Origin of the sequence: Microcoleus sp. SVA1B4, assembly GCF_036700545.1 — a bacterium.
GTDB lineage: Bacteria > Cyanobacteriota > Cyanobacteriia > Cyanobacteriales > Microcoleaceae > Microcoleus.
Map to the genome: position 1 here is coordinate 1 of NZ_JAUBPB010000036.1, position 57,671 is coordinate 57,671.

A 57,671-nucleotide genomic window follows, 5' to 3' on the forward strand; every position below is an offset into this window, starting at 1 on the left:
TTTAAAAGTTTTTTTTAGTTATTTAGTAATGCACAAATTTAGGTGTTTGTCAAATTAATTTAGATGCGTTTACCCTGACATTACTCTAGCGGATAGGTACGGTTTGATGGCTGCTATTTTTGATGAAACTTTGACTGAGGAAGACAAACGCTCGATCGATCGCCTGCTGCGCTCTGTGTGCCGGGGAAAGATAAAATTAGTTAACGAACTGTCTACGATCAGATAAGTGCCGATAATTTTATTTGACGAGAATTTTTAAAATTCTCCACAATCAAAAAAAGTCCTAATTGTCTCATAATTAGGACTTCGAGGGAGGAAACTATTTTTAATTTTTCATCAACTTAGGACTAAGGCAAAAAAAGTTTGGCGCGCGAATTATAGCGGTAGGGTGCGCTGCACCTTACATATTAGATTCTGGCCCAACAAGTGAACAAGTTTAACGTGCAGGTATAGTTGTCGCCAACTGTAACTTGCTCAAACTTTCTTCAGGCTGAACATCCATGTGATAGCTGAGTGCCGAAGGAATCCCGAGTACGCAGCACGGAAAATTATTGCCTAGTTCCCTAACCAGCCGATGGTTGCCAGAACCACAGCCCAAGAACAGTAAATTTGCTGATTCTAATTCAACCACATTTCTCAGTTCTGTAGCAACCCGCCCGATGCGTAAATGAGCTTTGAATAAACCGCGCCATTCCTCAGCCAAACAGCGCGCTTGCCACAGCAACTTATCTGCTACCTCGTACTCATTATTTTGACCATAAATTGCTTGGAAATAATGCGGATCGATCCAAGTGTTTTGCTGGGATACCGATGGGATTTCGGTTGGTAAAGCGAGTGCAGGTGCTGCACAATTAAGGGCGAATGTTCCCTCTAAATCAGACACTTTCTGCTGTGCCGCCAAGGCATTTGCTACAGCAAGTTTGCAACTATCTTCGCCGTAACTTTTGGGCGATTCGTCGATCACGTAGACAACTTGAACCGTGACTTCTTTAGTTGTTACTAAACGAGTTTGATGCGCCATCCAAAGGGTAATATCCAGAGCTATTTGACTTTGGGGAGAACTGTTGTAACCGACAATAAAATTGATAGTTTTTGGCTGTTGTGGAGATTTGGATTTCTTAGAAATGGGTACTTTTGGCTCCGGCAGCAACACCATTTCTTCTGCTAAATTTTGGTATCCCAATGCACTTTCAAAACGCGCTAACATTGTTTTGAGATTCACAGGCTTGACCTCTATTAAGTGAATTGTTTTCTCTGTTCGTCGGGCGTTATTCGTCTTGGGTAAAGTAGCGATCGAGAAAATTCAAAGCATAGTTGCGGAGTTCGTAATACTCCTGGGATTCCCGCAACTCTTGGCGATCGCGCGGGCGCGCAAACGGCACTGACAAAATTTCACCTATCGTCGCAGCCGGGCCATTTGTCATCAGCACAATGCGATCGGACATATAGATAGCTTCATCCACATCGTGAGTAATCATCATTGCAGCTTGTCTGTGATTTTCCCAGATGTCCAGCACCTGTTTCTGCAACTTACCGCGAGTCAGAGCATCCAGCGCTCCAAACGGTTCGTCCATTAATAACATTTTCGGTCGAATCGCCAAAGCTCGCGCAATCCCAACCCGCTGTTTCATGCCCCCTGAAATTTCGTCTGGATATTTATCGGCTGCCGATGTTAAGTTTACCATTGCTAGGTGTTCGTTGACAAGACTAATCTTCTCGGAACGGCTAAGACTTTGCAAAACTTCATCAACTGCCAGCCGAATATTTTCCCGCACCGTCAGCCAAGGCAGCAATCCGTAGTGCTGGAATACCATCATGCGATCGGCTCCCGGTTTGCGAATTTCTTTTCCTTCCAGTGTCACCATTCCCCCGCTCTGTTTTTCCAAACCCGCCACTATTTTTAGCAGCGTTGATTTGCCACACCCAGAGTGACCAATTACCGAAATAAATTCGTTTTCTCCAATACTTAAATTGATATTTTCGAGAACGCTAAATTCTGTACCGTCACCATTTTTATACGACTTGAACAAGTTGTCAATTTCTAGAAATAGACGATCGCTCTTGACGGAATTTTTGGTACTGGTAGAAGTAGAAGGGTATTGGCTCACGGTATTCTCCTAAAAAGTAGTAAAGTGCTAATTGAATTTTCGGGCTATTGCCTAAATCCTAAAATTGGTCAGTCGGTTTCAACTCACATCTTGCACCATTGTCAGCAACAGGCAAGATACCTGTTCCACAAAGAGTGAATTTTCTTGTGGAACAGGCATCTTGCCTGTTCCTAAAATGCTTATTGAGAATGGTGCAAGATATAAGTTTCAACCGACTGTCTTCTATTAGCCAGGGAATTCATTCCCTGGCGGGACATTAGGAAAAGCGCAACATCTCAAACATTAAGACTGAAAAAAAGACTGAGGGCGGTGGGCTCGAATTTCAAAACTATTCAAATAACCCACCGGATCGCTAGGATCAAATGCCTTTTTATCAATGAAAAGTTCCGCAGGTTCCACTTGGTAATCCTCCTGGGGACAATTGATACCTATTTCGGCAACAATCTTGCGGTAAAGGTCGGTTCTCCAAGCTTTTTTAGCTAATTCCTCAGCATTTTTTGGCACTTCTTTAATCTGTCCCCAGCGAGCGGCTTGAGTCATCAACCAAATACTCTGAGACTGCCACATAAATGTTGAATGATTTCCGGGTATTTGAGGCAAATTCTTAGGAATGTCATAGAAAATAGTTGCATCTTCCGATTGTATGGTGCGGTCTTTTTCGTCAAACCCTCCATAGTTGTAGTCGCCAACAATTGCCGGCCGCGTAAATTTGTCGATCGCCCCTTTTTTCGGTTTCGCCCCCGTAAACGATCGCTCAGTCAGCAGCGCCGCTATTTCACTGCGATTTTCCGGCTGGCTGCAATACTGACAAGCTTCCACCATTGCCTTAACCAGCGAGTAATAAGTCTTCGGATTTTCCTCAATGAAAGATTGCATTACTCCCAAAAGGCGATCGGGATGCCCCAGCCAAACTTCCTTGCCTTGCACGAAGGTAAAACCCACTCCCAAATTGCCTTGAATTGCCCGCGTATTCCAAGGTTCTGCCACCATGTAAGCCTGCATGGCGCCAATCCTGATGTTCGTTACCATCTGCGGCGGCGGCACAATAATTACCCGAAATTCTTTCAACGGATCGACACCCGCAGCCGCCGATATGTAGCGGACAAAGTATTCGTAAATCGAAGAACTCAGAACAACTGCCCAAACCCTTTTTTCCGACGGCTGACTGTCAAAAAAAGCTCGAAATTGTTTGCCAAATTCTTCCAAATTGCCGTTGTATTCGTTCCACGGGCGTAAACCGAAATCCCACATAGCTTTGTTCATCGTCATGGCGTTGCCGTGGCGGTGAATTGTCATTGCCGCGCACAGGGGTGCGTGGCGCGCTCCTTCTGCGCCAATTCGGGCGTTTGTGACCGCGCCGGATACGACTGGGGAGGCGTCGAGGCGGCCGAAGATGAGGCCGTCGCGGGAGGTTGCCCAGCTTGCTTCGCGGTTGAGTTTGACGTTTAAACCGTATTTGCGGAAAAAGCCTTTTTTCCAGGCGATCGCAAATGGTGCACAATCGTTAACCGGCACGTATCCTACGGTTAAATTTGGTTTTTCTAAGGTTCGGGAATCGACCACCGGCTTTACGGCTGAGGCTTCTTCTGTCAGTCCTTTTGCCGATCGATCCGCGCTAATTCCACAACCAGATAAAGCCATTCCCGCCACCGCCGAGCCCATTCCTTGCAAAAACTCGCGGCGCTTCCATTCATTGGAAAACTTGTCACTCATACAATTTTAGATTTTAGATTTTAGATTTTAGATTTGAAGTTGTAGTTGTAGGGTGCGTCGCCACCAACCATCACAAACAAAAATCGACCATCGATGAGCGACGCACCTTACAGTTGACAGTTGATAGTTAACTGTTCGCTGCTGACTAATGACTGATGACTACTGACTAATCGCTAATGATTAATGACGGATCGATGCGTTACTAATTCCTGAACTTTGTCAACAGCAGCGTCGAGCAACAATCCAGTTAAACCAATTACAAACACCGCTAAAAATACCGAACTCAGGTTCAAACGGCTCCATTCATCCCAGACAAAAAAGCCAATTCCCACACCGCCTGTCAGCATTTCCACCGCCACAATCACCAGCCAAGCAATCCCCAAACTAATCCGCAAACCTGTAAAAATGTATGGCAAACTCGCCGGCCAAATTATCTTGGTAATTCGCCTCCAGCGTGGCATTTCCAAAACTTGCGCCACATCCAGATAATCCTTGGAAACGTTAGAAACTCCCAAAGCTGTGTTGATAATTGTCGGCCACAAAGACGTGATGAATATGACAAAAATTGCCGACGGCTCTGCTAAATTAAAAATCGATAAAGCTATGGGCAGCCAAGCTAGCGGCGACACCGGTTTGAAGATTTGAATCAGCGGATTGAGCGCCATCATTGCTGGTTTAGACATCCCGATGAGAAATCCCACGGGAATCGCAACTGCAGCACCTAGCAAAAATCCCACCAACACCCGCCGCAAACTCGCTAGCAGCAGCCAGCCAATGCCTAAATCTCCAGGCCCGCGCTGGTAAAATGGATGGAATATGTAATCTAAGTTAGCGATTAACGCCTGATAGGGAGTGGGAATCAAATCGCTGTTGAAGCTGGCAACAATCCACCACAAGCCCAGAATTCCCAAAAAACCCGCAGCAGGCAACAAAACAGCATCTCGGATGACAACGGGTTTTACCCGCTTCCACGCTGCAACTCCTGCAACTGCGATCGCAGATAAATTAAGCTGTATGAACATTTCAAACTCCTTCAGAGTCAGGGCAGGTACAAGAATCTTGAACAATACCAACCTGAGACACTGACGAAGCCAAACTATCTTGTTCAGAAAGTTGGCTTTTCAGTCTCTTCTCAATGCCTGCGAAGTTAGCTGACGGGCTAGGACTGAGAGATGTCCTTCTCGTGAGATTTCAAAATCAAAAATTACACTCAAATTTGGCAATTTTTAACTTTGCTTTTTAATTCTCTAGAGATTCGCCCCGAAAATTGGTTCCTCCGCTCCAGCCACACGCTTGGTTCGATCGCGCAGTGCTGGATTAGGCTTGACTTTTTAAGCCAATTTAACATAAGGTAGCACGAGCATTTAATTGTGTCAATATGTCTTTAGGAGTAGCAATTGGCGATCGGCGGCGAAGCCCAAAAGTTGAGAGAAAATTCAAAAAGTTAACTATTAAAGTAATCTAGAAATATAAAATACGATCGCTTACTTGATTTCTATAAAAGCAATGATAGATTTTAGCCAAGCGCTACAAGATAAAATTGACATAATTGTCCAAAACTGGATCGAAGCTGTTCGGGGCGACGAGGAAATCGGCACCGCCAAGCAACTCACCTACGATTCCGTGCGCGACAGCCTTCCCATCGTACTGCAAGCGATCGTAACTATGCTGTCCGAATCAAAAGAAAGCGACTTTCGGGCAGTTATACAAGAAAGTTTAGACCACGGGAATGTCAGGGCACAACAAGGCTACGATGCCCAAGAAATTGCCCGGGAATACCGCTTGCTGCGGAGGGTAATTTTCGATGCTTTAGAACCAGAATTGCTAAAAGGCTCAGCCGCTGAAGTGAACCGAGCTTATCGCTTAATTGACACTGCCCTCGACGAAGCAATTGCTGACTGTTTTCAAACCTATACCCAGGCAAGATTCCAAGAACTACAGGAGATGCAAAACCAATTGCAACTTACAAATCAAGAGCTGAGTCGCTTACTTCGCGCCAGTCAAGAGAATATATCTCACTTAGCTCACGAATTGAAAACTCCCCTCACCTCTATTATTGGCTACTCACAATTGTTTTTGCGCCAAATAAACAATCCTAGAGTTAAAGATTCGGCTCCCAATTTGGCACATATTGATAAAGTCCTCAACAACGGCAGACTATTACTTAGATTAATTAACGATACTCTCGAAATCTCGCGGTACGACGCGGGACGCATAAATTTGCAGCTAACTGCGACCAATGTGCAATCGGCGATCGGCACTATTGTCGAAATAATCGAGCCTTTGGCTAAAGCAAAAAATTTAGAGATCGCAATTGACTGCGATCCGGTTCTCGATCAAGTTATGACAGATTACTTGCGCTTGCAGCAAATTGTCAGTAACTTGGTGAGCAACGCCATTCGCTACACCCAAGCTGGTACTATTACCATAAAAACCGAATTATTGCCAGACCAACATTGGAGTATCTGCATCACCGATACAGGAATTGGCATTGCTTCAGAAGACTGCGATCGGATTTTTCAGCCATTTTTTCGGGCCAACAACTCCCTGGGTTCTGTGATGCCTGACAGTACCGGCTTAGGGCTAGCAATTGTCGCTCGATTAGTCAACCTCTTGCAAGGTAAAATCGAATTAGTTTCTGAAGTAGGAGTTGGCACCTCCTTCACTGTAATTTTCCCCTTAGAATTGGATGGAGTTTAGATTCAGGACTCACTTCAATCTCTATATTTAGGCTGCAACCTAAGCACCTTACTCCTTCTTTATTCCTCTCGCAACAAAACTAATGACTAATAACTAATGACTAATAACTAATGACTAATGACTTCTTCAAATCAGAAACCGAATAGTTACATAAACAGCCGCAGCCACCAATTGCAACGCCATCACAGGAAATCCGTAACGCAGAAAAGTTTGAAAAGAAATCCGGCGTCCGTGCAGTTCAGAAATTCCCGCCGCCACTATATTAGAAGAAGCTCCTATCAAACTGCCATTTCCCCCTAAATTTGCCCCGTACATCATCGCATAAAACAGCGGCAGCACAGCAGGTGGAAACTGCCCTGCAAAATCCGGAGCCAGGACTTCTGCCGGTGCCAACCCGACATTGACAACATACTGTTTTAGCAGCGGCACCATCGCCACCACCAGCGGAATGTTGGGCACCAAGCTCGACATCAAACCCACAACAAATAACAAACCTAAAGAACCAAAAAAAATATTTTTTCCTAAAATAACTGCTAAAAAACCTGACAGATGACCGATAATCCCGGTTTTTTCCAAACCGCCAATTAGCACAAAAAATGACATAAAAAATAGCAGCGTGCTCCAATCTAAATCCCGCAAAATATTATTAACAGAATCAATTTGGGAATGGTGAGCTAAGAGCATTGCCAATGCAGCCCCCAACAAAGCAACCGCCGCCGGTGAAATAGGCACGGGCAGAGACTCTCCTATTACAAAAAATGTCAGCACGAAAGCTATAATTACACCGCCCACTGCTAAGACTCGCTGGTGATTAATTTTTGGGTGCGGCAAGTTATCCAAATCTTCTAATTTTTTGTTCCAGATTTCGGGAAACAGCCAAGGTAGGATCGCCACTAAGACTGCTACTGAGATCGCCCCGCCCAAACTTAATTGAGCTAGGTAATCTGCAAAGCTCATGTTAATAGCATCGCCGACAATGAATGTCGCCGGATCTCCCACGATTGTCAGCAGTCCCGAACTGTTAGCCACAAATACCATTAAAATCAGTAACGGCACAAAATCTACCCCGACTTCTTGGGCTATTGGCGGAATTAATGGTGCTAGCAGCATGACTGTCGTAGCATTGGGCAAAACTGCACAAATTGGCGTAGTAATTGCGACAATGCCCAGCAATAAATTTTTGCCTTTGCCTTTAGCCAAAATAACTATTTGAGTTGCCAAATATTCAAATACTTTGGTAGGCTCAAAGGCTCTCACCATTACCATGACTCCGAAAAATAAGCCCAGTGTTGCGTGACTCCGACTGATATATTCGATCGCGTTGTTTAACGTCATCACATGGGTAAAAACCAGAATCACCGCTCCCAGAAATGCCGCTACTGTGAGGTGTATCCATTCTGTAATTATTAAGAAAACTACACATATAAATGTTGTTGCAGCAATCACAGCTTGTACGTTTTCCATTTATTCCCCTAAAAAATTTAAAACTTAAAATTAAAAACTATTAGTGTGAGGCAATCTACTACTTTATGGCTCTTCTGTCAATAGGTTGAAGGGCTGATTATTGTAGCAACAAGCTGGGATCGACCCCTAGAGAGAGTTCCGGCACTGGGAAAAAATCACCTCAAAACTACTTCTTTTGGCAGGGTCGCGATCGCCCGAAGTTTGGTATGGCAATCTGGCGATCGCTCCACTACAATGAAGCATGGGCAATCTCTGCCAAACTCAACCCCCACGCCGACATCATGGACTACAGCCAAGTGCTCGCCGACAAAACCGATACTATCGTCAAAAACTGGATTGAAGCAGTTCGTCAGGATCGGAAAATTGAAACCGCTGATGGCTTACCGCACTCAGCAATCGAAAATCACATACCTCACCTGCTGGCGGCGATGGCCACAGTGCTTTCCCAATATCAACACAGCGAAATAAAAGTAATAATTGAAGCCAGTTTAGATCACGGATTTCTCAGAGCAGAACAAGGCTACGACGCTGCAGAAGTAGCGCGGGAATACCACTTATTGCGTCAAGTAATATTCTCGCAGTTAGAATCAGAATTGCTAGCAGGAACCACCGCCGACGTATTCAGAGCTGTTAGGCTCATAGATGCCGTAGTAGACGAAGCAATTGCCCAGTGTTTCAATAGCTACGTTGCTCAGAGGCTGCAGGAACTTCAACAAATCCAAACTCAGTTAAAACTCACCAATCAAGAACTCTCTCGCCTCGTCAGCGTCAATCAAGAAAACGTCTACCATTTGGCTCACGAACTCAAAACTCCTCTCAACTCAATTATTGGTTATTCCGAATTATTCCTGCGAAAAGAAAGATGGCAATCTGAAGTCAAAGATACCCTCCCCGGCATCGAACACATCGAGCGAGTATTGCGTAACGGCAGACAGTTGCTCCGCATGATTAATGACACACTAGAACTTTCTCGCGCCGATGCCGGAAAAATTAAACTTAACCTGCAGCGAACTAATGTACGATCGGTAATTAACACCGTAGTAGAAATGATGCAGCCCATTGCTGATGCTAAAGGACTAAAGCTCGCTGTTACCAGCGACGGCGGCCCAACACAAGTAATCTCCGACTCTGGGCGGCTGCAACAAATTCTGATCAACCTGCTGAGCAATGCCATTCGCTATACAGAATCTGGTAGCATCGAATTAAGTTGCCGCCATGCTGGAGAAGGAAATTGGGCGATCGCAATTACAGATACCGGCATTGGCATCGCCCCCGAAGATACAAACCGTATCTTTGACCCCTTCTTTCAAGCAGGAGAAGCAGGCAAACAGCTCTTTCCTACCGACAGCACCGGTCTGGGATTAGCGATAGTATCGAGGCTCGTCACGCTGCTGCAAGGCAAAATCGAGTTAGTATCAGAAATAGGAGTCGGCTCAACTTTTACCGTGATTCTGCCGCAAGAAGTTAAAATACTCCAAGAAGTAAGCTAAACATTAAGTTCAAATTTTTACATCCGAAAATCCTATGCCCGCAGCCAACCTTAGCCCTTCCACCACCGCCTTTCCCCTCACCGCCGTAGTCGGGCAAGAAGCAATCAAATTAGCCCTGCTGTTAGCAGCAGTCGATCCCGGATTGGGAGGAGTTGCGATCGCAGGCCGTCGCGGTACAGCAAAATCAGTAATGGCCCGCGCCTTGCACTCCTTACTGCCACCCATTGAAATTGTTAAAGATTCTTTTTGCAACGCCGAACCTCATGAAATTATTGCAGAACAGGCATCAGGCTTGTTACCAGAAAATGGCGGGCAAGATGGCCACACCACCGATACTAATTCCCCAAATACAGAAATAATTCCCACACCCTTCATTCAAATTCCTTTGGGTGTCACCGAAGACAGACTCTTAGGTTCAGTCGATGTCGAACAATCAGTGAAATTCGGCCAAACCGTATTTCAACCCGGACTCTTAGCCCAAGCAAATCGAGGCGTACTTTATGTTGACGAAATCAACCTCCTCGACGACAACATTTCCAACCAATTGCTAACAGTATTAACCGAAGGGCGCAACCAAATAGAGCGCGAAGGCATTAGCTTCCAACACCCCTGCAAACCTCTATTTATCGCCACCTACAACCCCGAAGAAGGGCCGCTCAGAGAACATTTGCTCGATCGCATCGCGATCGTACTTTCAGCCGACGCAGCACTCGAAATAGAAGAAAGAGTCTATGCAGTAGAACAAGCTTTATCCTACTCCCGATCCCCCCAAGACTTTCTCAATCAATACAGCGAAGACACCGACAACCTCAAAACCCAAATCATCCTAGCCAGAGAATGGCTCAAAGATGTCAGCATTAAACGCGAACAAATTGCCTACCTAGTAGAAGAAGCCATCCGGGGAGGCGTTCAAGGACACCGCGCCGAAATATTCGCAGTCCGCGTCGCCAAAGCCGCCGCCGCCATCGAAGGACGCACAGAAGTTAACGCCGAAGACCTGCGCCGCGCCGTAGAATTAGTCATCGTACCCCGCGCCACCATCATCCAAACTCCCCCAGACGAAAACTCTCCTCCTCCGCCCCCCCCACCGCCTCCCCAAAAGCAGTCAGAACAAGAACAAGACGAACCAGAAAACGAGCAAGAAGACGAAGAAGACCAAGAGGATGAAGACAACCCGGAACCTGAAGAAGAACCAGAAAAAGATACCATTCCCGAAGAATTTCTCTTCGACCCCGAAGGCGTAATTCTCGACCCCAGCGTGCTTTTATTCGCCCAACAATCCGCCAACAAACAAGGCAAATCCGGCAGCCGCAGCACCATTTTCTCCGAAGATAGAGGCCGTTACGTCAAGCCAGTATTGCCCAAAGGCCCCGTCCGCCGCATCGCCGTTGACGCCACCCTCAGAGCCGCCGCACCTTACCAAAAAGCCCGTCGCGACAGGAATTCTAACCCCCCCCAACCCCCCCTTAGTAAGGGGGGGCAAGAGGCGAGTCAACCCCCCCGAAGCTTGGGGGGGCAACAGGCGAGCCAACCCCCCCTTAGTAAGGGGGGTCAAGGGGGGGTTCAGCGCAGTGTATTTGTGGAACAGGGAGACATTCGGGCGAAGCGCTTGGCCAGAAAAGCTGGAGCTTTAGTCGTCTTTGTCGTCGATGCATCCGGTTCGATGGCCCTCAACCGGATGCAGTCGGCCAAAGGTGCAGTCATGCAGCTACTGACAGAAGCTTATCAAAGCCGTGACCAAGTTGCTCTGATTCCCTTTCGCGGAGAACAAGCAGAAGTGCTGCTACCGCCGACTCGCTCGATAGCCTTGGCCCGCAAGCGTTTGGAACGTTTGCCCTGTGGCGGCGGTTCCCCCCTGGCCCACGGTTTGACTCAAGCCGTGCGCGTCGGAGTCAACGCGCGTCAGTCTGGAGATATCGGTCAAGTTGCGATTGTCGCCATTACTGACGGACGCGGTAATATTCCTTTGGCTCGTTCTTTGGGGGAACCGATTGTAGATGGAGAAAAGCCTGATATTAAGAAAGAATTGTTAGAAATTGCTGCCAAAATTCGCGGTTTGGGAATGCAGTTGCTGGTGATTGATACCGAGAGCAAGTTTATTTCGACTGGCTTTGCGAAGGAATTGGCCAAGACTTCTGGAGGGAAATACTATCACTTGCCGAAAGCTACCGAACAGTCGATCGCAGCTATGACTAAAAATGCTCTGCGCGACGCGATCCGCTAAAATCCTGATATCCTGATTTATCTGCGATTATCCGCGTGTATCTGCGGTTAAAAATCCAAAAATTAGACTTTTGGCTAAAAGTCTAATTTTTAACTCTCACTTTCCGGCGAGTCAGCGCCAGCGAACCCGCAACTAAACCCAACCCTACCACCGCCGAAGGCTCAGGAATTCTTGCCGGGAGAGGCTCCGGCTTTGCCGGCCCCCGGCTCGGTATTCCAGAATTTGCTTGGGTGAATTGCTCGGTATTTTTAGCCAGCAGCAAATTTTCTGAACCCTGCCCAGAAGTAGCGGTATAAACGGCTCGGACATTAGCTGCAACGGCAGGTTGACCGCCGGAAATAACGGCGGCAGCCAATAAAATTCCGGCTGTAGGTGGCAATAATTTGCGCTCAAAAAATGTGGGCATTGGACATTACCTATTTAGCAGTTTTTCGATAGAACTCGATCTATTCATTAATTTTCTGGGTATCCTCTGTCTGAGCTACCTTAGTAATTAACGGAAGCGATTTTTGATTGGCGATTTTACATTATTGAAGTTTCTGGTCTCTAGTTTAAACTAAGTCGCCCATCAAAAGCCTAAAATTAACTGTGATCCCTGCCTCTAGCATATACTCCTTAATCCGCAATCGTAAATCCCCCATCCCAAATTGATTTACATCCGCTATTTGCGATTTTATCGACTTTAAGGTAGCCCTTGACCGCAGATAGCGCCGACCTCTTAAACTCAATTATAGCTTAGCCACGACGCGCAACGGTGCGAGAGGGCGACACGGCACAGACCTGTACGCAGTCGATTATAAACAATCGATCCCTGCGTTGGAGTGATTTCACCCCCGTTCTTTATCAAATCTTTAAACTCTTTGAGGTTTTGCAAACAAAGTGTAAAGCTGTCAAAATGATAGATAGCAATTCTCAGCCAAAATTAGGTAAATCCTCGTGAGTAACACTAGCAATTTCCGCGAAGCCGTGCGCGAGGCCAAAAACCACGCGCTGGTAGGCCCCAACGTCATCTCCAACGCTCTCCCCTTCGTGGGCGGCGGACTTGTTTTAACTGCTGTCGGCACCTACGGTGGCCTCGGAGTGATTCGTAACTATCCTGGGATCTTCTTTCCCACGTTCATCGCCGCGATCGTCCTACAATTAATTCTGTTCTTTGTCGCCCGCGGCGCAGCCGAACAAAATAACAAAAATACCGCTTTGCCTCTGCTGGCAACCTACAGCTTGCTTACAGGCTACACCCTCAGCGGATTGGTGTCTATAGCCCTCAGAAGCGAAGGCGTCGGCATCGCCGGTATTGGTTTTGCCGCCCTCGGCTGTGGCATTACTTTTATCGCCGCCCGCCAAATTGGCTCCAACCTTTCTGAACAAGACGGCATGGCCCTCACCAAAACTATCAGTTTAGGTGTGATTGCTTTGTTAGTCGTCGTTGGCGGTCAGTTTCTGCTATCTCTATTTGGCGTCTACACCCCAACCTGGTTGGAAATTGGCATTTCTGGCATCGGCGTGTTTATATTTGCCGGCGCTGCGATCGTCGATTTTTACATATTACCCCGCAGCTACCGCGACGATCAGTATTTGCCCGCTGCTCTGTCGATGTACTTGACCTACGTCAACTTGTTCATTTTCATTCTGCGCCTGCTGATTGCTCTCAACGGCCGGGATTAATTGAAACTTTAGCTTAAAAAAACCGCGGCTCGATGTCGATCGAGCTGCGGTTTTTGATTAAGATTTGAAATCAAGATAGTCGTCATCGCCGCCTCGGTCTTTATACAAAAAACTTATATCATGTTCACAGCCTGCAGGCATAAGGTATAATTTTAATTTTTAATCACTCAATCACACCTCTTGTTATCTAATTGTGTCGATCGCGATTTCAATATTAATCACAAATTAATTGGAGAAAACTCATGTACTTAAAATATGAAGATATCAGGAGAGTCAGCGTAGAAATTACCTCCAGGTGCAATGCAGCTTGTCCCCAGTGTCCCCGCACCGGCAACCCGATTTTGCCGGGGGCAGAATTAAAGATGGAGGATATTGAGAGAATTTTCCCACAAGAGTTTTGCTCTCAGTTGGATTTGGTGTATATGTGCGGCAACTACGGCGATGCTATGACTAGCAATACCACAATTCCGGCGATCGAATATTGGCATCGCATGGGAGTTCCTCAAATCGGGCTTTATACTAATGGTAGCGGACGCAATCCAGACTGGTGGCAAGCCCTGGCAAAGGCGATGACAGGAGAAAACGACAGCGTAACTTTTAGTATCGACGGCTTGGCAGATACTAACAGCATTTACCGCAAAAATACCAACTGGGATAGAATAATGCAGTCGGTTAATGCCTTCATCCAAGCTGGCGGAAAAGCTGTATGGCACTACTTGATATTTGAACACAACCAGCACCAAGTAGAAGCAGCACGGGATTTAGCCCAAAAATTAGGATTTGTCGAGTTTGTACCGAAAGCAACCTCTCGTTTTGTGGCGAAAGAGATTTATGATAAAGAGTCCGCCAATCAACAGCCTCAGAAAGCAGAAAACTCTCAGGTAGACGCTAAGATCGATCGCCCCAACCAACCAGCAACAACTAATGCGTCAGCCCCTCAAAATCAAACACATACAGCGCTTCAGTTCCACCAACAAGCTGAGGACTGTTTGAAACAAGGACTGCTAAGAGAGGCGATCGCAGCCAGCCAACAAGCCCTAAAAAATCAACCTAATTTTGCAGCAGCATGGAAAACTTTAGGCAATGCTGTTCAAGGTTTGGGGAAGATGCAAGCAGCAGCAGACTGTTACGCCAAGGCCCTCAAAATTCAGCCTAATTTTCCAGAAGTTTATGCTAATGTCGGCAGTCTTTATGCTCAACAGCAACAGTGGCAGCCAGCTAGTGCTTATTACCAAAAGGCGATCGAGCTTAAACCCAATTTTGCAGGAGCTTATCGCAATTTGGCTAAAGTGTTGACGCAGTTGGGGCAACCAGAAAAAGCAAATTATGCTTGGTATCAAGCTATAGCAATCGAAACCACTCAAGCACCAGAAGCAACTCCTTCTGTCCCATCAAAGCCAGCCAGCGAAGAACTCCAACCCCCATCCTTGGAACAATATAAAAATCCCCAGGGAGACCAATTTATCCAAGCTGTAGAAAAATTTGGTAGCCTAAACAATTACTACCGAAATGTAGAAATTAGCTGTCAAACTCAAGCTAGCAAAGACATTTTTATCAGTTTTGAAGCGGAACTCTGGCCTTGTTGTTGGGTAAGTCATACTAAATACGCTGTTTATAACCACACTTACAGACCGCAAATGCTGGCTTTAATTGAAAAGTATGGAAATGGCTTTAATTCTCTCAGAACTCAATCAGTGAAAGATGCGATCGCCAGAGATTGGTTTCGCGAAGACCTCACGAAAAGTTTTTCCTGTTCCAAAAGGTTGGACGTATGCGCTCACGAATGCGGTAAAACTTTCAATTCAACAGGTTCGCAGTATATATAGCAATCCTAAATGAATCGTAAATTTTTTACCCCACCCCAACCCTCCCCTTATCAAGGGGTTGGTGTGTACACGGTAGCCTTAGCAAGGGGGGCTGGAGAGGATCTTTCTCAACAGCTACGCGAAGCATTAGCAGCACCGGGGAAAGAGCGAATTCGAGATTTAGTGAAAAATCCCCTGAGATGTTCCCTGCTGTGCGACACTTGGCAGTCGTTGGATGGGGATTTGCCGGATACTAAGGCGAAGCTTTATCAACGATTTGTGACAACTTTGTATCAGTGGAAAAAACCGCGCCTGAATTTGATTCAGCAGCAGGAATTGAATGCTGCTTTGGGGAAATTGGCACTTTCAGGGATGTTAAATGAAACGTCCCGGTTTCAGTTGCGAGAAAGTGTGGGATATCGGGTGATGGGTGCATCGCAGTTTGAGTTAGCTTGTCGTTTGGGTTGGCTGAATTTAGTGGCGAGGGATGCGGAGACGGCGGAGGGGATTTATGCTTTTTACCATCCGACGTTTCAGGAATATTTTGCGGCGTTGGCGGTTGAGGATTGGCACTTTTTCTTGAATCACATTCCTAAGAATCCGCAACATCCTGATGCTAGGTATCGCATTTTTGAGAAGCAGTGGAAAGAGGTTATTTTGCTGTGGTTGGGGCGTGACGATGTAGGGAAGGAGGAGAAGGAAGCGTTTATTAAGGCGTTGGTTAAGTTTAAGGTTGGGTGGGATAAATTTTATGGATATCGGGCATATTTTCTAGCGGCTGCGGGGATTGCTGAGTTTAAAGATTGTAGTCTTGCTGATGAGATTGTGTCGCAGATTGTTATTTGGGGATTTGGTTATTTTAATAAGCAAAAACAGGATTGGCGGACATTTCTCGATCCAATTGTCGAGAGGGCAAGGGAAGTTCTGAAAGAAACAGATCGCCAAAGGGCTATCTCCGCTTTAATCGAGTTGATCCGCAATTCAGGTGATGAATATACCCGGAGGGAAGCGACCAGAAGTTTGGGGGAAATCGGCAAAAATTGCCCAGACACGATCGCCACTTTAGTCGAATTAATCAATACTTCTCAGGATGAAGTTACTCGGTGGCAAGCGGCAGATATCTTGGGTAAAATTGATAAAGATAGCCCAGTAGCGATCTCCGCTTTAGCAGAGTTAATTCACACTTCAGTTGAGAAAAACACCTGGAAGCGATCGGCATATAGCTTGGGGGAAATAGGAAAAGATAGCCCAGAAGCGATCGCCGCTTTAGTCGAACTAATCCGCAATTCAGTTGAGAACGGTTTCTACCCGGTTTTCGGGTGGTCTAACGTACCTACCTGTATAATAGTGGCATATAGCTTAGTGAAAATAGGCAAAAATAATCCAGTGGCGATCGCCGCTTTAGTCGAGTTAATCCGCACTTCAGATAATAAAGTTACTCAAGGGCGAGCGGCAGAAATTTTAGGTAAGATAGACAAAGATAACCCGGTAGCGATCGAAACTTTATTGGATTCAATCCGCAACTACCGTCCTAAAGATAATCGTTATCAAGCGGCAGAAAGATTAGCAACAATCGGCAAAAATAACCCTGTTGCGATCGCTGCTTTAGTCGAGTTAATCAGCACTTCCCGCAATCAAGTTACCCGGTGGCGAGCCGCAGAATGTTTGGGGAAAATAGACAAAGGTAACACAGTAGCGATTTCAGCTTTAGGCGATTTGATCCGCAATTCAAACAATAAAATAACCCAGTCATCAGCAGCAGAAAGTTTAAACAAAATAGGCAAATATAGTCCAGAAGCAATTTCCCTTTTAGTCGGTTTCATCCGCAATTCAGGTGATGAATTTACTCGGCGTTTAGCTGCAGGAAGCTTGGGGGAAATCGGTAAAAATAGCCCAGAAGCAATCTCCGCTTTAGTCGATTTAATCGCTAATTCTCAGAATGAAGAGACTCGACGGCAAGTCGCAGAAAGCTTGGGGAAAATCGGCAAAGATAGCCCAGAAGCAATTTCCGCTTTAGTCGATTTAATCGCTAATTCTCAGAATGAAGAGACTCGACGGCAATCTGCAGAAAGCTTGGGGGAAATCGGCAAAGATAGCCCGGAAGCAATCTCCGCTTTAGTCGATTTAATCGGTAATTCTCAGAATGAAGATACTCGCTGGCGAGCGGCAAATAGCTTAGGGAAAACAGGCACAAATCACCCTGTTGCGGTCGCCGCTTTAGTCGAGTTAATCGGAAATTCTGGAAATTCTAATTATAACAACCAGTATCGAGCGGCAGATAGCTTGCGGGAAATTAGCAAAAATCAGCCAGTTGCAATATTCGGTTTAGTTGAGTTAATCCGCCATTCAGGTGATGAATATACCCGGAGGATAGCGGCATCTATATTAGGGGAAATAGGCACAAATAACTCAGAAACACTCGCCACTTTAGTTGAGTTAATCCGCAACTCACCTGATGCAGATACCCGGTGTGTAGCGGCATATAGCTTAGGGAAGCTAGACAAACATAACTCAGTGGCGATCGCCGCCTTAGTTGAGTTAATCCGCAACTCACGTCCTGAAGATACCGTGTATGACCCAGCAGATTGCTTAGGGAAAATTATGACAGGTAAACATTTCGCTACCGCAGTTTCAGGTTTAAAAAAATGCCTAACTTCCGAAATCTACAAAAATAATTTGGGTCGCAATGAGAAGTGCTACGGAGTCATCTGGGAGTGTGCCGAAAATATGACTTACCCAGAATTTTATCAAGCATGGCACGCTTAACCCACCGCTGGAATTGCCCTTAACAGGTTTTCCGCCAAATCAAGAGGACTTGCCGAATGCGGTACAGAATTGGATGGGAGGGATGGGTTCGCGATCCAGGGGCCGGACACGGCAATGCCGTTTCCCTACAGGTATTACAAAAACGTGCGATCAAAAGCAGATGCGAACCAATCCTTTAACCTACAATACTATTTTTAGAGATGCCATCACCGAGCCTCCCAAAGACTCCCCCAAACCATGCCCAAACCAAAAAAGACCCCCGCCAAAACCTACACTGAAATCAACCTCAGCGATCCTCAATATTACTTCAACCGAGAACAAAGCTGGCTAGAATTCAACAACCGCGTGCTTCACGAAGCTCTCGACCCCCGCACGCCCATCCTAGAAAGGCTCAAATTTCTAGCTATTTTTAGCTCCAACCTAGACGAATATTTTATGGTGCGCGTGGCTGCCCTCAAACAGCAAGTACAAGCAAAAGTCAGCAAATTGACTTCCGACGGCAGCACCCCTCAACAACAGCTAGATGCCCTTAACCAGCGACTTTTGCCAATGGTTTCTCAGCAACACTCTTATTTTGAGCAAACCCTGCGGCCGAAACTAGCAGCAAGCGGCATCTACATTCTTGACTACATTGACCTCAATCAAGAACAGCGGAATTACTTGCATCGCTACTTCAAAGAACAAGTATTTCCCGTACTCACTCCCCTAGCAGTTGACCCCAGCCACCCATTCCCCTACCTTTCCAATCTCAGCCTCAATTTAGCAGTAGTAGTCAGGGACCCCGACACGCGGGAAGAATTATTTGCCCGCGTCAAAGTACCGCAGGTTTTGCCGAGGTTTTTGCCACTACCGGGGGATTTGCAGTGGCAGCAGAGGGGCAAATCTCCGGTTTGGACTGGCGTGCCCCTAGAACAGGTGATTGCCCACAATTTAGAAGCTTTGTTTCCGGGGATGGACATTCAGGAATATCACCCGTTCCGCATTACTCGCAATTCCGATTTGACGGTGGAGGAAGATGAGGCGGAGGATTTGCTGTTGGCAATAGAACAGGAACTCCGCAAGCGCCGATTTGGAGGTTCTGCGGTGCGGATGGAAATTCAAGCGATTATGCCGCCTGCACTGCGAGATATGCTGATGGAGGAGCTGGATCTCGGTGAGCAAGATGTTTACGTCGTAGAGGGGCTGCTAGGCCTCAAGGATTTGATGTCTTTTGTGGGGCTGCCGGTGCCGGAACTGAAAGACCCGCCTTGGACTCCGGTTGTGCCGCCCCGTTTGCGGAACTCGGAATCACCAATGATTTTAGGCAAATTAATGTTGGATGCTGAGGAGGGCGAGGATATTTTCACCGCCATCCGCCAGGGGGATTTGATGCTACACCATCCTTATCACTCGTTTGCGGCGACGGTACAGCGGTTTATTACTGAGGCGGCGCACGATCGCTCTGTGTTAGCGATTAAGATGACTTTATACCGCACTTCGGGAGATTCGCCGATCGTCAGCGCCTTAATTGAAGCAGCAGAAAACGGCAAGCAGGTAGCCGTTTTAGTAGAGCTCAAAGCTAGGTTTGACGAAGAAAATAATATTAATTGGGCTCGCAAGTTAGAACAAGCTGGAGTCCACGTAGTTTACGGTTTGGTGGGGCTCAAAACCCACACCAAAATTGTGATGGTAGTGCGTCGCGAGGACGATTACATCCGCCGCTATGTCCACATCGGCACCGGCAATTACAATCCCAAAACAGCCGGACTCTATACCGATGTGGGTTTGTTGAGTTGTCGCGAGGATTTGGGATCGGATTTGACGGATTTGTTTAATTATTTGACTGGTTATTCGCGGCAGGTATCTTATCGCAAATTGTTGGTGGCACCGGTCAATATGCGCGATCGATTTTTAGCTTTAATCCGCCGCGAGGCAGAATTCTGTCGCTTGCAGGCCGAAGGTGGCACCGGTAGCTGTGGCCGCATTGTCGCTAAAATGAATGCTTTAGTTGACCCTCAAATCATTGTTGCTTTGTACGAAGCTTCCCAAGCGGGAGTGAAAATTGATTTGATTATTCGGGGGATTTGCTGTTTGCGTCCCGGCGTTGAAGGTGTTAGCGAAAATATCAGAGTTATCAGTATTATCGGCCGCTTTTTAGAGCATTCTCGGATGTTTTATTTTTTCAACGGTGGCGACGAAGAGGTGTATATTGGTTCTGCTGACTGGATGCAGCGCAATCTCACCAGACGGGTTGAGGCCATAGTTCAAGTGGAAGACCCGACAATTGCTAAGGAATTGCAAGAAATTTTGGGCGTAATGCTGGCTGACAACCGCCAAGCTTGGGATTTGCAGCCGTCAGGACACTACTCTCAGCGGCGGCCGCCTGCTAATTGCCCGGAGGTGAGCTCTCAGCAAATTTTGATGGACATGGTTTTGAATTAGTTATTAGTCATTAGTCATTAGTCATTAGTTGTCAGTTGTCAGTTGTCAAATTTGCAGTTAGCAGTGTAGGTTCTTGTTAGCTATTAAGCTGTACTGCATTTGATTTTAACTTTTTGGGCGGGCTAGAATCCCACCCCACCAGATTTTTACTAACATGACTATAGCAATCCTTGCATGATTTGTGGGATGGGCTTCTAGCCCGTCCCTCCCAGTTGTGGGATGGGCTTCTAGCCCGTCCCGACTAGAAACCCAAACCACGTTTATAACTGACGAAAGGATTGCTATGTGCAAATTAAAGGCGCGACAGCTTAGCCAACCACTGACAACTAATGACTACTGACTGACAACTAATGACTACTGACTAATGACTACTGACTACTGACTACTTAACTGTTAAAAGTACGCTTGAATTCTTCTAAGAGATCATCAATTTCTTCGATCGCCTGACTCACATCTATTCTCAGGGCTCCCAAGTCCGATCGATCTAACAGCCGCACGAGGGATTCCCGCTTGACTTCGATCTGTGCTACGCGCTCTTTGAGTGTTTGTGCATCCATGGTTTTTTGCCTTTGCTAGTATTAACAAAAATATTTGACATTCCCCCCTGCGAACAGACGGAGATTCTTAATTCACCGACATACCTTTTTGGGCAAATCCTTCACTGTTTTTATATGGTAAGTGATGAACCTGCTCAGGATTTTTTGGTCTGTGTTATAGTTTGATTGTACATCAAAACCTCAGCCAAACTTCAGCCACATTTTAGCGCAAAAAAGGCGGACGTTTGGTATCTGCGGGTTTATTTTTCATCATTCCAGCTAAAAATCGCTTCAGGGCTTTCTCCCGGTTTTTCATAAAAGCAGCCCAAAATCCCGGTTGATATTCATCCATTGTCTTGGCTAGGGCCCAGACATCGATCGCTAAGATATTATAAAGCCTTTCATCTTCACGTTTGAGCGAGTTAATCTGCTCCAGAACCGCCTTGTTTGCTCCAGCAGTTTGTTTGTCTTCGTCTTTAATCATGTCCGAAAAATGGTTGAAAGGGCAAGAGTGTCGATCGCGATCGCCACTCTGTATACTTTGATGATACTGCCGATCTCGATTGCCTTCTGGAACCAACGCCGCGCAATTAACACGGATATTTACCAATGGCGCGCCCGGACGAGTCCGGCTGGATAAGCTTCTGAAGCTAGAGACAAGACTGTGGATGCACACCGCTCCCGCGCTCATCGATGCTAGCAGTTTTTGCAGGTCTTTTGGCAAAAAAACTAAATTTATTCCAGACTTTTTGACAGATAATAATTAAAGTATATTTTTTCTGTCCGACTACTTACCTCACTAATATGTTACGTAAAATTTCTTTAGCAAACCTAGCCTTAGTTGTGGGCGGTATTATAGCAGCAGTCGGGTTCGGAGCCTACTTCACAGACAGACCTACCCTGAACCTAGCCGGTTTTTTTTATGGAATTCCGCTGTTGCTGGGAGGTTTGGCCCTGAAAGCGGCCGAACTCGAACCGGTGGAGTTCACCGAACCGACATCTCCCGAAGTTCTTCTCCTGCGAGAAAGTCAGGCCACAGATACTCAAAACCAAGTCCGCAAAGATATCACCCGATTTCGCTACGGCCAACCCGCGCACTTAGATGATGCTTTGGAGCGCTTGGGCTTAGCCCCGACAGACGAGGAACGGCCCCTCCTGCAAGGGTTGCGGGAAGTTGATGTTGACGGTGCTTATGGGTTAATTTTAGAGTTTTATTCGCCACTACTGTCGATCGACTTATGGGAAGAAAAGCAAGACAAAATAGCTACTTTTTTTGGGCCCGGTTTGCGCGCCCAAGTCACTCAAAAGGCTGGTGACAAAATTGAATTGGCTCTAATTAAAAATACTCAAGCTTAAAGTATTCTGAAGTTTTGAGGGCAAAAATTTTGCAGCCACCAATTAATAATTAATCCTGCACCGGATTAGATACTGATTTTAGCGGCAGCGTGAAACCTGTCGCTATCAACAAAAGCTCAATCTGCAATTGAGCGATCGCCCCAATTGGATTTTCTTTAATTAAAATAGTAGTTGAGAAGTTATCGGCAATCTTACAGCAATTTGCGACCAAATTGCTGTATATCAAAACTTAAATAAAAATAGGTTTTTTCGCTCCCCTGAAAGAAACCGGGTTTCAGACTTAAGCAAATTAATGTTTTTAGAGAAACTGCAGGCAAGTTAAGGATAAACAGAGTTAATCAGCCTTAACAAACAAGCGAGAACGAGTAATAAAACGCTCTCCCTCCGGCCCTTCTAGGGAAAAATCGCTGCCTCCTGGCCCCGATGCCACGTCTATAATTAACTGCGTGTGCTGCCAATATTTGTATTGCTGGGCTGCAATATAAAACGGACAACCCCCTATTTCGCCCAGCAATACGTCACCATCACCGATGATCAATTCGCCATCGGGATAGCACATGGGGGAACTACCGTCGCAGCAGCCACCGGATTGGTGAAACATCAATTCTCCGTGTTGAGTTTTGAGATGGTTGATTAATTTTAAAGCGGCTTCTGTTGCGGTGACTTTGGCAGTTTCCATTGCAGTCTCTTTGTGTAGCAATTTTATTTCGTTTTTGAATGAGATTTTTTTTTATAAACCGCAGAGGGCGCAGAGGGCGCAGAGAAGGAGAGGAAAGAGAGAAAGAAGGAGTTCGCGAATCATTGAAGTTTGTCTTTCTTCTTTCTTTCTTCCCAATGACTAAAATCTTAGAAGAAACCTAATGCTTTCGGGCTGTAGCTGACTAACAAATTCTTGGTTTGCTGGTAGTGATCTAACATCATTTTGTGATTTTCGCGGCCGATACCGGATGATTTGTAGCCGCCGAATGCTGCGTGGGCTGGATATAGGTGATAGCAGTTTGTCCACACGCGGCCTGCTTGAACGGCGCGGCCCATGCGGTAGGCGGTGTTGATGTCGCGAGTCCAAACTCCGGCACCTAAACCGTAGAGGGTATCGTTGGCAATTTCTAATGCTTCGGCTTCGTCTTTGAAGGTGGTGACTGCTAATACTGGGCCGAAGATTTCTTCTTGGAAAATTCGCATTTTGTTGTTTCCTTTGAAGACTGTTGGCTGGAAATAATACCCATCTTGCAAGTCGCCGGGTAAGATGTTTCTTTCGCCACCAATCAGGCATTCTGCGCCTTCGGCGTGACCGATTTTGACGTATTCGGCGATTTTTTCCATCTGGTTGATGGAGACTTGGGCGCCGAGGGCGGTTGTCGGATCTAACGGGTTGTCTTGTTTGATTTGGCGGATGCGATCGATCGCCCTTTCCATAAATCGATCGTAGATTGACTCCTGAATTAAGGCGCGGGAGGGACAGGTGCACACTTCTCCTTGATTAAACGCAAACATGACTAATCCTTCGACTGCTTTGTCGAGGAATTCATCATCTTGGGCGCAGATATCTTCAAAGAAAATGTTGGGGGATTTGCCGCCTAGTTCTAGGGTGACGGGGATGACATTTTGGGAGGCGTATTGCATGATTAGCCTGCCGGTGGTGGTTTCGCCGGTGAAGGCGACTTTGGCAATCCGGGGGCTGGTGGCGAGGGTTTTGCCGATTTCGGCGCCTGGCCCGTTAATGACGTTGATAACGCCGTCTGGTACTAAGTCGGCGATGATTTCCATCAGTACCAAGATGGAGGCGGGGGTGGGGCCTGCTGGTTTGAGCACGACGCAGTTTCCGGCGGCGAGGGCTGGGGCGAGTTTCCAGGCGGCCATTAATATCGGGAAGTTCCAGGGGATGATTTGTCCGATGACGCCTAGGGGTTCGTGGAAGTGGTAGGCGACTGTTGTTCCGTCGAGTTCGCCGATCGACCCTTCTTGAGCTCGGATGCAGCTTGCGAAGTAGCGGAAATGGTCGATCGCCAGCGGTATGTCTGCGAGGCGGGTTTCGCGAATTGGTTTACCGTTGTCCCAGGTTTCGGCGATGGCGAGGCGATCGAGGTTTTCTTCGATGCGATCGGCAATTTTGTGTAAAACCCGCGCCCTATCGGCTGGGGAAGTCTTACCCCACTTGTCTTTCGCGGCGTGGGCGGCATCTAGTGCCAATTCTACATCCTCGGCGGTCGATCGGGGGATTTGACAAATTGATTTGCCTGTAATTGGAGACAGGTTTTCCGAGTATTTCCCTTTCACCGGTGGCACCCACTTGCCGCCGATAAAGTTGTCGTAGCGAGTTTGAAAAATCGACTGACTGCCGGATTGAACAGGTGCTGCTACTACCATTTTATTACCTGATTAAAATTTGTTTTCGCGGACGCTTGAAATCTCTTGAGCATCAACTATCGTCTATTTTCCGCAACTTCGGTCACTTCATATACAAAATTTTACATTTGTTAAATATTTGGCAGTCACTGTATGGGCGGGTTCACAAACAATCTCTGGCTAAAACAAACCATCTCAAAAACCCGCCATACCAACGGTAAATACTATTATTAATTAACTGTTCCAGTATCGTTTATTTTCGCTCTCTTCGGTCAGTTTATATACGAGGTTTTACATTTTTAAATTATTTTTCAGTCACTGTAGGCGCGGGTTCACTAACAATCTCTGGCTAAAACCAACAATCTCAAAAACCCGCCATACCAACGGTTAATACTATTAATTAACTGTTCAATTATCATCTATTTTCGATCAGTTTGGTCAGTTTATATACAAAAATTTACATTTTTAAATTATTTTGCAGTCACTGTAGGGGCGGGTTCACCAACAATCTCATGCTAAAACCAACAATCTCAAAAACCCGCCCCCACCCAACGGTAAACACTATTAATTAACTGTGACGCAGATATCCTTGGTGCTGCTCTACAATTATCCGATAGCTGAGAGGAATCTTTGACGAGATGGTTAGTTCTGCCAACCAGGGAGCAGAAAGTGGATCGGGAAGATATTTGCTAATTCCCATATCGCTATCAGCAACCTCAATATAACTCCCCTGAAAATCGACCACATCATTGCCAACCCAAATCACCGGCTTAAATTTGATTTATTGCAACTATTACAACTCTTGAGCCGACTCTTATAAAACATCGCGTGATTAAGGCTATTCATAAAAGTTTGATTTATCAGAGATGTCGCACCATTCTCAATAAGCTTTTTATGAACAGGCAAGATGCCTGTTCCACAAGAAAATTAACTCTTTGTGGAACAGGCATCTTGCCTGTTATTGAGAATGGTGCAAAATGTGAGATTGATCCAAGCTGCATAACGCTCAATCTGTGGCAAATTGCCAAATTGTTTCATCAGCTTGATTCCTAGCCGTCCCTCGCCAATGGTCACGTTTGTTAAATTTGCACCCAGAAAGTCAAACCTTCGCAGCGTTTTATTGCTAAAATTGAAAAAAATAGTAAATAAGTGCATTCATCATTCTCAATGTGACAATATTGCATAATATTTATTAGCACCATAAGCAATAAGGGTTAAAACACTCAATGTCTGCTCAAGGGTTTTATCGTCGTTCACTCCCCGATTCTGCTATTGCCTTTTCCTCCGTAGAGGGAAAGCAAATATTTCGAGAAGCGTTGGCACGGGGAGGTATGGAAGGGTATTTTGCTCTAGCGGAACAGTTTCACACTCAAGCAGAACCCGCTTTTTGTGGATTGGGTAGTTTAGTTGTTGTTCTTAATGCCTTATCCATCGATCCGGGTCGCATTTGGAAAGGGGTGTGGAGATGGTATGGAGAGGAATTTTTAGACTGTTGTTTACCTCTTTCAGTCATTAAAGAAAACGGTATCACCTTTGATGAGTTTGTCTGTATAGCACGTTGCAACGGTGCTGTTGTAAAACCTAACCGTTACCACCAAAGCAGTTTGGAAAACTTTCGGCAAGCAGTTGAGGAGGTGACTACGGCGTCAGGTGATATTCATCTAGTTGTTTCCTATAGCCGAAAGGTATTGGGACAAACAGGTGATGGTCACTTTTCACCAATTGGTGGCTATCATCCACAGCGGGATCTAGTTCTTCTGCTGGATGTTGCCCGTTTCAAATATCCACCTCACTGGGTTTATTTGCCTTTGTTATGGCAAGCATTTGAACCTGTCGATTCCGTCACTAATCAATGTCGAGGTTATATTTTATTGCAGAAGAGTGAAAGGTTGCCAGAAACCTTCTTTCATGTTGCTTGTGATTTACATCAGTGGCGTAGTGTTGCTCCTTACTTTACAGAAATACTCCCAGACATTCTGAGAAAAGAGCAACCTGATTCAATTGCTTCATTTGTCAGTACCATCCTGCACCATTTGCCTGTTGAATTCACAACTATGGTGCATACCTCCTCAGAGACAGCAGAGAAACTTGAGAAATTACGGGCAGCTATTGAGTTAAATTCACTGTTTGATATTGTTGACCAATGCTTGTCAAGCGATGACTCGGATGCAATGTCTGTTGTAGGGAATTGGCCGCAACAGCCATTCGTAGCAGAGATAATAACAGCAATATTACTCTCCTGTCCCGAAACGCTCTATGCAACTCTCAAACCCGATTTACGACTGTGGTTTAGTGAGGTTCGCCACCTTGAGAAACTACTCCCTCCCTTGGATATAGAGATATCTAGATTGAGAGAACAAATGTCCGCACTCCAGGAGTTTTATATTTTATATTCAAAGGGACATCAGTGTAATATCCCTAGTGCGGGCTTTGGAAACTGGGAATGAAAACTGGCTGCGCTGCGCCTTGCAAGATAAAATTCACCAACCTTATCGTGAGAAAGCGATGGCGGCTGCTTGGGGGGAATTTGGGGTAAAGGCTGAGGTAAGGGCGATCGGGCTTGATACTCAAGGAGCACAAGTTTCGACTGAATTAAGTTAGTTTGCTTAAAAAACCCTTCAATTCCCCTACCAACCATTCTTTCTCAGCTTGCGGCAAAAATAAGCCAAAACAATAGTTACGCGACTTGGCGCGAATCCCGCAAAAAGTCATCGATTTTTTGAGCAATGGCAGATGAATTCCCCTCAACTTTACCCGCTGGATATCTTGAGGGCTGATTTGAATTGGTCTTGGTCTACTGAATAGATAATAATCAATCCAACACAAGCACATCAAAGCATAAAATAGGGTAAATGTTGTTATAGCCAGGATTGATATATTGAAAAATCGCCCGGATAATCTCTGTAGCCAGTCGGTTGTAGTGTATTCACAAGACAAGCTAGATAGAACAAATCCCAGAATCAAAGAGAATGGAAGTAAAAATTTATAACTCAGATGAATGAACTGGAAAAACCACTTGAGTTTGCTAGGTGAACGATCGGGGTGTATCTTGATTAATAACCACCGTTTAGTGTCAATTAAAGTAATTCGGGATTGGGGCGATCGCTTAAACATTTTGTCGGGATTAATCCCGCTTGGCTGTTCCCCTCGCAACGCTGATAAAGCATCTTTTGCTGAGTGAAATCGATCTTCACTTGCGGGTTCAATTATCTTCTCTAACCAGTCGGCAAACTCTGGAGAAATAGAGACGATCTCGCGGAATTGTACCTTCAGCTTGTGTCTGGGTAGATCGGATGGAAATTTCTGGGTTAACAAGAAAAGCAGCGTTGTGCCTAATCCATACAAATCTGTTGATAATACAGCTTTTCCTCGGAATTGTTCTGGTGCCATGTAACCGTAGGTTCCGACAACGGTACTGCCTCCAGTAACGGTATGATGATAAGTATTTTGAACTGCGCCAAAATCAACTAAAAAGACTAGCCCATTTTTTTGCAGAATAATATTTTGAGGTTTAATATCTCGGTGGATCGCAGCAGGTAACAGCGATTGGAGGTAAGCTAGAATTTCTAGCAATTGATAGGCGATATGACGAACTTGCGCTTCATTTGGTTTCCAGCCATTTTCTATCAACTGTGCGAGAGATTTTCCCGGTGCGAGTTGTTGGGCGATATAAAAACAACGATCTTGGGAAGTATCAACTTGAAAGTAGTCAATGTAGCGAGGAATTCCCGGATGATTCAATCCCGATAAAGTTTTTGCTTCTCGTTCAAATAACTCGACTTTCTTCCATTCAGTTGTCAGGCGCAGGGATAAAGCTTTGAGTGCAACTTTTTGATTGCTGTTTAAATCTACAGCAGCATAGGTGATTCCAACTCCACCCTGTCCTAATTTGCCTAGAATGCGATATCTTTCAGCAAGGATTTTTTCCGATCGTTGTAGTGTTTCCATATTTTTCTGCCTGGGTTGATTGTGGATAATTAATAGGTTGCACCGCGAGACCTGAGTATTTTAACTGTTGGTTTTTGGTCAGGGTCCAAGTTAGTTTCTGCTATCTTGAGCGGCGTGTCGCCATAGCAGTTTGTAGTGTCAATTATTGCACCTTTAGCAATCAGTAACTCGAAGATTTCTACAGTGTCATAATGTGCGGCTTTGTGGAGTGGAGTTGTGTTACACATATCTCTATTATTAACATCTGCACCGTTTTTAATTAGCAGTGCAGCAATATCATTGTGTCCGATCGCGATCGCTTGATACAATGGAGTTTGACCGTTCTCATTTCTAGCGTTAACCCTTGCGCCATTAGCAATTAGCAGTTCAGCGATATCTTGAGATCCTTGAGCAACAGCAAGATGCAGGGGAGTTTGAAGCAAGCTATTTTTGGCATTAACGAATGCACCTTTGGCAATGAGTTGTTTTGCTACATCCTTAAGTTTGAAATCGACAGCGATATGCAGTAAAGTTCTGCCTTCTTTGTCTTCACTATTAACATCTGGGTTTTTACTAATTAGCAGCGCCACTGTATCCTGAAGTTTCAGGTCTACGGCGATATCCAGTGGAGTTTTTCTTTGATTATCCTGGATATTAATTTCTGCACCTTTAGCAATCAGCAATTTTAAGATTTTTACAGTGCCATAATGTGCGGCTTTGTGCAGTGGAGTTGTGCCAGATCCATCTATATTATTGACATCTGTACCGTTGTTAATTAGCAGTGCAGCAATCTCATTGTGTCCGATCGCGATCGCTCGATACAATGGAGTTTGACCGTTCTCATTTCTAACGTTAACCCCTGCACCATTAGCAATTAGCAGTTCAGCGATATCTTGAGATCCTCGATCGACAGCTAGGTGTAACGGAGTATTTCCAGATTTGTCCCTAGCATTGACATCCAACATTAGCAAAGCAGCAACTTCTTTTGTGGTTGCATAGTGCAGTGGAGTTCTTCGATAGTCATCGCGGATCGCCACATTTGCACCGTCTTTAATTAGCTGTTGTACCAACTCCTTAAAGCCTATTTGGGCTGCGTTATGTAATAAAGCTGTACTCTTGCCATTTTGGGCATTGTCTTCTTTGATGTTAATTTTTGCGCCTGCGGCGAGTAGTATCTTTGCGATCGCCTTCGATCGCGCCATATGTAGAGGAGTCATGCCATATTTGTTTTTGGCATTGACATCCGCACCTTTAGCAATCAGCAACTTGGCCATTTCAGGCGATCGGGCCAAGAACAGAGGAGTTCCATCAAAATATTGACTTCCTGTCCTGGCGTTAATATCTGCACCTTTAGCAATTAGCGTCTGTGCCACTTTTATGCGATCGAAGATAGCAGCGCTGTGTAATGGGGTCAAGCCAAACGTACCCTTAGCGTTGACCTCTGCACCCTTGGCAATTAACAATTCTGCCACCTCTTTTGAGCCAGCAAAGTGTAGTAAATTCTGATCATTTACCCTGCTATTAGCATTAATGCCAAGATCCAGATAATGCCTAACAGTTTGAGTATCTCCCTGTCTGACAGCCTCGACAACTGCATTGGGTGTAAATCCAATCCGGTTGAGGATCGGATATTTAAAGTGATTGAAAACAGCAACAGTAGCAATAGCAGCAATTCCTATTTTGAGGCGTTTTTTCCATTGCGTCGGATTGGATTTAACGCTAACTATTCGAGGACTGCGAAGATATTCAAGCGCTTCTCGTGCCGATTCAAAGCGGTTTTCTAAATCTGACGCTATCATTTTTTCTAACCAATCGGCAAATGCTGAAGAAATCTGAATATGAGAGCGAAAATGTTTCTCTAGTATATTTGTTGGTAATTCGGCGGGGGAACGGTGGGTTAGTAAATACAACAATGTCGCTCCTAAACCATATAAATCTGTTGCAGGTACGGCTTGTCCGAGAAATTGTTCTGGAGCCATATAACCATAGGTTCCAACTACGGTACTTCCTCGCATTAAAGTATTGTAATAAGTGTTTTGCACTGCTCCAAAATCTACTAAGCATACTGACCAATCTTTTTGTTTGTGGGAATCGATAGGCGATTTGAAAACAATATTTTCTGGTTTAATATCCCGGTGGATAACAGGTGGTGTCTGTGAATGGAGATAAACTAAAATCTCCAAAATTTGTGTTGCAATGCGTTGAATTTCGGATTCGCTAGCGTGCCAGCCATTTTCGACTAAACTGGCTAGAGATTGCCCTTGGGCCAGTTCTTGTACTATATAAAAACAACGGTTATCGGGAGTATCGACATAAAAATAATCCAAATAACGCGGAATTCCCGGATGATTCAATTTTGATAAAACATTGGCTTCTCGTTCAAAGAGTTCCAGGACTTTCCAGTCATTCATCTTCTGTAAAGACAAAGCTTTGAGTGCGAGTCGCTGATTGGTTTTGAGGTCAACGGCTTCATAAGTTGTGCTACTACCGCCTTCTCCGAGTAGCTTTTTAATTTGATAGTGTTTGACTAAGTTATGGGGAATTTGTTCGACAATATCCATAGCATTATCCTGGGTTGATGAGTACCAACAAACATTTTATATTTGGGTTTTTAAACCCCAACTTTTAAAAAATTTATGCAATGTAAATTGAGTGTTTGAGTATATTTCAAACAAGTCAATAGAAAAGCCAATGACGGACTCTGTATATTTGTTTAAATTTCAATTACCGTATTTCTATGGATAGCTTACCCAGGATTTTGGAGTGTCATATCACCTTTGGCGAAAATTTACGTACGGGATATTGATCGTAATCGAGCCGATAATCATAGCCGACGCGATCGTAAATGCCTGCAATCAATTCCGGCAAATTAACAATAGGTTCTACATCTTCTTCGCGCAAAGGAAGTTGTCGGTCTTTTTGAGATGCTAGCCAACGTTCCTAGGCTTCTTTATCGCCACTTTTTCTCTCAGCGCCCTCTGCGTCCTCTGCGGTTAATCAAAAAAAGTAGTGATTTTGGATACAATTCCCGACTCAAGAGTCGATCGAACTCCTCAATTTTCGATGCGGATCTAAAATTCACCTAAAGTTCGACGCCCTTTGGCAAAACCCTCCCTAAGATAGAACTTAGGGGACGATCGACCTAAAAGCCGATACAGGGGCAAACGCCTTGCACCTGAAAATCCCCAACTAGCGAGCAGCAAGACAGGGAGGACATCAAAATCATGGTAAACGCGCCGACAGGGGAAACCCGCCTGGGCCCGATCGATCAGGTGCAAGCCTTAGACCGCGATTGCACAACCCTATCTCGTCACGTACTCCAGCAACTTCACAGCTTTTCAGCAGATGCTCAGGATCTCAGCGCCCTGATGAATCGCATCGGGCTGGCGGCAAAGCTGATCGCGAGGCGGCTCAGCAGAGCCGGATTAATGGAAGATGCTTTAGGGTTTACAGGGGCTACGAACGTGCAGGGAGAATCCGTCAAAAAGATGGATATCTATGCCAATGAAGTGTTTATCTCGGTATTCCAGCAAAGCGGACTTGTCTGCCGCTTGGCTTCGGAGGAAATGGAAAAACCCTACTACATTCCCGAAAATTGTCCGATCGGGCGTTACAGTCTGCTCTACGACCCCATAGACGGTTCTTCCAATCTTGACATCAATCTCAATGTAGGCTCCATATTCAGCATCCGCAAGCAAGAGGGGGACGATGCAGATGGCTCTGCTTCTGACTTGCTGCAACATGGACACAAACAAATTGCCGCTGGTTATGTACTCTACGGCCCTAGTACCATGCTGGTTTATTCGATCGGTCAGGGTGTTCATTCCTTTACCCTCGACCCCAGTCTGGGCGAGTTCATTCTAGCTAACGAAAACATTAAGGTTCCCGATCGCGGCCCGATTTACAGCGTTAATGAAGGCAACTTCTGGCAGTGGGAGGAATCTTTGAGAGATTACATTCGCTATGTACACCGCAGTGAAGGCTACACCGCCCGGTACGGTGGGGCTTTGGTGGGAGATTTCCACCGGATTTTGTTCCAGGGAGGCGTGTTTTTGTACCCCGGAACGGTGAAAAACCCCGATGGCAAATTGCGTTTGCTCTACGAATCGGCTCCTTTGGCGTTTTTGATGGAGCAAGCCGGCGGGCGCGCGAGTACGGGCATTCAAGACATCTTAGACGTTGTGCCGACCAAACTGCACGAGCGATCGCCCTTGATTATCGGCAGTAAAGAAAATGTAGCGATGGTCGAGTCTTTTATTCAAGATCGATCGCGCAATCCTAGAACAGTCCAAGAGTGAAGGAAGTTCGGCAACGGATTATGTAACGGATGTAACGGATGTAACGGATGTAAAGGATAGAAGGAAGAAGGAAGAAGGAAGAAGGAAAAGGGAAGAAGGAAGAGGGTTTTAACTTATAAGTTTCGATTCCCAATTACCAATTCCCAATTTTCAATTTTCAATTCCCAATTTTCAATTTTCAATTCCCAATTTCCAAGTCCCAATTAACAGCTATCAAATTGTAGGAGTTACAGTAATGACAGCAACACCAACGAATCACCTGTTAGAAATCAAAGAAATTGGCCAAAGTATCTGGATGGACAATTTGACTCGCGATCTGATCGAGTCCGGCGAACTCAAACAGATGATTGAAAGTCGGGGACTGCGCGGGATTACATCTAATCCGGCGATTTTCGAGAAAGCGATCGCGGGTAATGTGATTTACGACGCTGATATCGAAGCGGGCATCCGGGCGGGTAAATCTGTAATGGAGATTTACGAATCTCTGGTATTTGAAGATATCCGCAACGCTTGCGACATCTTCGCCCCGGTTTACGCAGAGTCGAAGGGTTTGGACGGCTACATTAGCATTGAAGTGCCACCGACGATCGCCAACGACACAGAAAGCACGATTAGCGAAGCCCTGCGCTATTACCAAGCCCTCGGCAAAGAAAACGTGATGATTAAGATTCCGGGAACTGCTGAAGGTTTGCCCGCAGTCGAACGAGTCATCAGCGAAGGGATTAACGTTAACGTGACTTTGCTGTTCTCGGTTGACAGCTACGTCGAAACCTTCTGGGCTTACATTCGCGGTTTGGAAGCGCGGGTGGCTAAAGGTTTGGATGTGAGCAATATTGCTTCTGTTGCCAGTTTCTTCTTGAGCCGGATCGACATCAATGTCGATGGCAAGATTGACGAGAAACTCAAAAATGTCACAGATATTTCCACAAAAGCCAAACTCGAAGCAGTGAAGGGGAAAGTTGCGATCGCCAATGCGAAGGTAGCTTACCAGAAGTATAAAGAGATCGTAGCGAGCGATCGCTGGCAAGCTTTAGCTGCCAAGGGAGCGAAAGTGCAGCGCTTGCTGTGGGCTTCCACCAGCACCAAAAACCCCAACTACAGCGATGTCATGTACGTCGATGAACTAATCGGCCCCGACACCGTTAACACTTTGCCGCCGAACACCGTTGAAGCTTGTTTCGATCACTGCGATGTCGCACCCCGGATTGAGAACAACGTTGCAGAAGCTTACACGCTGATCGAAAGTCTCAAAGATCCCGACATTGACATCAACTTGGACCAAGTGATGGCAGACTTGCTCTTGGACGGGATTGATAAATTCGTCACCCCGTTCCAATCCCTGATGGATTCCTTGCAAGAGAAAGTGCAGAAGTTGTCACCCGTCGCTTAGGCAGATATCTGTATCCTTGAAGGCAGAAGCATTTAGGAATCGGAATAGATAATTATTTGGGTTCTTAAATGCTGAGTTTTAAATCCTTTCTAGGAATAATGAGCGCAATTGCGCTCATTATTCCTAGAAAAAAAATTAATTCAGTCCTCTAGCAGGAATCTCGCCAGAGATCCAACTCGAATTCTCCATCTCCCACCGCACTCGGAATTGCTATGGAAAGTACCAATACCCTACTCGATCGCGAGTATGCAACCGACCAACTTGATGTCGCCGAACGGGCGAGGCTTCAAGAACTAGAATCCATTGTAGAAAATGGACTTCAGATATTTTACGAAGTGGGCAAAGCCCTTGACGAGATTCGCGAACAGAAACTCTACAGGGAAACCCACAAAAGTTTTGAGGCTTATTGCCGCCAGAGGTGGGGTATAGCCAGACGGACAGCAGATCAGTTTATTGGCGCGGCTCGGGTTATAGAAAATTTGAGCGCAATTGCGCTCAAAATTCCTACAAAGGAAAATCAAGTGCGTCCTTTAGCGGGACTTCCGCCAGAGCTACAAATACAGATTTGGCAAGAAGCAGTAGAGTCATCGCCTAACGGGATTCCTACTGGTGCAGCCGTTAAGCGCTTGGTAGAGGATCGATTTCCTTCAGACGGAAGCGGGCGAGCGCCTAAAGATAGTGTTTCAGAATTAGAGAAGTTGCGATCGGACAATCAGCGCCTTAGAGAGCAAATCCGAGAGCAAAACCGAGAGAGGGATAGGCGTGCTGCTGCTGTGGCGTTGGAGTTGGAGCAACTGCGAGCCGAAAACAGGCAGTTGAAAGCTGAACTGCGACAGCGCGATCGAGATTGGGAAGTGCGACTGGCTGCTGAGAGGATAAAAATCCGGGAGGAAATCAGAGCGGAAGTCAAAGCTGAGTATGAAGGGCAAATTAACTCTCTCACCCAGCAACTAGCAGAAATGACCGCAAACTATCATGATGTCTTGGCACGGTTAACAGCACTAGAAAAAGGAAAGTAAATGGTAACGCTACTTGAAAATCCACTGCGCGTCGGTTTGCGAAAAGAACGAGTGCCGGAACCACAAATTCTGGTCATCTTCGGAGCTTCAGGGGATCTCACCCAGCGCAAACTGGTACCTGCAATTTATCAGATGAAGCGCGATCGACGCTTGCCACCGGAAACTACCGTGGTGGGAGTAGCCCGCCGCCCTTGGAGTCACGATTACTTCCGCGAGCAAATGCGCGAAGGCATAGAAGAATTTGGCGGCGGGATTGGCAATGAAGAATTTTGGCAAGAATTCGCTAAAGGTTTGTACTACTGTCCGGGCGACATAGACAACCCCGAAAGCTATCAAAAACTAAAAGCTTTCTTAGCGGAAATCGACGAAGAAAGGAGAACTCGCGGCAATCACATATTTTATCTCTCAGTTTCCCCGAACTTTTTCCCAGAAGCAATTAGGCAACTGGGCGCGGCTCAAATGCTGGTCGATCCAGTAAAACACCGCTTGGTAATTGAAAAACCCTTCGGCCGCGACTTGAGTTCGGCAAAAGCTCTCAACCGAGTCGTGCAGAAGGTATGCCAAGAACAGCAAGTTTACCGAATTGACCACTATTTGGGTAAAGAAACTGTTCAGAATTTAATGGTGTTCCGGTTTGCTAACGCGATTTTTGAACCGCTGTGGAATCGGCAATTTGTCGATCACGTACAAATTACAGTTGCAGAAACAGTAGGCGTAGAAGACCGGGCCGGTTACTACGAATCCTCTGGGGCGTTGCGGGATATGCTGCAAAACCACTTGATGCAGATTTTCTGTCTGACGGCGATGGAACCGCCGAACTCGCTCGACGCTGACAGCATCCGCACCGAAAAGATGAAAGTTCTGCAAGCAACTCGCTTGGCAGATTTGAATAACTTGGAGTTCTCAGCGATTCGGGGTCAATATTCCGCAGGTTGGATGAAGGGCAAACAGGTGCCAGGATATCACGATGAACCGGGGGTGGCTCCCAATTCGACAACGCCGACTTTTGTGGCGATGAAGTTTATGATTGACAACTGGCGCTGGCAGGGAGTGCCTTTCTACCTGCGAACCGGCAAACGGTTGCCGAAAAAAGTTAGCGAAATTGCGATTCAGTTCCGGGAAGTTCCGCTGCTAATTTTTCAGTCCGCAGCCCAACAAACTACTCCTAACGTTTTGACCATGCGGGTGCATCCGAACGAGGGGATTTCGCTGAGGTTTGAGGCGAAAATGCCGGGACCGGATTTGCGGACGCGGACGGTGGATATGGATTTCAGTTACGGTTCTTCTTTTGGGGTGACATCTTCGGATGCTTACGATCGCCTGTTAATTGATTGTATGCTGGGCGACCAAACTTTGTTTACCCGTTCTGATGAAGTGGAAGAAGCTTGGCGGGTGGTAACGCCGGCGTTGATGGCTTGGGAATCGTCCAACGACCAAGATTTGGTTCCTAAATACGAAGCCGGTACTTGGGAACCTGCGGAAGCAGAACTGCTAATTAACAGAGATGGCCGCAAGTGGCGAAGACTTTAAGAGCCATTAGTCAGCAGTCATTAGTCCTTAGTTATAGGTCAGCATTAGTATTAGTTATTAGCTAAGAACGGCTAACTAAGAACGGCTAACTAATGACTAAGAACCAAGGACTAAGGACTAAGGACTAAGGACTAAGGACTAATAACTAATAAGAAAGGAGAAAAGATTTATGACGATGACACCGATGAAAGCTCCGCCTCTGGTTTCGCTACAAAGTCCTAAAGATGTGTCGATCGACCAAATAGAGGCCGAATTGAGTCAAATTTGGGAAAGTTACAGAGAATCGGGGTCGAAGGGCGATTTTCCGATCGCTAGTAGGGCAACAACTTTTACTTTTGTAGTCTACGAACCGGAAGAAACTCAGCGGTTATTGGCGGATCTGGGGTTTTACGACGGGCCAGTGGACGGTATTACTGGGCCGATGACGGCATCTAGCATCAGGGCGGCTCAAAAAGCTTACGGGCTACCGAGAACTGGCAAAGCTAATGCTGAATTGCTGGCGACTTTGCGGGAAGAAGTGGCTCGCAAAAATTCCAGTGGTGAGGAGATGGGATCTAGTGGCTTGGGTTCCGGGGGTTCGGGGGTGGCTGATGCGATTGTGGCTGCCAATCCCTGCCGGATTATTGCTCTGTGCCCGACGGCGGGGGAAGATACGGGCGTGCAGGCTCAAGTGGCTGCTTATTGTCCGGTTCACAAGCGCACCAGTGGCAATCTGATCTGCTGCGAGTACATTACGCTGCGCGGTACGGAAGCTGCTTTGGAACGGGTGAGCGGCATCGTGACGGCGTTGACTATCGCTGATTTGCCGACGCTGCTGTGGTGGAAAGCGAATCCTGATGCCGATCGAGGTTTGTTCCAGCGGCTGGCGGCAGTTAGCAGTTCTGTGATTGTTGACTCTAGCAGCTTTGCTGAGTGTGAAGCTGAATTGCTGTTGATGCAAAGTCTGATCGAGGAGGGAATTCCGATCGCGGATCTGAATTGGCGCCGGTTGGCCGCATGGCAGGAGTTGGCTGCTGAGGCTTTTGACGCCCCGGAACGTCGCGCTGCGATTCGGGAAATCGATCGGGTGACGATCGATTACGAACAGGACAATTCTACTCAAGCGCTGATGTATTTGGGTTGGCTGGCGAGTCGGCTTCAGTGGCGTCCGGTTGCTTTCAAACAGGAAGAGGGCGATTACCACATCAAGCGAATTAAATTCGCGGGGCCGGACGAACGGGTTATCGAAGCCGAGTTGGCTGCTATTCCTACTGCTGATTCGGGTGATGTCGCGGGCGATTTGATTGCTCTGCGTTTGAATTCTACAAACGAAAAGGCTGACTGCGGTACGGTTCTGTGTTCGGAAGCGGGCGGCTGTATGCGGATGGAAACAAAGGGTGGCGCTCAAACCGATCGGTTTAACCAGGTGAGTCCTCTGTTCGATCAGGTGACGGAACAGTTGCTGGGCCAGCACTTGCAGAGTTGGGGCCGAGATGTGCTTTACGAAGAAAGTTTGGCAGTGACGGCTCAAATGCTGAAGTTGGCTAAGCGGTAAAGAGAAGTTCGGCAACGGATTGTGTAGCGGATGTAACGGATGTAGCGGATGTAACGGATGTCAGTCCGAGGGAAGTCGGAAGAAGGAAGAAGGAAGAAGGAAGAAGGATTGAGTTAATATTCAGTGGGGCAGGCAATGTCTGCCCTACTTTTTTAGAAGTTGTGAGTTAGAAGTTATGAGTTTGAATTAATCATATTCTTTGATTCAAAACGTTAAATTACTTCCAAAAAGCCACAAAAATACCTCTCTTCTTCTCCTTCTTCCTTCGCGGTATTCGCGTCTTCGCGGTTCGTTAAATAGGTATTAGTTGACAAGTTCGAGACCAATACTCATAACTTGATCAGTTGTCTGCTTTCTGTATTTTTTGTGAATAAATTAGAACTATGACTTTAGTAATTGCTGGCGAACGCAGCGGGGCGGGAAAGACTACTGTAACGATCGCCCTTTTAGCTTATTTAATCCGCCGTGGCTTGAATGTTCAGTCTTTTAAGGTTGGCCCCGATTACATTGACCCGATGTTTCATGCTTTTGTTACTGGCCGCCCCTGTCGGAATTTAGACCCGGTATTAACGTCTGAATCTTATGTAAAAAAGTGTTTTTCTCGTCACATTCAAGATGTCGATTATGCCTTAGTTGAGGGGGTGATGGGACTCTTTGATGGAGTGAGTCGAAAAAATCAGGAATCAGGAAGGCACGACACGAATTTTGACAGGGATACACGGATTAATTATCGAAAAGAAGAAGGCAATTATGATTTTTCCTTTGCTTCTACGGCTCATGTTGCTTATTTGCTGAATTTGCCGGTATTGTTTGTGATAGATTGCAGCAGGCTCTCTGGTTCTGTGGCTGCGATCGCCCACGGTTTTCGTTCTTTTAACCCTGACCTTAAATTCGCTGGTTTGGTGCTTAATCGGGTGGCGAGCGATCGACATTTGGAACTGCTTCAAGATGCTCTCAAACCGCTCAATTTACCTATTTTGGGCGTTTTGCGTAGGGATGAGGCTGTTACTATTCCCGATCGACATTTGGGGCTGATTCCGGCTGAGGAGTTGCCGAATCTTCATGCTGCGATCGATAAACTGGCTGATTTGGCTGCTGTTAGTTTTGACTGGGAGCAACTTTTGCCTTTGTTGGCTGCAACTCGAAATGAGGGGGGTGAGGGGTCAGAGCAACTTTCGGGTACGCACAGTCTCCCTTCGGGAATCATAACTCAAAAAGATGATGTTGTCAACAGTTTGGGAAAACAATTTGGAGTGAGGATTGCAGTTGCGCGCGATCGGGCTTTTAATTTTTACTATCAGGACAATCTTGATTTGTTGGAAGAGTTGGGTGCCCAGTTGGTATTTTGGAGTCCGCTTGATGACTTGGTTTTTCCTGACAATGTGCAAGGGTTATATTTTGGTGGTGGTTTTCCCGAAGTGTTTGCTCAAAAATTGAGCGGTAATGTTTTAATTCGGGAGGCGGTAAGAAGTGCGATTTTTTCGGGAATGCCGACTTATGCGGAGTGCGGCGGTTTGATGTATTTGTGCGATTCTATTGTAGACTTCGATGGCAATTCTTGGCCAGGGGTGGGAGTGTTGAAAACTGCTGCTGCGATGGGTAAGCGTTTGACGCTGGGATACCGAGAAGCTGTGGCGGTGAGGGATAGTTCGGTGTTAACTGCTCTTGATGAGGTTTGGGGACATGAGTTTCATCGATCGCATTTAACTGTTGAACCGAGTAATCCAGTTTATCACAGTTGGAGGTATGGGAAGCGGGGGGAAGTTGAGGCGGTTGCTGAAGGTTGGGGAGTTTGTCGGGTACACGCTTCTTATTTGCATTTACACTGGGGTGCTCGGCGTGATATTCCGGCTCGTTTTTTGCAGCAGTGTGCTGATTTTTATTGTAAGGGTGTTTTGGGCGATCGAGAAAGTGAACTAGATTTTTTTATTTAATTAACCGCAGAGGACACAGAGGGCACAGAGAATAGAAGAGAAGAGACAGGAGTTACTGTATTAGAATGTTTTTGATGGAAAGCAGAGAGGGGATGTTGGAATTTATGAGCGAATCAATTTCGACTAAGCAATTGTTGGCACAATGGGTGACACCGGAGAATTTTCGGAGTTACGGTCAAGTTATCTTTGCGGCTGTTGATGGCAAGTGTTTCGATGCTGAGGATGCTCAGTTAAATTTGCAAAATGGTATTCCTAGATTTTACATTATGCGGCTGCACAATAAAGGTCGCAAGTTTCGCAAAATTACGCGGCACGTTCAATGTACTCAGTGTTTGGGTTCTTTGGATGGGAAGGATTGGTTGATGGCGGTTGCGCCTCCGGGGGATAGCTATAAACCGAGTTTAGAGGATATGGCTGCTTTTCGGATTCCGGGCAATTGTTTTATTAAGTTAGATGTGGGGACTTGGCACGCTGGGCCTTATTTTGATGCGGATTTTGTTGATTTTTACAATCTGGAATTGAGCGATACTAATGTGGTTGACCATTTTACCTTTGATTTTGTGAAAAATCACAATCAGGAATTTGAGATTGTCTGGATTTAAGAAAAATTTATCGTAGAATTTTGATAGGATATCAACTAGGCTGATTATACCTGCTTAACCGTGTTTAATAGTTTTGGGAGAGGTCTAATAATTATGAATTATCCACTCTATTCTCTTTTGATTTTACCATATACGCGCCGGGAACTCCCTGGATGGGGAAAATTGATGACACTCACAGGGGTGTACCGGGATGATTTGTGGAAAAATGCTCCTATACGGGAGATTCGAGGCAAGTTCCACGGTTATCGGATGGCGATGGATCTTTCCAAGTGGAACGATCGCATGAGCTATTTTTTAGGCCGTTATTATGACTTGCCCACGCAACTTTTCATCCAAAATGCTGTACAGCCTGGGGACAGTTTTATTGATGCGGGGGCAAATACGGGCATGATTACTCTTTTGGCTGCTTATCATACAGGAACAACGGGATGCGTACACTCTTTTGAACCAAATCCTCTGGCGTTTCAAACATTAAAAGCTGCGGTAACAGACAATGAATTGCAGAAAGTTTTTCTGCACCAGTGTGGGCTTTCTAACGAGCGAAATGAACTGACACTGACAGTGCCTACAGATGTTACTGGTTTGGGTACTTTCGCTCAACTCCCAGAAAAAGATCGAAGTCTGATTTCTAATCAGTATCAAGTACCTGTGTATCGCGGAGATGAAATGCTCCCAGATAATCTTCCTGGTGCTACTTTTATTAAAATTGATGTGGAGGGGTTTGAGGTGAATGTGATTAAAGGTTTCTCCCAAACGCTGCAAAAGCTTCGCCCTGCGGTGTTGACAGAAGTTGTAGGAAGTCATCTGGAACGGGCTGGTTCAAGTGTAGCAGAACTTTGCTCTGTGATGGGTGACTTTGGCTATGAAGCTTTTAACTTGGAGGCGAAACGGGAAGGTTTGGGCCATCGGTTACAATTGTCTAAAGCGCAAGGAGGAAAGATGACTGATGATGTGGTTTGGCTGTATTCTGAGAGTCCTTTATTTTCTCGCCTGCAACAGTGGATGACACACTGAGATTGCAGAGGATAAGAATTGCAAGTGCAGGGAAATCTAGGCTGATTTCCCTTTGTTGTAATATGGTGACTGTCAACGGTGCTAAAACTCTCAATCTGGGAGATAATAATTATGGGATAGATGCGGGGAAACCTGCAAATTTGATTGTGTTGGATGCTGAGGATTGTTATGATGCAATTAGGCGGCGCGCTGCGGTTCGGTATGTGATTTCACGGGGAAAGTTGCTTGCGGAAACTGCACCTGCTAAAATGAGTTTTTATGGTATTGGACAAACAATATTTGAAGCTGTTAAATTGTGAATCAAGGTGCTATTCCCGATGAGAGTCCGATAAATTTACTAGAGCAATTGCTCCTGCAAGATGCTAAAGCTGGTAATTGTAGAGCAATTCAGGGTGGGCCTGGCGATATACTAGGGGATGTTTCCAGACTGGTTGCCCTCTATGGAGGTAATCCCGAAGACTGGTACAAAATAACCAGCATTCAGGCTTTTGTAATTAATGGAGCTTCCGTACAAGTACACTGGTTTGAAAACAGGGAAATTTTGCAACAAGTTGAATTAAAGTTTAAACGACAATATCCTAAAATAGCCCCTAAGAATTTATAGGTATACAAGTTATGATTGTTCGCTGTATTGCTAATACTGGGGAAGTTCTACCGGAAAATTATATCGATCCGGCCCGAGGTTATACTAAAAAGGTCGAATTGCCGTTGACTGTTGGCAAGGAATATGTTGTTTATGCAATCCGATCGTGGCAGGGAATAGTTTGGTACTATATTTGTGATGATAATTACAGTTATTATCCCATACAGACTCCTGCACCGCTGTTTGAAGTAATTGATAACCGCGTTTCTAAGTATTGGCAGTTTATGCTTGACCCGAATGGGGTGTTAAGGTTTGCTTTTGAGCAGTGGTTTACTGACCCTTGTTTTTATGATAAGCTGACGGATCAGGAAGAGGCGGAGGTTGAGATTTTTGAGAAGGTTAAGGAATTAATGGATGCTGAGGATTTTGCTTTGCCTCCGCTGGATGTTGCAGTTGAGAAGTTGCGGGAAACTGTCAGTGTTTGAGTTAAAGACAAACATCGAAGCGGAGTGAGTTCATAAAATCTGCTAAGCAAGCAGACATAAAAAAGGTAAAGATAGTTGTATTCGTAGGTGGAGACGGCCACGAAAAAATTTGTAACTCCTGCTTCTACACGCCTGATATTTAAAGATCCATGACAGCATCAAATTTTATGAATGATAAATTTAAACCACTAGACCGCGATGATGATGTTTTGTTGTTCAATAACAATAATACATTTACAGTAGCGAAATTCAAGGAGGTAGTTAGTAAAGAATTTACGGAGAAATTTTTAAATATTTATCCCTGGAAAGTTAGGGGTGGTACTTCGGAAGAACGTGCTGATATAAAATCCGACATAAATAAAATTTCCTTCGATTCCGAACGTTATATGTGCAACAATGAAATTCACTGGGAAGGTAAAGGAGTAAGCTGTAAACTTCTCAAAGTAGGTTTTGGAGGGTGGCAGGAAGGAACAGTAAGAGTGCAGGCAAGAATAGTAAATTCATATTATGAAAATTACGATGCTCAAAAGTATAAGAAAGCTGTTATAGATATATGTATAGAGTTCTGTCCCGATCAACCAACTGAACCTATATCGCCTCTAGATGATATCAGACAATCCGAGGAATACAAAAAACTGCTCGAAAATAACTAACAGCCCGATCGCGATTACAATACAGTAATCATCGCACTTATATCTGAATCTTAGATTTTCAACCGCAGATGAGGGCAGATGTACGCGGATGAACGCTGATGTTTTTTTGGGAGGGACTAATGACAAATATAGAAGAATATGTCGATCGCACGGCTGAACTGATAAACTTACCGTTAGACCCGGAACATCGTCCAGGCGTTGTGGTAAACTTCGAGAGGATAGCTGCGATCGCCCAACTCGTTACTGAATTCCCTTTACCTCAAGCAATCGAAGCTGCGCCAGTGTTTGAACCTTAGATTTTTAACCGCAGATGAGGGCAGATGAACGCAGATGAACGCAGATGTTTTTTAGATAAGGCGGATGCGGTTGCTACGGCAGCGGCTGTTAAATGTGGTAAAGTTACGGCTACAGAGGCGGTAAGTGCTGCTTTGGAACGGATTGCTGTTAAGGATAAAGCTTTTAATTGTTTTACTGCCATCACTGCATCAAGTGCACTCGCAGCAGCCGAAAATATAGATAATTCGATCGCAAATAACCAAAACCCAGGCCCTTTAGCAGGCGTTCCCTTCGCTGTCAAAAACCTGTTCGACATCGGCGGAATTACCACTCTAGCAGGGTCAAAAATCAATGCTGACAATCCGACCGCTACCCAGGACGCGGCGGTGGTCGCCCGACTCAAACAAGCCGGGGCTGTGCTCGTGGGTACTCTCAACATGGATGAGTACGCCTACGGTTTCGTCACGGAAAACAGCCACTACGGGCCGACTCGCAATCCCCGCGATACGACGCGAATCGCCGGCGGTTCCAGTGGCGGTTCAGCAGCAGCAGTCGCCGCCGGTTTTGTACCCGTCACTCTCGGTTCTGATACTAACGGTTCCATCCGCGTACCGGCTGCTTTGTGCGGTGTCTTTGGGTTTAAGCCTACTTACGGCCGTTTGTCAAGGGCTGGCGCTTATTTATTTTCGGGTAGTTTGGATTGTGTGGGGCCGTTTGGGCGATCGATCAGAGATATGGCGCTGCTGTACGATATCCTGCAAGGCCCTGATTCTCGTGACCCAGTTTGCACTCAACGCCCGCCAGAACTTTGTTCGCCGCAGTTAAATCAAGGTATCGAAGGATTGCGAATTGCTGTTGCTGACGGGTATTTCGCCACAGGGGCCGAACCGGAAGCAATGGATGCTGTAGAAATAGTTGCTAAAGCCTTGACAAATGTCTTGAATTGTGGTATTGACACACAAAAAACAACAAACCCCCCAAAAATAGGGGGGCTTGCAACTGTCAGCATACCGGAATCCGATCGCGCCAGGGCTGCGGCATTTATCATTACCGCCTGCGAGGGCGGAAACTTGCATTTAGACAATTTGCGATCGCGCCCTCAAGACTTCGATCCTGCCACGCGCGATCGTTTTTTAGCGGGAACCCTGATCCCTGCGACTTGGTACTTGCAAGCGCAGAGATTCAGACAGTGGTACCGATCTCGAATTCGCGAAATATTCCAACAAACAGACATCATCCTCGCACCCGCCACCCCGATAGCAGCCCCTGAAATTGGCGTCGAGAAAATGGTAATAGCCAGACAAGAAATCTTAGTGCGTCCCAATCTCGGACTGTTCACCCAACCCCTATCATTTATTGGCTTGCCCGTTCTTTGCGTGCCCGTACAGCGGCCCGGCGCTTTGCCCTTGGGGGTACAAATTATTGGTGCTCCCTACAGCGAAGCGGTGATTCTCCGAGTCGCTGCGGTACTAGAATCGCAAGGCATTATATCTGCCGAATCAATTTAGTGCTAATAATTCTAGGGTTTGTTGTTGCGGTGGAAGCGTCTCTTAGTCCTTCTGGCAATAGCTTTGCGCTTCTGCTTTTCCAACGGGGTTTCAAAGTGGCGGTGCTTTCTCATGTCGGGGAAAATGCCCGCTTTGGAAACTTGTCGCTTAAACCGTCGTAGGGCTGACTCAATCCCTTCATTTTCGCCTATTACAACTTGGGTCATTATTTCTCCTTAGTGTTTGTCAGATCAAGTTTTATCATATCAAGGTTTTTGACCGCGCGACCTGTTGAAGGTCGGGCGATCGGTCAAAACCCCAAAATCATACCAGAAAATTGGTTCGTAGTGAGGACTTCAGTCCTTAGACTTCTTGCAAAAGTCCTTTTAAGCAAATTTTCGGACGGGATCTTCTTTTTTGCGGACTGAAGTCCTCATTAACAACTGTCAACTGTCAACTGTCAACTGTCAACTGTCAACTGACTACTGACTACTGACCAACTGATTTTCCTGCCGCAGGTAAGCTTGAATAAACGGGTCTAATTCGCCGTTCATTACATCTGCGATGGCGGTTGTTTCCACTCCAGTACGCAAATCCTTGACCATTTGGTATGGGTGAAAAACATAATTGCGAATTTGGTTGCCCCAAGCTGCCTCCACCATATCGCCGCGAATCTCGGCAATTTCCGAAGCCCGCTGTTCCTTAGCAATCACCAACAGCCTAGCCTTGAGTAATGCCAAAGCTTTTTCCTTATTTTGCAACTGACTGCGTTCTTCAGTGCAACGGACGGCCAAACCGGTAGGAATGTGAACGATGCGGACTGCGGTTTCTACCTTGTTAACATTTTGCCCGCCCTTGCCGCCAGCGCGGGAAGTCGTGATTTCCAAATCTTTTTCTGGAATGTCTAACTTGACGGATCGATCGAGAATTGGCATCACTTCGACGCCTGCAAAACTGGTTTGACGCTTGTCGTTAGCATTAAAAGGCGAAATTCTGACCAAGCGGTGAGTGCCTTTTTCCGATCGCATATAACCGTAAGCGTAGCGGCCGACAATTTCCAAAGAAGCCGATTTAACACCTGCTTCCTCTCCCTCGGAAATTTCCATTAAATGTACTTTGTAACCTTGACTTTCCCCCCAGCGGGTGTACATCCGCAGCAGCATTTCCGCCCAATCTTGAGCATCTGTACCGCCGGCCCCGGCGTTAATTGTCAAAACGGCGCCGCCTTCATCGTAGGGCCCCGATAGTAATTGTTGCAGTTCCCACTGGTCGAGTTCGCGGGTCAACTGAGAAAGACTCGATGAGGCTTCTTGGAACAGGGACTCGTCGGCTTCTAACTCCAGCAGTTCTAAAATAGCTCTAGCGTCTTCCAAGCTCGTTTGCCAGCCGCGATATTGGTCTAAATGAGATTTGAAGTCATTAAGTTCTTGGAGGGTTTCTTGAGCTCTATCTTGGTCGTCCCAAAATGCTGGTTGGGCGCAGATTTGCTCTAAGTCTTGAATTTTGGCTGTGAGTGCGGGGATGTCAAAGATAGTCCTGGGTTGTACCCAGTCGATCGGACAATGTTTCGATATTGTGTTTGATGTCTAGAACTTCCACTGTGAGTTCTCCTAGTTGTGGGGTGTATTTTTGAGTTTAGCTGAAATTTTGCTCTAAATGTGCAAATCAATTTTTCAGCAGCACACCAGCTTTGATAAATGAGTCAAGTTTGCCGCCCGTGCACTTCGGCGACTGCTGTTGTTTGGATTCCTGTACGGACATCCAAAACTTTGTCGGCAGTTCGCACTGTCGCTGGGAAATTGATATTCCCGAATTTGTTGGTTCTGGACTGTTTTTAGGATTTCGCACTGAATGTCTGCAAGCTGTTGAACTCCTGGTCTTTGCATAATAGCAAACAGTTTGGTTCTCCTGACGCGCTGCTGCAAGCGAGTTACTTTAATGATAGGCGATCGAGTTTGGTTGCGGGCGATCGACAATTGCTGAAATCATTACATCAAAACTTCGATGATCGCATCAAAAGTCGATCGCTACCACATTATAATTTAAGCAAAACCTTCTACTATTTTTCTAGGATTACCACGAAATCCTCAATCATCACATCAAAAGTTTGAGCCAGCTTGTGAACTGCTGCAAAGTCAACCATTGCCATACCCTGAGAACGGGCATAATTGCTAATCGTACTGTAGCCCACGCCCGATCGCTCCGCAACCTCTTTGAGCGTCCATCCCTTCTGGGCCGCCAACTCTCGAACCCGCAACCTTACTAAGCCTTTGCTCATATTCACTATTTACAAAATTTTGGATTTAGTATAATATATCAAAAAGCGATCGCCCCCGGTCATTCGATTTTAGATTTTAGATTTTAGATTTTAGATTTTAGATTGACTCTAAAGATGAATCTGGGAGCTTGAACGTTGGTCGAAAATTTTGCGCCTCTCATGGCAGAAGTCGGGGCTTGTCTCCGTTTTGCGGCGGAGTCAACGAAACTAAAGACGATCGCCAGTTAAAATTAATCCCGACAGATAATTTCTGTCGATCGCACTTAGCAGAGATAGATTTAGCTACCACCACCAGATGCAACTACAATGATATCAGAAAATCAGTTAAGATCGTCAACTATCAGCGCCTCAAAAATTATTCACAAATCGTCGATCGTCAATCCGCGATCGAGATTTGTCACCGAAGAAACAGTAGCACTCCTGTTCAACATATCACCGGAACAGATATACCGGATCGATTGCTGCCACAACGTGGTGTACGTTCATGCCAAAGGCCTGAGTCGATTTGTCAGCTACGCCGATTTCCCCCCAATCTTAGAAGTAAAACCGCCCTGTGCTCAAGATTTTGTCGCCTGGTACAAACGCTGGAAACGGACACAAGCACCAGAATTTTGGACTAAATTCTATACGTACAACTTCAAAGCGGCTGTTTCAGTTGACAGCTTGCTTGAATGGGGTAAATTAGTAGCTACAGTTAAATCGGTAATTTCTGCCTCAGCGCTGCAACAACTACGAAATGTTTACGCTCAAGAAAAAACATTGATGGAAAAGTTTTAAAGCAGGCGGGGCGGATAAATCGGCAATTGTTGGCCACCAGCAAGATACAGCATATTCCATGTATATGTAGTACACACTATCTTGTAGTAAGCATCGGTGCGTCGCCACCCATCAATCTGCAATTTCTATTTAAAAGGTCGCAGATCCGCACCCTACATATTAAAATCACACAACATAAATATAGTGGCTACTGTACTTCATCAACCACCGAATATGCTGTAAATGTAAGGTGCGCTTCGGCGCACCCTACGGGATAGAGGTTCCGATCAAAACTCTTCTTTACCTTCCAATCCCCACATATTGGAAACCAGCCGCTTCTAAAGCCTTCTTGTCTAAGAAATTGCGGCCATCAATCATCACCGGATGATTCATCAACTTCGCCATTTTATCGTAATCTAAATTGCGAAACTGTTCCCAGTCAGTCACCAACACCAAAGCATCGCAACCGTCGGCCAACCTTTCCGGGTCAGTTTCTACCAAAACTCCCGACAAACCGTGACGCATCCCAGTTTGAGAAACAATCGGATCGTAAGCTTTAACTTTCGCTCCCAACCGATTCAAATTCTCGATTAAAATCAGCGCTGGGGCATCCCGCAAATCGTCAGTATCCGGCTTGAAAGTCAAACCCAAAAGTCCGACAGTTTTACCTTTGAGAATCTTCAAAACGTGCTGTAACTTTTCAATAGCAATGAACCGCTGGCGTTGGTTAACTTCCACTGCCGCTTTCAGCAAATGCGCCTCGTAGCCGTAATCGTCAGCAGTGTGAACTAAAGCCGAGACATCTTTGGGGAAACAGGAACCGCCCCAACCAATGCCAGCTTGCAGAAACTTGTTGCCAATCCGTGAATCTAAACCGATACCTCGGGACACTTGACTAACATCTGCACCGACACGATCGCAAATATTAGCAACTTCATTAATAAAGCTAATCTTCGTAGCCAAAAAAGCATTAGCTGCGTACTTAATCATCTCCGCTGAACTGATATCAGTCATCACCACAGGAACTTCCGGCAAAGACTGATTTTCTGCAAACTTGCGATCGACAATCGGCCGATATAACTGTAGCATCATATCCATAGCCCGCCGAGAGTTGCTACCGAGAACAATGCGATCGGGATTAAAAGTATCAAAAACAGCACAGCCCTCCCGCAAAAACTCCGGGTTGCTAACCACATCAAATTGAACACCTTTGTTTGCGGCTACTTCCTCACCAGTAACCTCATCACCGCTGTGAGGTTTTTGACGTTCTGCTAAACCGTCTAGTACAATTCTTCGCACCCAGTCCCCGGAACCGATGGGCACAGTAGATTTATTAACAATGACTTTGTAATCGCCATCGAGGTGAGCTCCTATTCCCCGAGCAACCGCTTCCACGTAGCGAGTATCGCTTTCCCCAGTAGGCAAAGGAGGCGTCCCCACCGCAATAAACAAAATATCCCCGTGAGACACTCCCGCTGCTAAATCCGAAGTAAATTCTAGATTGCCAGATGCAGATGCAGAGGACATTAATTCAGACAGTCCAGGTTCAAAAATAGGCGACTGTCCCGACTTCATTAATTTAACTTTTTCTTCGTTGTTGTCTACGCAAATCACGTGGTGGCCGATGTGGGCCAAACAAGTGCCGGTGACTAAGCCAACATATCCTGTACCGATGACACAAACCTGCATAGAAATCTCCTCAAAGCTAGTAAATAAATTAGATGGGATGTTGAAACAAGAAGGAAGAAGGGAGAAGGCTTTAGTTATCTAGGAGAGAAGGAAAAAACAGCTTGTAGGGGTAGTGCTACCCCTACTCCCCGTGCCTACCCCTAGAGGGCAACCACGGGGGGTTTGCCCCTACCAATTTCAGGGCCAACCACAGGGGTTTTGCCCCTACAAATCCCCACTCTCTACTTTTGGTTTCCCTCGATGCGATCGCGAAAATCCTTTATAGTCAACTCTAAACCTTGATCCAGCGGCACAGTTGGCTCCCACCCCAACCAAGTTTTAGCACGAGTAATATCCGGTTGTCGCTGTTTTGGATCGTCTTCCGGCAGCGGTTTAAAGATAATTTCTGCCCCTGGATTAATCGTGTTTTGAATTTTTTGTGCCAGTTCCAATATAGTGTATTCGCCGGGATTCCCCAAATTCATCGGCCCGATTTTGTCGCTATTCATCAAACGAATAAATCCTTCCACCAAATCAGAAACGTAGCAAAAACTACGTGTTTGGGAACCGTCGCCGTATACTGTCAGCGGTTGATTCCGCAAAGCTTGAGCAATAAAATTGCTGACTACTCTGCCGTCATTTTCCAACATCCGGGGGCCATAGGTATTATGACAGCAAACGCAGTAAGTACCGCCTACAAAATTCTCTCCGTCGGGAACAGAAAAGTCGTATACATCCTCATCGATTTCAAACTCTTCTATGGCTTTAACTTTTGCCCAAGCTAAATCCCCTGTGATTTGAGCTTGCAGTTTTTGTTTAGCATTAGCCAGATTGAGAATGCTGTACTCGTCCAACCCTTGAACCGTTATCCGGTAAGACTTGTATTTTTTGCTGTCTCCTTTTCGCACTGTTGTCTCGAATTCCGACACACTTCCAACTATCCCGAATTTAGCTAGAATTAGCACCAGTTTTTCAATAATTTTTTGGCTGGAACTGTTAAACACTAGCAGCGAACCCGTTGTTTTCGCGTCGTGATTCCCGTCGCCTTCCCAGAAACCGTGTAAAAAGTGAACTAACTGTTCTTTGGGAAGTTGCAAAATCCAATTGGGTATATCTTTTTTGGTGCTTAATTCTTTGCCAAACCCCAAAATATTGACAACTAGATCGACAATTATTTTTGACCTGACGTTAACGGATGGCGCTCTTTTCTCCTCTTTGTCAAATCTGATTTCACACTCGCAGCCAAATAACTCTCGCGTCACCCGGATCAGCTTTTCCAGATATTTGACATTTGAGCTAAATACGAGCTGGCGGTCTTTTTCTGTATGAACCAAACAGCCTTCTGCTAAGTAAAATCCCAAAAACCACAGGAAATCACTGACATTTTTGATGTAATTGTTGATTGCTTTGACGGATTGATAGCCAGATATTTTGTCTTTTTGTGTCAAAGGTAATCCCAATTCTTGCCAAAGTTGCCAGGGAATTTTGTTGCCGGCTTCGTATTTTTTGATGGTGCTGAAGTATTGGCGATTGCTGATTCCTTTTCGAGCGAAATATCCATATATCTGCTCTCGGAATTTTTCTAAGTATGCGATCGCATCCTCGCTGATTACCCACAGCCCTGGTGCATTAACTTTATCGCTGATGTAAAAAGGTTCCAAGGGACGATCTATAAAAGGAATGTAACTGGGAACAGCTACATCATCCCCAACCTTTAAGTCTTTGCCAAATACGGCTTGAGGCAACCCTTGGCTGTCGCGAGTAAACAAACTGTGGTCTTCAGTAATTTTTACTTGTTTGCCCCAGGTTGTTGCAATTTTATACCCTTTCTTCGTCACTTTGTGTTTCCAAATTGCCGAGATTGGTTTTAAGCGCATTTTTCCCTGTTCGTCAAAGCAAGGAACTGAAACATTTGATATGTCACCTCCGATCCGGCTGTAGCATTCCTCAAATGTTTCGTAATAAAGTCGATCTCCTTTGTAATAGAGAACTTTTTGATCGCCTGTCAAACTGTTAAAAATTCGCACAACTCGAATGTCTACACCATTTTGACGGTGGTAATCAAAAGATAAGGTTTCAGCTACTCGCTTCCCTTCGTCGTAACACGATCTAATCCCGATACAATTAACGTTGCCGCGATAATCTTCTGTTTGCGGATGTACGTCAGGATCTCCGTACACTTCGGAAGTGGAAGCGAGAAAGAATCTTGCTTTTACCCGTTTAGCCAATCCCAACATATTCATCGTGCCGATGACGTTTGTTTTAATTGTCTTGACAGGGTTGTACTGATAGTGTATAGGGGAAGCGGGACAAGCCAGATGGTAAATCTGATCTACCTCTAACCGAATCGGTTCCGTGATGTCGTGGCGGATCAGCTCAAAATACGGGTTGTCCAGCCATTTGAGGATATTGCGTTTAGTCCCGGTGTAGAAATTATCCAGGCAGACTACCTCATGTCCTTGGGCCATTAAGCGATCGATTAGGTGGGAACCGAGGAAACCCGCGCCGCCTGTGACTAAAATTCTCATTGTGGAAACTGCCGTTCTGTTTAGGGGTAGGACTGGAGTACAAAAATTCAGTCGCTCGAATGAAACTTACTAATAGAATAACAAAATTGCGATCGACGATGTAAACACTTATGCGTCACCTTTATTAAATCTTTAATTAACTTAGCATTTGCCAATACTTTGAACAAAGTGCTATAATTCGCAAATGTCAGCTAGCAATTTTTAGTGAAGCTTCAATATTTTCGCAAAAATACTGTTGACAATAATTCACTTTTGAGTTAATAGGTATTAATTGTTTGTTTGTGGTGATTGGTGAGGCGATCGCTTCTGTCTTGAGTTATCTAAGAAAAGGCTGATTCCAGCTATGGCTACGCTTCACGGGCTTGTTTGAGAATAGGTTAATCCAGTTTATGTAAACAGGGCTGACGCGCGTCAATCGATTTTAGATTTTAGATTTTAGATTTTAGATTGACTTGCGCGAGATAAATGCGGGGGCTCTTCTGATTTTAGATTTTAGATTTTGGATTGATTCCACGGATAAATCACGTGGCGGGTACCACCTTTGAAATTCTTGGTCAGAGGCTAGAAACCTGGTTTATTCGTAGATAAAGTTGAGCAAGCAAATATTTTTCCGAGAAACCCGGTTTATTTGGCCTTAGTCGCGATGAACTAACTGCGACGACGGTAATTAGAATTATACAGTATCGCTATCCGATCGCGGTGGAATCTCAGCAGCAGTTAAAGTCACGATTATTTTTAAGAAGACTTTGGGTATTCCTGAAGTATAAATGTCTGTTGACTACCTTTAAGATTCTGTTTCATCACCCGAAGCAGACGATTATCCATTGGCTGTGTATCTTGGGTGAAAAATTCATGAAGTACCTGCACTTTGCCTGCATAGTCTCGATCCGCTTTACAAATTACAATTCCTGCATGATTTGAGGTTGTAGAATGGAGATTGATGAAATCTTGACGATTTTCTGTAATGACTACTCGCCCTGCATTTGTCGCGTACATCAAGACTTCATCATCGGGAATTTTTTGATTGGCTTGTCCGGCGCCCTAGGATGTCAAAACATCATAGCCACGCGCTCGCAGTAAATCAACCATTGCGATCGGAAAGTTTTCATTCGAGTAAAACTTTAGCATTTTTAGTTACTCATTTTCAGCAAGCCACAGCTCGATTTCTTCTCGGTTGTGTTGGTAGTAGTTCGCAACCGCTTGCAAATCTTGAAGGGTGAGTCCTGGATAATTATAGAGAAGTTCGGATTCAGTTGCGCCCTGTTGTTGGTAGGCGATAATCGTCCAGACGGGAATGCGGGTATCGCGAATTCGCGCTGCACCGCCACAAATTCCTGGAGTTTTGTGAATGGGATTCTGAAGGGTTTGGATGAATTGTAGGGTTTGTGCTAGCAAGTCATCAGGCAGTGTTTCAATGGTTTGGAGAAGTTGTTCTTTGATGGTCATAATCGATCGCCAAAATCTCAAAGAGTTGCGGGCTTTTTAGTGAGTTCTAGAAGTTGCCAAAGCTGTTCGGGCAAGCGATTTTGCAGAGGTTCTAGACGTTGAGCCAGTTCGTGGGGAATTTGAAGAGTAATTGTTGCCATTTTTGTTAGTCACTAATGCTCTCATTGAATCCTAGCACAAGAGAAGTGCGATCGCCCCGCGCGATCGGGTAAAGGTGCGATCGCGCTTCCTGATTTGAGTCGCTTCACCCTACCAATCTGTTGAATTGTGGCCAAATTTTAGTTAGCGTTGTTATCGTTGATGTCTAGATTTTGTATTGAGAGTTCTGAAGGTAGCGGTACAGTTATTTGTAGGTATACACCAATTTTTATTTGATTATTCTCAAAAGTTATATTAGTTACATTGACTTTACTATTTTCAGATAAACCGTCTTGAATAGGGAATTTAGCAGGTGGCTTAGTTTTATATCCAGCATCCTCAAGCCATTCAGCAATATTTCTCCAGTTTTCTATCTTTTCAATGCCTTTACCCAGAAAGGCTTTAACGTATTTATAAATAGTGGCACACAGGTCAGTTTCAACACCCTTGGGATTTTTTTGCAGCTTTTCGGCGATTTCAGCGGGACTGTAGCCACAAAGCAACCCCCGCAGATGCAGCTTTTCTACGGGGGTGAGAGGTTTTCCCTTAACGGCGGCCAAGTCCGAGTACAGAGTTTTTAAGTCCCAGCGGCTTTCTGCTTCGACGAAGCGATCGTTTGTGGATGCCATAGATGGGTGTCTCTAAATTTCCTGATGGAATTCTAACATAATTCCTGATGAATGTCAGTTTATTAACAGACTCAGCTAGCGTATGATAAGTGAAGGCTAAAGCGCAAATGATTCAAGTTATAAGTCAAAGAGTTGGTGGGAGGGCTTTTGAGCTATTACTGACTACAGTTAGCGATCCGACAGGGGAGTAGGGCTGAACTTTGGTAAATTTCTCGCTTAACTGTGTGATTAGTTTTGAGGTGCCGGAGAACGTTTTAGTCGAACGACTGAAAAAACGGGCTATCAAAGAGGGGCGTACTGATGATACCCCAGAAGTGTTGCGTAACCGTTTATCGCCTCCTCATCCCCCAAAGCGCCTAGCTCTGCTTAAAGCGATCTCACTAAACTGAGGAAAAAGTCAAACCGAGGAGGGCTATTGAATCCGTCAGATAACTTTCCTTGTCAATTATTAGCATTAATTGCCTATATTTCCTAAGAAACAGATATTCATCGTCAAGGATTTTTAGCAATGAATTCAGATCAACAATATGTATCGAAGATACACATAGCCCTTTATCCCCGATGGGCTTATACAGGCGGTTCGATTTCTGCAACAGTCAAAGGAAGGGAGGTGACTCTTCAAGGTTATCAAGAACCCAACGATGAAGAGTGGAATTTGATTGTTAATAAAGTTCACACTGCCTTGGGATTTGAACCAAAGATAAAGTTCTGTAAGCTAGATGAGAACCCATCAAATCTGGGCGAAAAAGTAGATAAAGCTCCAACACCCAATCAACCGGCGGCAGAAAGTATCAGGGGCGGAAAAGTAGATAAAGCTTCAACACCCAATCAATCGGCGGCAGAAAGTATCATGGGCTTGCTGAATTTTGTGATCGACGCTAAAAAAGCTCTTGACAAAAAATCAGCCAAAGACATTGAAATATTAAAGAGCTTCTTGAAAGATTGTCAAATAACAATAGAAAAAGGGACTCAAACTGTAGGAGGAGGGGTAGGAGATACAACTAAAAAGGTATCTGATTTGCTTAATGAAGCAACTAAGGGAGTAGGTAAGATACCAGCCTCTCTCAGGAATACAATAATGACTTTATGGGATACAACTTGGCGCGATCGCCTATTCTATAATCTTACCCAAGGCGTTGACCTGGATAAAGCTAAGGATACTGTTAAAAAGCTAAAAGCAGTTTATCCTAGCGAAAAACCTAGCCAGATTGCCAATCGTCTCATTCAGGAAAAAGCAATTTTTTCAACAGCGGTAGCAGCATTGGGTGTGGGAGCCACGATAATAAGTGGTGGTTTAGCTGCACCAGCTACAGCATTAGTTGATTTTTATAATAGCAGCTTACTATTGGTAGAACTTTGCTATCAGATTTCAGTTGTGTATGGATTTGACGATATCGACGATCCAGCACGTCAAACAGAACTTTTAGGAAGTTTTAGTCTCGCTCTTAGTGGTACAGAAGCTACCCAACTAGGTCTAGGATTTTTGTTCAAACATACTCCAATTGCTAACTGGACAATTAGCGCTTCCACTAATGTATTCGTATTCAATCTAGTAGGCTATACAGCTTGCCAGTTCTATGAAGCCAAGCTCAAAGGAATGGCTAGTCCAATAACTTCCGAAGAGGATTATTCATCTTTACTAGAAAAAGTCAAGATTTGCTCGAAGGACAGCTTATCACAAAAAACAGTTTTCGACAAAATCGTTGCTCAAACTGCTGTCATATTGCCTAGTCTTTCTGAGGCTTGAGCGGTATAAGGAAAGAGCAATTCTCGGAGAGCGATAACTGCGATCGCCCTTAATCTCCAAAAGAGTGATCGCCCTTAATCTCCAAAAGAGCGATCGCCCTTAATCTCCAAAAGAGCGATCGCCCTTAATCTCACTCAAAGAAACCGGGTTTTTTACCGAATTTACGGTGTGTAACCAAGTATTTCGTAAAAAAACCCGGTTTCTGGGCCCCCATCGTCCAGGACTATTAAACTAGATTTTAGTTGATCTCAATCAATTTCTTTGGTCAAGTGCGATCGCCCTTCATGTCCAAAAGTGCGATCGCTTTTGCCTTAAAAATACATCCAGCTAATAAACTCTTTTATTCAATCGATCGTTTTAAAATTTGCTTCACAGAACCGTACATCTCACTTGTCAACCCGTCTAGTTCATGCTCAATATCTTCCCAACGACCCAATTTACTCGTCCACTTGCCATTAGTTAATTGTCGGGCCGCGTGGGTTGGTTCCCCGTCAGGAGTAGCATATATTGCTATCTTCTCAAAACCCGATTCAAAATCAGAACTTTCACAAGGTTGGAATCCCACCGTTTGATAAGCTTGAATAAAAGCAGCGATCGTTAACTCTGCAGGAACACCATCAGGCCAATAATAGGGACTGTTTGGTTCTAGAGGATTCCACCAACGGTCATCTTCACCAGCAGCCCAAGCAAAACAATTGTAAGCGCGTGTTGCTGGGCTAGTGATGCGATACCCCGTAGCAGCTAGGTGAGGAAATTCATCTTCTTTATACTGTTCCAGCTTGCCATCTATAGCCATTTTCTCTGCCCCACTGTATCCACGCCTCTGCCATTTGTTTGAGCCTGCCACGCTGTTCTGATTCAACAGGATTAGCACCTGTAATCGCTTGCAATGCCCAAAACCAATGATCCGGTTCTTGCTCTAATTCTCGCAGAATCAGGGGAACAACAGCTTGACCCATACCGATAATTCTTTGGTATGCTGGGTGCATTGACATTTTAGTAACTAAGGACATCATACCTGTTTCGCGCCGCCATTGTTCTGCCAGCTCTAAAAAAGTTACTTCTATCTCTGCTGTTTCCCAAATGGGGTATGAGAAAGTATCATTTAGCCCAGAAAAATTGTAGGTTTTTTCCATCAGGTTCACACCTCGCAGG

At 45.4% G+C, this 57,671-nt stretch carries 51 protein-coding genes, 4 pseudogenes and 1 riboswitch; of the genes and pseudogenes, 26 read left to right on the forward strand and 29 right to left on the reverse strand.

What is annotated here, in order from left to right; all coding sequences use genetic code 11:
- Window positions 1–436: 436 nt before the first annotated feature.
- The 4 genes from QT987_RS17210 to ntrB all read right to left on the reverse strand — a co-directional run bounded on the left by QT987_RS17210 (window position 437) and on the right by ntrB (window position 4,843).
- Window positions 437–1,222, reverse strand: coding sequence for a universal stress protein (locus tag QT987_RS17210; RefSeq protein ID WP_333242055.1), 786 nt, complete (start codon window positions 1,220–1,222; stop codon window positions 437–439).
- A gap of 46 nt (window positions 1,223–1,268) precedes the next feature.
- The gene (locus QT987_RS17215; protein WP_333242057.1) at window positions 1,269–2,108 is read right to left on the reverse strand and encodes a nitrate ABC transporter ATP-binding protein; all 840 of its coding nucleotides are present in this window, start codon (window positions 2,106–2,108) and stop codon (window positions 1,269–1,271) included.
- Window positions 2,109–2,390: 282 nt separating this feature from the next.
- Complete coding sequence (locus tag QT987_RS17220; RefSeq protein ID WP_333242059.1) at window positions 2,391–3,821, reverse strand: ABC transporter substrate-binding protein; 1,431 nt, start codon at window positions 3,819–3,821, stop codon at window positions 2,391–2,393.
- Between the two features lie 173 nt (window positions 3,822–3,994).
- Entirely contained in the window at window positions 3,995–4,843 is an 849-nt protein-coding gene (gene ntrB, locus QT987_RS17225) for a nitrate ABC transporter permease (protein ID WP_333242061.1), read from the reverse strand.
- Window positions 4,844–4,942: 99 nt separating this feature from the next.
- Window positions 4,943–5,155, reverse strand: a riboswitch (cyclic di-AMP (ydaO/yuaA leader).
- Window positions 5,156–5,327: 172 nt separating this feature from the next.
- On the opposite strand from ntrB, the gene QT987_RS17230 reads away from it, so the two are divergent.
- Window positions 5,328–6,521, forward strand: a complete 1,194-nt coding sequence (locus QT987_RS17230; protein ID WP_333242063.1) for a sensor histidine kinase — start codon at window positions 5,328–5,330, stop codon at window positions 6,519–6,521.
- A gap of 126 nt (window positions 6,522–6,647) precedes the next feature.
- Here the strand turns inward: QT987_RS17230 and QT987_RS17235 are convergent, their stop codons facing one another.
- A complete protein-coding gene (locus QT987_RS17235) occupies window positions 6,648–7,985 on the reverse strand; it encodes an ArsB/NhaD family transporter (protein ID WP_333242065.1) in 1,338 nt (445 codons plus the stop codon).
- Between the two features lie 206 nt (window positions 7,986–8,191).
- Between QT987_RS17235 and QT987_RS17240 the strand changes: the two genes are divergently transcribed.
- Window positions 8,192–9,475, forward strand: a complete 1,284-nt coding sequence (locus tag QT987_RS17240) for a HAMP domain-containing sensor histidine kinase (RefSeq protein WP_333242067.1) — start codon at window positions 8,192–8,194, stop codon at window positions 9,473–9,475.
- A 34-nt stretch (window positions 9,476–9,509) separates the two neighbouring features.
- Window positions 9,510–11,699, forward strand: coding sequence for a VWA domain-containing protein (locus QT987_RS17245; RefSeq protein ID WP_333242069.1), 2,190 nt, complete (start codon window positions 9,510–9,512; stop codon window positions 11,697–11,699).
- Between the two features lie 82 nt (window positions 11,700–11,781).
- On the opposite strand, the gene QT987_RS17250 is transcribed toward QT987_RS17245, so the two are convergent.
- Window positions 11,782–12,105, reverse strand: a complete 324-nt coding sequence (locus tag QT987_RS17250) for a PEP-CTERM sorting domain-containing protein (protein WP_333242071.1) — start codon at window positions 12,103–12,105, stop codon at window positions 11,782–11,784.
- Between the two features lie 530 nt (window positions 12,106–12,635).
- On the opposite strand from QT987_RS17250, the gene QT987_RS17255 reads away from it, so the two are divergent.
- The 4 genes from QT987_RS17255 (at window position 12,636) to ppk1 (ending at window position 20,356) form a co-directional block, all read left to right on the forward strand.
- The gene (locus QT987_RS17255) at window positions 12,636–13,364 is read left to right on the forward strand and encodes a Bax inhibitor-1 family protein (protein WP_333242072.1); all 729 of its coding nucleotides are present in this window, start codon (window positions 12,636–12,638) and stop codon (window positions 13,362–13,364) included.
- Between the two features lie 242 nt (window positions 13,365–13,606).
- Window positions 13,607–15,190, forward strand: coding sequence for a tetratricopeptide repeat protein (locus tag QT987_RS17260; RefSeq protein WP_333242074.1), 1,584 nt, complete (start codon window positions 13,607–13,609; stop codon window positions 15,188–15,190).
- Between the two features lie 9 nt (window positions 15,191–15,199).
- Window positions 15,200–17,935, forward strand: a complete 2,736-nt coding sequence (locus QT987_RS17265; RefSeq protein WP_333242075.1) for a HEAT repeat domain-containing protein — start codon at window positions 15,200–15,202, stop codon at window positions 17,933–17,935.
- A gap of 237 nt (window positions 17,936–18,172) precedes the next feature.
- The gene (ppk1, locus tag QT987_RS17270) at window positions 18,173–20,356 is read left to right on the forward strand and encodes a polyphosphate kinase 1 (protein WP_333242078.1); all 2,184 of its coding nucleotides are present in this window, start codon (window positions 18,173–18,175) and stop codon (window positions 20,354–20,356) included.
- Window positions 20,357–20,742: 386 nt separating this feature from the next.
- Here the strand turns inward: ppk1 and QT987_RS17275 are convergent, their stop codons facing one another.
- Together QT987_RS17275 and QT987_RS17280 are read right to left on the reverse strand one after the other, a co-directional pair.
- A complete protein-coding gene (locus QT987_RS17275) occupies window positions 20,743–20,913 on the reverse strand; it encodes a hypothetical protein (RefSeq protein WP_333242080.1) in 171 nt (56 codons plus the stop codon).
- Between the two features lie 202 nt (window positions 20,914–21,115).
- Window positions 21,116–21,616: a hypothetical protein gene (locus QT987_RS17280; RefSeq protein ID WP_333055727.1), complete on the reverse strand. Its 501-nt coding sequence runs from the start codon at window positions 21,614–21,616 to the stop codon at window positions 21,116–21,118.
- Between the two features lie 80 nt (window positions 21,617–21,696).
- Between QT987_RS17280 and QT987_RS17285 the strand changes: the two genes are divergently transcribed.
- A complete protein-coding gene (locus QT987_RS17285) occupies window positions 21,697–22,248 on the forward strand; it encodes a DUF2854 domain-containing protein (RefSeq protein ID WP_333242082.1) in 552 nt (183 codons plus the stop codon).
- A 334-nt stretch (window positions 22,249–22,582) separates the two neighbouring features.
- On the opposite strand, the gene QT987_RS17290 is transcribed toward QT987_RS17285, so the two are convergent.
- The 4 genes from QT987_RS17290 to QT987_RS17305 form a co-directional block, all read right to left on the reverse strand.
- Window positions 22,583–22,927 carry a DUF779 domain-containing protein gene (locus QT987_RS17290; protein WP_333242084.1) on the reverse strand — a complete coding sequence of 115 codons (345 nt, stop codon included), beginning with the start codon at window positions 22,925–22,927 and terminating at the stop codon, window positions 22,583–22,585.
- A gap of 167 nt (window positions 22,928–23,094) precedes the next feature.
- Entirely contained in the window at window positions 23,095–24,615 is a 1,521-nt protein-coding gene (exaC, locus tag QT987_RS17295; RefSeq protein ID WP_333242086.1) for an acetaldehyde dehydrogenase ExaC, read from the reverse strand.
- A gap of 547 nt (window positions 24,616–25,162) precedes the next feature.
- Window positions 25,163–25,360 carry a hypothetical protein gene (locus QT987_RS17300; protein WP_333242088.1) on the reverse strand — a complete coding sequence of 66 codons (198 nt, stop codon included), beginning with the start codon at window positions 25,358–25,360 and terminating at the stop codon, window positions 25,163–25,165.
- Between the two features lie 161 nt (window positions 25,361–25,521).
- A complete protein-coding gene (locus QT987_RS17305; protein ID WP_333242090.1) occupies window positions 25,522–25,749 on the reverse strand; it encodes a hypothetical protein in 228 nt (75 codons plus the stop codon).
- Between the two features lie 71 nt (window positions 25,750–25,820).
- Here QT987_RS17305 and QT987_RS17310 point away from each other — a divergent pair, with 71 nt between their 5' ends.
- Complete coding sequence (locus tag QT987_RS17310) at window positions 25,821–27,041, forward strand: phytochelatin synthase family protein (RefSeq protein WP_333242092.1); 1,221 nt, start codon at window positions 25,821–25,823, stop codon at window positions 27,039–27,041.
- Window positions 27,013–27,195, forward strand: a pseudogene (locus QT987_RS17315) (homoserine kinase); the annotation flags it as partial. The gene QT987_RS17310 and the pseudogene QT987_RS17315, both read left to right, overlap by 29 nt.
- Here the strand turns inward: QT987_RS17315 and QT987_RS17320 are convergent.
- The 3 genes from QT987_RS17320 to QT987_RS17330 all read right to left on the reverse strand — a co-directional run bounded on the left by QT987_RS17320 (window position 27,187) and on the right by QT987_RS17330 (window position 31,422).
- Window positions 27,187–28,542 carry a serine/threonine-protein kinase gene (locus tag QT987_RS17320; RefSeq protein WP_333242096.1) on the reverse strand — a complete coding sequence of 452 codons (1,356 nt, stop codon included), beginning with the start codon at window positions 28,540–28,542 and terminating at the stop codon, window positions 27,187–27,189. The pseudogene QT987_RS17315 and the gene QT987_RS17320 sit on opposite strands and share 9 nt — an antisense overlap.
- A 29-nt stretch (window positions 28,543–28,571) precedes the next feature.
- Complete coding sequence (locus QT987_RS17325; protein ID WP_333242098.1) at window positions 28,572–31,082, reverse strand: ankyrin repeat domain-containing protein; 2,511 nt, start codon at window positions 31,080–31,082, stop codon at window positions 28,572–28,574.
- 205 nt (window positions 31,083–31,287) lie between these two features.
- Window positions 31,288–31,422, reverse strand: a complete 135-nt coding sequence (locus tag QT987_RS17330; RefSeq protein ID WP_333242101.1) for a DUF4058 family protein — start codon at window positions 31,420–31,422, stop codon at window positions 31,288–31,290.
- Window positions 31,423–31,745: 323 nt separating this feature from the next.
- On the opposite strand from QT987_RS17330, the gene fbp reads away from it, so the two are divergent.
- The 14 genes from fbp to QT987_RS17400 all read left to right on the forward strand — a co-directional run bounded on the left by fbp (window position 31,746) and on the right by QT987_RS17400 (window position 45,347).
- Complete coding sequence (fbp, locus tag QT987_RS17335) at window positions 31,746–32,819, forward strand: class 1 fructose-bisphosphatase (protein WP_333242103.1); 1,074 nt, start codon at window positions 31,746–31,748, stop codon at window positions 32,817–32,819.
- 235 nt (window positions 32,820–33,054) lie between these two features.
- Complete coding sequence (gene tal / locus QT987_RS17340) at window positions 33,055–34,209, forward strand: transaldolase (RefSeq protein ID WP_333242104.1); 1,155 nt, start codon at window positions 33,055–33,057, stop codon at window positions 34,207–34,209.
- A gap of 212 nt (window positions 34,210–34,421) precedes the next feature.
- A complete protein-coding gene (locus QT987_RS17345) occupies window positions 34,422–35,228 on the forward strand; it encodes a hypothetical protein (RefSeq protein WP_333242106.1) in 807 nt (268 codons plus the stop codon).
- Window positions 35,229–36,758: a glucose-6-phosphate dehydrogenase gene (zwf, locus tag QT987_RS17350; protein WP_333242108.1), complete on the forward strand. Its 1,530-nt coding sequence runs from the start codon at window positions 35,229–35,231 to the stop codon at window positions 36,756–36,758. It abuts the gene before it with no gap.
- Between the two features lie 169 nt (window positions 36,759–36,927).
- Window positions 36,928–38,292 carry a glucose-6-phosphate dehydrogenase assembly protein OpcA gene (gene opcA, locus QT987_RS17355; RefSeq protein ID WP_333242110.1) on the forward strand — a complete coding sequence of 455 codons (1,365 nt, stop codon included), beginning with the start codon at window positions 36,928–36,930 and terminating at the stop codon, window positions 38,290–38,292.
- A 383-nt stretch (window positions 38,293–38,675) separates the two neighbouring features.
- Window positions 38,676–40,226: a cobyrinate a,c-diamide synthase gene (locus QT987_RS17360; protein WP_333242112.1), complete on the forward strand. Its 1,551-nt coding sequence runs from the start codon at window positions 38,676–38,678 to the stop codon at window positions 40,224–40,226.
- 92 nt (window positions 40,227–40,318) lie between these two features.
- On the forward strand, window positions 40,319–40,828 hold the full coding sequence (locus QT987_RS17365) for an ureidoglycolate lyase (protein WP_445299610.1): 510 nt from the start codon (window positions 40,319–40,321) through the stop codon (window positions 40,826–40,828).
- 93 nt (window positions 40,829–40,921) lie between these two features.
- Window positions 40,922–41,842 carry an FkbM family methyltransferase gene (locus tag QT987_RS17370; RefSeq protein WP_333242114.1) on the forward strand — a complete coding sequence of 307 codons (921 nt, stop codon included), beginning with the start codon at window positions 40,922–40,924 and terminating at the stop codon, window positions 41,840–41,842.
- 62 nt (window positions 41,843–41,904) lie between these two features.
- Window positions 41,905–42,141, forward strand: a complete 237-nt coding sequence (locus QT987_RS17375) for an amidohydrolase family protein (protein ID WP_333242116.1) — start codon at window positions 41,905–41,907, stop codon at window positions 42,139–42,141.
- Window positions 42,138–42,446 (forward strand): hypothetical protein, encoded by a 309-nt coding sequence (locus tag QT987_RS17380; protein ID WP_333242118.1) that lies wholly within the window; start codon window positions 42,138–42,140, stop codon window positions 42,444–42,446. The genes QT987_RS17375 and QT987_RS17380 overlap by 4 nt, the downstream gene beginning before the upstream one ends.
- A gap of 11 nt (window positions 42,447–42,457) precedes the next feature.
- A complete protein-coding gene (locus tag QT987_RS17385) occupies window positions 42,458–42,910 on the forward strand; it encodes a hypothetical protein (protein ID WP_333242121.1) in 453 nt (150 codons plus the stop codon).
- 149 nt (window positions 42,911–43,059) lie between these two features.
- A complete protein-coding gene (locus QT987_RS17390) occupies window positions 43,060–43,563 on the forward strand; it encodes a KGK domain-containing protein (protein WP_333242124.1) in 504 nt (167 codons plus the stop codon).
- Window positions 43,564–43,682: 119 nt separating this feature from the next.
- Window positions 43,683–43,859, forward strand: a complete 177-nt coding sequence (locus tag QT987_RS17395) for a DUF4089 domain-containing protein (RefSeq protein ID WP_190657847.1) — start codon at window positions 43,683–43,685, stop codon at window positions 43,857–43,859.
- Window positions 43,860–43,883: 24 nt separating this feature from the next.
- Window positions 43,884–45,347, forward strand: a complete 1,464-nt coding sequence (locus QT987_RS17400) for an AtzE family amidohydrolase (RefSeq protein ID WP_333242127.1) — start codon at window positions 43,884–43,886, stop codon at window positions 45,345–45,347.
- An 11-nt stretch (window positions 45,348–45,358) separates the two neighbouring features.
- On the opposite strand, the gene rpsU is transcribed toward QT987_RS17400, so the two are convergent.
- The 4 genes from rpsU to QT987_RS17420 form a co-directional block, all read right to left on the reverse strand.
- Window positions 45,359–45,553, reverse strand: coding sequence for a 30S ribosomal protein S21 (rpsU, locus tag QT987_RS17405; protein ID WP_006632476.1), 195 nt, complete (start codon window positions 45,551–45,553; stop codon window positions 45,359–45,361).
- A 255-nt stretch (window positions 45,554–45,808) separates the two neighbouring features.
- Window positions 45,809–46,925 (reverse strand): peptide chain release factor 2 gene (prfB, locus tag QT987_RS17410; protein ID WP_333242130.1). Its coding sequence is split into 2 segments (ribosomal slippage): window positions 45,809–46,852 and window positions 46,854–46,925, totalling 1,116 coding nucleotides; the frame shifts between segments, so codons are not numbered across the junction.
- 66 nt (window positions 46,926–46,991) lie between these two features.
- Window positions 46,992–47,174: a hypothetical protein gene (locus QT987_RS17415; RefSeq protein ID WP_333242133.1), complete on the reverse strand. Its 183-nt coding sequence runs from the start codon at window positions 47,172–47,174 to the stop codon at window positions 46,992–46,994.
- Window positions 47,175–47,385: 211 nt separating this feature from the next.
- Window positions 47,386–47,604: a helix-turn-helix transcriptional regulator gene (locus tag QT987_RS17420; RefSeq protein WP_333055754.1), complete on the reverse strand. Its 219-nt coding sequence runs from the start codon at window positions 47,602–47,604 to the stop codon at window positions 47,386–47,388.
- Window positions 47,605–47,910: 306 nt separating this feature from the next.
- On the opposite strand from QT987_RS17420, the gene QT987_RS17425 reads away from it, so the two are divergent.
- Window positions 47,911–48,381, forward strand: coding sequence for a hypothetical protein (locus QT987_RS17425; RefSeq protein WP_333242135.1), 471 nt, complete (start codon window positions 47,911–47,913; stop codon window positions 48,379–48,381).
- 279 nt (window positions 48,382–48,660) lie between these two features.
- Here QT987_RS17425 and QT987_RS17430 read toward each other — a convergent pair whose 3' ends face one another.
- From QT987_RS17430 to QT987_RS17460, 8 genes and pseudogenes are all read right to left on the reverse strand, one after another.
- A complete protein-coding gene (locus QT987_RS17430; RefSeq protein WP_333055756.1) occupies window positions 48,661–50,049 on the reverse strand; it encodes a UDP-glucose/GDP-mannose dehydrogenase family protein in 1,389 nt (462 codons plus the stop codon).
- Window positions 50,050–50,270: 221 nt separating this feature from the next.
- Window positions 50,271–50,699: pseudogene (locus QT987_RS17435) on the reverse strand (GDP-mannose 4,6-dehydratase); the annotation flags it as partial.
- Window positions 50,700–52,055, reverse strand: a pseudogene (locus QT987_RS17440) (LAGLIDADG family homing endonuclease); the annotation flags it as partial.
- Window positions 52,038–52,556, reverse strand: a pseudogene (locus QT987_RS17445) (GDP-mannose 4,6-dehydratase); the annotation flags it as partial. The pseudogenes QT987_RS17445 and QT987_RS17440, both read right to left, overlap by 18 nt.
- A gap of 735 nt (window positions 52,557–53,291) precedes the next feature.
- On the reverse strand, window positions 53,292–53,573 hold the full coding sequence (locus tag QT987_RS29975) for a DUF5615 family PIN-like protein (RefSeq protein ID WP_333055764.1): 282 nt from the start codon (window positions 53,571–53,573) through the stop codon (window positions 53,292–53,294).
- Window positions 53,574–53,690: 117 nt separating this feature from the next.
- A complete protein-coding gene (locus tag QT987_RS17450; protein ID WP_333155311.1) occupies window positions 53,691–54,002 on the reverse strand; it encodes a DUF433 domain-containing protein in 312 nt (103 codons plus the stop codon).
- A gap of 17 nt (window positions 54,003–54,019) precedes the next feature.
- Entirely contained in the window at window positions 54,020–54,142 is a 123-nt protein-coding gene (locus QT987_RS17455) for a hypothetical protein (RefSeq protein WP_333242140.1), read from the reverse strand.
- Between the two features lie 138 nt (window positions 54,143–54,280).
- Window positions 54,281–54,769 carry a helix-turn-helix domain-containing protein gene (locus tag QT987_RS17460; RefSeq protein ID WP_333242143.1) on the reverse strand — a complete coding sequence of 163 codons (489 nt, stop codon included), beginning with the start codon at window positions 54,767–54,769 and terminating at the stop codon, window positions 54,281–54,283.
- A 508-nt stretch (window positions 54,770–55,277) separates the two neighbouring features.
- Between QT987_RS17460 and QT987_RS17465 the strand changes: the two genes are divergently transcribed.
- A complete protein-coding gene (locus QT987_RS17465; RefSeq protein WP_333242146.1) occupies window positions 55,278–56,516 on the forward strand; it encodes a hypothetical protein in 1,239 nt (412 codons plus the stop codon).
- 340 nt (window positions 56,517–56,856) lie between these two features.
- Here QT987_RS17465 and QT987_RS17470 read toward each other — a convergent pair whose 3' ends face one another.
- A complete protein-coding gene (locus QT987_RS17470) occupies window positions 56,857–57,312 on the reverse strand; it encodes a DUF7689 domain-containing protein (RefSeq protein WP_333242149.1) in 456 nt (151 codons plus the stop codon).
- A complete protein-coding gene (locus QT987_RS17475; protein WP_333242152.1) occupies window positions 57,281–57,652 on the reverse strand; it encodes a hypothetical protein in 372 nt (123 codons plus the stop codon). Before QT987_RS17475 ends, QT987_RS17470 begins: the two co-directional genes overlap by 32 nt.
- Window positions 57,653–57,671 lie beyond the last annotated feature (19 nt).

Excerpts from the sequence above, each read along its gene's own strand:
- QT987_RS17220 (WP_333242059.1), bottom strand. The coding sequence starts at position 3,821 with ATGAGTGACAAGTTTTCCAATGAATGGAAGCGCCGCGAGTTTTTGCAA.
- ntrB (WP_333242061.1), bottom strand. The coding sequence starts at position 4,843 with ATGTTCATACAGCTTAATTTATCTGCGATCGCAGTTGCAGGAGTTGCA.
- QT987_RS17230 (WP_333242063.1), top strand. The coding sequence starts at position 5,328 with ATGATAGATTTTAGCCAAGCGCTACAAGATAAAATTGACATAATTGTC.
- QT987_RS17235 (WP_333242065.1), bottom strand. The coding sequence starts at position 7,985 with ATGGAAAACGTACAAGCTGTGATTGCTGCAACAACATTTATATGTGTA.
- QT987_RS17240 (WP_333242067.1), top strand. The coding sequence starts at position 8,192 with ATGGCAATCTGGCGATCGCTCCACTACAATGAAGCATGGGCAATCTCT.
- QT987_RS17245 (WP_333242069.1), top strand. The coding sequence starts at position 9,510 with ATGCCCGCAGCCAACCTTAGCCCTTCCACCACCGCCTTTCCCCTCACC.
- QT987_RS17250 (WP_333242071.1), bottom strand. The coding sequence starts at position 12,105 with ATGCCCACATTTTTTGAGCGCAAATTATTGCCACCTACAGCCGGAATT.
- QT987_RS17260 (WP_333242074.1), top strand. The coding sequence starts at position 13,607 with ATGTACTTAAAATATGAAGATATCAGGAGAGTCAGCGTAGAAATTACC.
- QT987_RS17265 (WP_333242075.1), top strand. The coding sequence starts at position 15,200 with ATGAATCGTAAATTTTTTACCCCACCCCAACCCTCCCCTTATCAAGGG.
- ppk1 (WP_333242078.1), top strand. The coding sequence starts at position 18,173 with ATGCCCAAACCAAAAAAGACCCCCGCCAAAACCTACACTGAAATCAAC.
- QT987_RS17275 (WP_333242080.1), bottom strand. The coding sequence starts at position 20,913 with ATGGATGCACAAACACTCAAAGAGCGCGTAGCACAGATCGAAGTCAAG.
- QT987_RS17285 (WP_333242082.1), top strand. The coding sequence starts at position 21,697 with ATGTTACGTAAAATTTCTTTAGCAAACCTAGCCTTAGTTGTGGGCGGT.
- QT987_RS17290 (WP_333242084.1), bottom strand. The coding sequence starts at position 22,927 with ATGGAAACTGCCAAAGTCACCGCAACAGAAGCCGCTTTAAAATTAATC.
- exaC (WP_333242086.1), bottom strand. The coding sequence starts at position 24,615 with ATGGTAGTAGCAGCACCTGTTCAATCCGGCAGTCAGTCGATTTTTCAA.
- QT987_RS17305 (WP_333242090.1), bottom strand. The coding sequence starts at position 25,749 with ATGCACTTATTTACTATTTTTTTCAATTTTAGCAATAAAACGCTGCGA.
- QT987_RS17310 (WP_333242092.1), top strand. The coding sequence starts at position 25,821 with ATGTCTGCTCAAGGGTTTTATCGTCGTTCACTCCCCGATTCTGCTATT.
- QT987_RS17320 (WP_333242096.1), bottom strand. The coding sequence starts at position 28,542 with ATGGAAACACTACAACGATCGGAAAAAATCCTTGCTGAAAGATATCGC.
- QT987_RS17325 (WP_333242098.1), bottom strand. The coding sequence starts at position 31,082 with ATGGATATTGTCGAACAAATTCCCCATAACTTAGTCAAACACTATCAA.
- fbp (WP_333242103.1), top strand. The coding sequence starts at position 31,746 with ATGGTAAACGCGCCGACAGGGGAAACCCGCCTGGGCCCGATCGATCAG.
- tal (WP_333242104.1), top strand. The coding sequence starts at position 33,055 with ATGACAGCAACACCAACGAATCACCTGTTAGAAATCAAAGAAATTGGC.
- QT987_RS17345 (WP_333242106.1), top strand. The coding sequence starts at position 34,422 with ATGGAAAGTACCAATACCCTACTCGATCGCGAGTATGCAACCGACCAA.
- zwf (WP_333242108.1), top strand. The coding sequence starts at position 35,229 with ATGGTAACGCTACTTGAAAATCCACTGCGCGTCGGTTTGCGAAAAGAA.
- opcA (WP_333242110.1), top strand. The coding sequence starts at position 36,928 with ATGACGATGACACCGATGAAAGCTCCGCCTCTGGTTTCGCTACAAAGT.
- QT987_RS17360 (WP_333242112.1), top strand. The coding sequence starts at position 38,676 with ATGACTTTAGTAATTGCTGGCGAACGCAGCGGGGCGGGAAAGACTACT.
- QT987_RS17365 (WP_445299610.1), top strand. The coding sequence starts at position 40,319 with ATGTTGGAATTTATGAGCGAATCAATTTCGACTAAGCAATTGTTGGCA.
- QT987_RS17370 (WP_333242114.1), top strand. The coding sequence starts at position 40,922 with ATGAATTATCCACTCTATTCTCTTTTGATTTTACCATATACGCGCCGG.
- QT987_RS17375 (WP_333242116.1), top strand. The coding sequence starts at position 41,905 with ATGGTGACTGTCAACGGTGCTAAAACTCTCAATCTGGGAGATAATAAT.
- QT987_RS17385 (WP_333242121.1), top strand. The coding sequence starts at position 42,458 with ATGATTGTTCGCTGTATTGCTAATACTGGGGAAGTTCTACCGGAAAAT.
- QT987_RS17390 (WP_333242124.1), top strand. The coding sequence starts at position 43,060 with ATGACAGCATCAAATTTTATGAATGATAAATTTAAACCACTAGACCGC.
- QT987_RS17395 (WP_190657847.1), top strand. The coding sequence starts at position 43,683 with ATGACAAATATAGAAGAATATGTCGATCGCACGGCTGAACTGATAAAC.
- QT987_RS17400 (WP_333242127.1), top strand. The coding sequence starts at position 43,884 with ATGAACGCAGATGAACGCAGATGTTTTTTAGATAAGGCGGATGCGGTT.
- rpsU (WP_006632476.1), bottom strand. The coding sequence starts at position 45,553 with ATGACCCAAGTTGTAATAGGCGAAAATGAAGGGATTGAGTCAGCCCTA.
- QT987_RS17420 (WP_333055754.1), bottom strand. The coding sequence starts at position 47,604 with ATGAGCAAAGGCTTAGTAAGGTTGCGGGTTCGAGAGTTGGCGGCCCAG.
- QT987_RS17425 (WP_333242135.1), top strand. The coding sequence starts at position 47,911 with ATGATATCAGAAAATCAGTTAAGATCGTCAACTATCAGCGCCTCAAAA.
- QT987_RS17430 (WP_333055756.1), bottom strand. The coding sequence starts at position 50,049 with ATGCAGGTTTGTGTCATCGGTACAGGATATGTTGGCTTAGTCACCGGC.
- QT987_RS17450 (WP_333155311.1), bottom strand. The coding sequence starts at position 54,002 with ATGACCATCAAAGAACAACTTCTCCAAACCATTGAAACACTGCCTGAT.
- QT987_RS17455 (WP_333242140.1), bottom strand. The coding sequence starts at position 54,142 with ATGGCAACAATTACTCTTCAAATTCCCCACGAACTGGCTCAACGTCTA.
- QT987_RS17460 (WP_333242143.1), bottom strand. The coding sequence starts at position 54,769 with ATGGCATCCACAAACGATCGCTTCGTCGAAGCAGAAAGCCGCTGGGAC.
- QT987_RS17465 (WP_333242146.1), top strand. The coding sequence starts at position 55,278 with ATGAATTCAGATCAACAATATGTATCGAAGATACACATAGCCCTTTAT.
- QT987_RS17470 (WP_333242149.1), bottom strand. The coding sequence starts at position 57,312 with ATGGCTATAGATGGCAAGCTGGAACAGTATAAAGAAGATGAATTTCCT.
- QT987_RS17475 (WP_333242152.1), bottom strand. The coding sequence starts at position 57,652 with ATGGAAAAAACCTACAATTTTTCTGGGCTAAATGATACTTTCTCATAC.